This is a genomic window from Flavobacterium gelidicaeli, assembly GCF_013294005.1.
Taxonomy (GTDB): domain Bacteria; phylum Bacteroidota; class Bacteroidia; order Flavobacteriales; family Flavobacteriaceae; genus Flavobacterium.
This window is the reverse complement of the sequence record NZ_JABSNK010000004.1, coordinates 230686-288356: the sequence shown is the minus strand read 5'-3', so window position 1 is coordinate 288356 and position 57671 is coordinate 230686. Positions and strand designations below refer to the sequence as shown.

Below are 57671 nucleotides of genomic sequence, written 5' to 3'. Positions count from 1 at the left end.
GTAAAATTCAATGTTGAAGGTCAGGCGCAGACTATTCAAGAACGCGTGAACCAACTAGTTGAATCTATAAAAACGAATGCTTTTGAGGGTGTAACAACATTAGCGGCTAACTTCATTGCTTTTGATAATGAACAGCACTTATATAAGCCTTTGTTATACTTAGATGCCAAAAGCTACAAAGATAGCTTACAAGTGTCGCCAGTGCCCTTAGATGCCTCAGAAAAAGAGTTCATGGATGACTTAGTTAAGTTTTACAAATTAAACAGAGTTGAATTTGAGGATAAAAAAGTATTTCTATTACGAAATCAAAGTAAGAAAGGAATTGGTTTTTTTGTTGATGCAAATAACTTCTATCCTGATTTTATTCTATGGATTTTAAAGGATGATAAACAATATATTGCATTCGTAGACCCTAAAGGAATAAGAAACTCAAACGGTCTACACGATGCCAAAATTCAATTTCATAAGTTGATCAAACAGCGTATTCAGCCACAAGTGAATCATGAAAATATTGTATTAAGTTCATTCATTATTTCTAATACAAAATATTATGAATTGCCCTGGAAAGAAAATAGAGATATTAGTGAATTTCATCACAACAATGTTTTCTTCCAATATGAGGATAAAGATACTTATGTGGGTAAGGTAATAGCTAAAATGCTGGTTTAAGTTAACATCAATGTAGTAGATAGTCCAACGCAACCTTTGCCTTTTTTGGCAAAGGTTGTAAGTTGAGCGGTCTAATATGATTATATTTCATTCTCAAGTGAAGGCACATCGTGCTTTTTCCAAATAAAACTATAGCGATAAGTTCAGTAATATAATAACTAATTTATTTCAAAATGTCACACAAAGAAAATAATTACTCTAGTAATGAATTGATTATTAAATAATTATTACTATTCACTTATTTCATCAATTCCTAAGTATATTTTTTTTATCCTAAGTTTTATTATAATTTAACAACATTTATTTATAACTTCAATTCCTAAGTGTACGTTTTTCTATACTAAGTCAATTGTATTATTCAGTACATATTAATTCACTACTTCAATTCCTAAGCATACGTTTTTTCTGACCTTAATTAAAAGCATTTTTCACAATTTATTATTTAAATATCAAATCACTTCAATTCCTAAGTGTACGTTTTTTTTACCCCAATTTGCAAGCATTTATCTAAATATTTCCATTACTTCAATTCCTAAGTGTATGTTTACTTACCCCGGATTTTAAGCATTTATCTATTTATCATCATCACTTCAATCCCTAAGTGTACGTTTTTATTTTACCCTAAAATAAACGCATTTTTACATTATATAATTATAACACTAATTCACTTCAATTCCTAAGTGTACGTTTTAATTCACTTTAACCTAAAATAAGTGACTTAGCATCTACGTATATGACATTATTATATTTTCGCTAAAAGAAAGCATATTAAAAAATTTATATATAGAACGTCCAAAACATTGTAGACTGAAAAATAAACTTTTCAGTCAAATTATAATATAAAGGATAGAGGTTCCCGAGCAGTAATTAGCTCGGGTTGGCTTCCTCGCAAAAAGCCACAAAATAAAAAAAGCCTATATATTAATGTATAAAACTATCGATTTCAACCCTAAAAAAGCACTTTTCACTCAACTAAGCAAACTTGATATGGACAACTTTGAATTTTCATCATCTTGCTACATAACAAATAGCGATATAATGAATAACATCGAAATTATGAATATGCCATTAAAAGACAAAACAAAATCAGTCAAAAACATATTGAAGTTCCTTGCATATCTGGATGAGAGAATCAAAACCAATGACCGAACTACAGAAATACCTATACCTCAAAAAGTATTCATAAAGTACTTTAATGTAGACCAATATAATAAATACAAAGAGATACTTATTAAACTTGAGATTTTAGCACAAGTTAAACACAAAGATGGTAAGTGGTATTCAAAAGATCTTAAAATTTGTAAAAATTATCAAGTATTTAATAAGTATTTGAACTGTGAGGATTTTGTATTAGTAGTTTTTGACAATCTTAAGAGTGGACACGAGATAAAAGTTATAAACGAAGTAAATGGTATCCCTAAAAAATTTGTAGATACTATAGCTTCGATAAAAATTAATATTGCAGATGCTTTACAAGCCGAGATTGAAGAATATCATTCCCAACGAATTAATTTACATCAACTTAAAAGGAGAATTTCACGAATATTTGCAAGTAGTAGCGAACGAAAAATCAGCAAAGGAAAAAAAGTAGCTAGGATTTACACCTCTCTCTCGAACATATCAAAAGTTACTCGTAAGCATTTTAATATAAAGTTTTATGAAATGGATATCATAAATTGTCAGCCAACACTGTTGATTGCACATTTGGCAGATCACAAAAAACAAGTCGACATCGATTATAAAAATGACTGTGAAAATGGTACTTTCTACGAGAAATTTATTGATATATTCTTGATTGAAGAGGCACCTATGGTCGACGCAACTTTAGTTGAAATTGCAAGAGTAGAAACTAAAAAAGCAATTTATAAAAATGTTTTTTTTGGATTTAACAGAAAAAATAAAGTCAATCTGAAATTTAAAAAATTGTATCCAGAAGTATGGGAATCTTTAAATGATATAGCCATATCCAAGGTGTCTTTAGCTTGTATATTACAAAATATTGAAGCAGAACTATTTAACTCATTATTACCACAAAAATCTGATTACTATTACACCTTATTTGATGCGATATGTTATAGCAATGACAGGGATACTTTAGAATTAGAGAATAAAATTACAAGCTTCTTCTTAAATAAAAACATTAAAGCTAAAATTAAAAAAAACTGATATTAATAAAAAAAAAACATGAAACAACATGATAAGAGAAAAACAAATCTGCCAAAAAATTTACCAGAATTGCATGGTATGCAAATATCTAAATTTATTGTTAACCAAGCTTTGAATCTATTTCCAGTTTACCACAGCGGAAAACTTTGGTATAAAAAAGAATGCTGTGATGTTTACTTAGCTTTTTACGATAATAAACTTCAATTGAATTATGATGGTGGCTTGTATTTTCATGACGAAATATGGCTTTATCCAAATGGTAATTTTGGACAATTGTAAAATGAATAAAATATTACAGTAAAATTAGGTGGTAAGTTTTACCATATAATAAATTGTACGTTACAATATAAGGATACACATTTTATAAAACTTGTTACCTTATTGTAAGGTCTACACTTTAACAACTTCTTAAACTGCTGCTCGTGAAACACTAGTATCAAAATTAAATTACTCTAAATAATAGCAAACTAAAAGCATCAAATCTAAAAAATTAAACACAATTACTACATCATAAAATCATTTGAAATAAGCAGTAATTTTTTCGACTTATAAGTTGATAGTCTTTTACAAATTAATGTTGGTTGTTTATTTTACTTTGGTAAATGGAAAAGAAAGTTGAAAAAATTGAGCTAGAATTAGTAGATCGAATTTACAAACTCTTTATAGCTAAATTCAATGGTAACAAATCAGCTTTTGCTAAAGCGTCGAGTTGTTCTGAGACAACCATTAGAAGAGTATTGAGGTACGAACAAGGCATTACAGTCAATTTGTTGTTAAGAATGGCAACGGCACTTGATACTAATATAAGTCAGTTATTTGAAAATTTAAATATAAAGAGTTAATGTAAGCAATAATATTAAAGAGCTCACAATAAGCGTATTAGTTGCTCGCAAATATCTATTTGATAAAGGAAATTCTATTCCTTTTAATTTCCAGAAAAAAAATAACACATGACTTCACTGCAACTAAACAAGGTCGACAAAATTTTAAAAGAATACGGCATAAACTTCAATAAAAGTGATTTAATTGATATTGCACAAAACCAAGATACATCAATAATACCAGCAATAAAAATTTTGAGCATGATAGGTCTAAAAGAAGATTTAGGACATCAAATACTTATTGATAAATTAAATCAATTTTATAAATATTGGTTATCAACATTTTTAAAGAATGAAATATATCTAGATATTTATGATTCAGAAGGTTGCATAAATTTGAAAGAGATGTATGAATTTATATCAGATATATTTGATGGTCTCAAATAAAAATAAAATCATAACTAATTTATCCAAAAACATGAAAGATGCTATTGAATATCAACGACATAGAATTAATTGACAGAATAATTGCAGATCCTAATCATATTTCTATCTTATATGAGCGACATCATAAAGATTTCTCGCAGCAATTAAGCAGCAAGTTTAGAGACATAAATCTTCATGCAATACAAGATATTGTTACAGAATCAATATTAGATTTACTTGAAAAAATCCCATATCTGCAATTTGAAGTAGGAAAAGATAATAAAAGTTTAGAAAATTACTTATTTGTGATGTGCAGAAATAAGTTATATAATGAAAGCAAAAAAGCAACTGAAATTCAATACGAAGAAAACAATAAATCTATTAGTTACTTATATCATAAACACGAAGAAGATACTAATAATAATCTACAATTTGAAAAATGGAAACAATCCCTTGAAGTTTTAAAACAAAGAGGTGGGAAGTGCTATTCACTTATTGTTTTATCAACTTCAAAAATTTATAAATATAAAATTTCTGATCTCACGAGACTTTTTAACTATGCCAATGATGCAACAACTAGAACTCGAAAATTCAATTGCTTACAAAGTCTAAAATCAATATTAACAGAACTTTAACCTTTATAAATGAAAATAGAACAACAAATTGTTAAAGATCAAATATTATTTGAATTGGGAGAAGAACATAGCTTGGATAATAATTTATTCAATGAAAAATTCTGGACCGATTTCACGAATGCTATTCTTCTATTTGAAAGTGATTCAAGAAAAGTTTATAAAATGGTCTTAACACTGCACATTGACGCTAGAATTATTGAAAAAATCATATCTATCATACCAGAAATCTTCGGTATTTTAATATTGGAACTTGCTCAAGAATATGTCGAAGGGCATGCTTCTGAGACTACAATAATGCTTGTAAACTCTAAAGAGACATTATTAAAAAAAGAAATAGATATGTTCTCTAACTTAAATAAAGCTACTAATATGATTGAAAGACAAAGAATAAAAACTGAATTACCAACAATGTTTGATAAGCTACAAAAAAAGTATTTGGATAATCAAATCTAATATCTTTTAATATTAACATAACAATTAGACTTAATAATAAAAGGGTATAGCATCAATAGAGCTATACCCTTTTATTGTTTATAAATACACCTATGTAATTAATCTTCAACATTTTGATCTTACCATTAATATCAATTTATTACTACCAGAGTATTGAAAATACCGATATTCTAAGTTCTTGAGCATTAGAATTACAGTTATATCATTCAGCTACTAGAAAGTAGATTGATCTATATCCGTAATATCTATATGTTAAAGATTTAAGATTTAGAGTGACTATCCGCTTATTTAGTACTTACTAAGTATAAAGGTTAGTATAAAAAACATCCTAATGTTAAAATTTTTAATTTTTAGTTGACTATCGGGTTTTTCAGCTATTAATAAATACAATACTTGATATAAACTATAAGTAAATGTTAAATTTTAAAGCCTTAGAGTTACTTTTAAATCATTTAGCTATTGGTAAATATAGCGCAAGTTTAGATGAGTAAAAAAAATGACTTGAAAATTAATTTTTAAATCAATTAGTGCATAGGGAAATATCAATTAATAAATATAAAAAAAATGAAAAATATGAATGAAGAATTTATTGGTCAAGTAGAAAAAGTTTACCCCGAGGAAGGACATGGTTTTATATCGTCATTGTGTCTACAAGAAAATATCTATTTCGAATTAAAAGGTATTTTAAAAAACTTAAATGAAACTGACAGTGTTGCTTTTATAATAGAGCGACATAATAAGAATATGAAAGCAAATCTAGTAAGGAAAGTATATACTAATGATAGTGGAATTAAATTTGTGTCTAGAGTTGACAACACCCACAATCATGTTGATTTAGACAAATTTATGCCCTTGATAGGTAATTTTATCAAGGATTACAATGAAGATTTCATTGAAAAGGAATTTACTTTTGATTTTGTGATTGGAACAACAGAATGTATCCAAACAGACATCTCAGATGAAATTATGCAATGAGAAAGAACCGCAGGGGATATAGCCGGTTTATCCTCAAAAAAGAACCAACTGAAACTAAATCTCTTTTCATAGTTTTAAAAAAATCGAGAATAGGTTACGTAATTATAACTATTTTTTGTGGTAAAAAGGCAGCTCGAGAACCATTTGATAATTTAGCAACAGATGAAGATTTAAATTTTTGGCAAACTCATGCTTTGCTATTCAATGAAGATATTATAATTAAAGATACTATAACTACTATTTGTCCCTGGAACTAAAATAAATATTATTTGAAAACCAAAATCATAAATCATAACGTACCCATTGCCGAATTTACGTAAAATATTTAATTTACGTTATAACATATTTAAAATAAACAGCTGTTGGCAAATACATTAGAAATAAAAAAATGCTTATTTGAACAAAAATTAAAATACTGATATACAAGGATTGGATATGTTGTTGACTTGATCTTTTAATCATAACATAGCTCTTTTGTAACTTTTTCGATAATTAATTTTCAATAAAAATAAACTTTTGATGATTAAAATTATATAATAACTGTAGGAGTAATTAAGCTATCTATGATAAAACATAAACAAAATGAAAAGAACAATTAAAATGCAAGTTGAAGAAAGTGTAACTGAAGAGGTTAAAATTTTACAATTAGGTGGAATAGATTATTTACGATTCAAAGATTTAAAGTTTTCCTCGGATGAATTTCTATTCGTAGGCGTTAGTGGAAGTAGTCTATTAGGTTGGGAACATTACGAAGTAAGAGTAGCATGGAATTACTTAAAAAGCAATTTTGACTACGGTTTTTTTGATGTTCCTGGTAACCATAAAAATGCCAAATTTTTCTACATAAAAGAAAATCTACAATCGAACTAGTTATAAAATTATAACAATATTGGTTTTATAAAAAAGTTTAAGCGCTAAAAAGTGTTTTCAGGCGCATTAGACTCAATTGGTTCAACTATATTATAAAAATTTATATACTAAAGATTTTAAATTCGAGATTCTACGAAACAGATGATCAAGATCGCGTAGCATTCTACAAGTATTATCGCATTTCAACCCCTATAAACAATCCACCCCCTTAATAACTGACTTATGTAACATTATATATAGTATATAAAAATAAGTACTATGTAATGATTACTACACTAGAAAGTCGGGAAGAAGAATGGAAACAAATACCTGGTTATGAAGACTATCAAATATCTTCTTACGGCAGATTACAAAATAAGCACGGGCGATACCTGAAAGGATCACTCAAAAAAGATCATGGTAATGAGACGAAAACAAGAGTGATTTATTCTATGACACATAGAGGAAAAAAATACAGAATATACGCAAGTCGATTAGTAGCGGCAGCTTTCCGCGACTTTGATTTGCTGGACAAAAACTTTGTAATTGATCATATTGACAACGATAGTATGAATGATAATGTAGAAAATCTGCAAATAATAACTGTTAGAGAAAATAACACCAAAGATTCAATAAATAAGTGCGGTTACGTTGGTGTAACCAAAAGAGGAAGTCGATACATCAGTTACATTACAACTAATAGAATACAGAAAAATTTAGGTACTTTTAGAACAGCACTTGATGCTCATCAAGCATATAAAGAAGCTTTGGAAAACATCATAATAACACATGACGAATATTGTTCGTCGTGGCATAAAGGGAAGTTTAAAACAAATTAAACTAAGATTAAAAAAAGTTTCACTTCTAATAGAAGTGAAACTTTTTTTAATTCATTAATTATTGATATACAGTTAGTTACGCTTAACTACTATTTTAAAAGAAGTAAAAAGTTTCACTTTTATTAAATAAAGTATGTTTTTGAAACAAAAATCAATATCTTTATGACCTAAATTTATTTACCATGAGCATTAAAGATTCTTCTACTACCAGCGACTATTTGAATTTTGACGTTACATTGAATAAAGCAATGAAGATTATTAAATCTGATAAAAATTACAAAATTGGTTTTTTAATAGTTTTTGGTATTAATGTCGGATTGCGGATATCTGACATCCTAACATTAAAATATGAGGATTTAGAAAATGAATCTATTTCATTAATTGAATCCAAAACCAACAAAAGACGTGTGATTCGTTTAAACGACAATATCAAAAAAGCTTATCGCTTATTAAAAGAAAGAAGTCAAGAGAATAATGGGTACGTCTTTACATCTAATCAAAAGACAATCTACAGCTCACAATACATAAATCGCAAATTAAAAGAAATTTTTGGATCTAAATCACTCGCAATATCTACCCACAGTTTAAGGAAGACATTCGGCCGTCAAGTCTGGTCTAATAACGGTGAAAGCGATAAAGCACTATTATACCTTAGTGAATTATTTAATCATTCATCACCAAGTATCACTAAGAGATATTTGGGAATAAGGCAAGAAGAGCTTGATGATATCTATATGAATTTATAATATAGTTTAACTTAATTCCATGTTTTTATTAACATTCCATGTATAATTTTTTAAATCAGGAATAACCGCAAACATTAAGTTAATTAAAAAAATTGATTAACCTCATAGCATACTATATTTTGGAGTAAAATAACAATGTATCATATAATATGTAATATCTAATAGTTGACACTAAAGAATGAATAAAAAATACTTTATTATCTACAAATATCAAAAAAGTACTCTTTCACAATTATCAAAGTATTTAGATGAGAAATTAAAAAATTAAAATTACCAACTTTATTGTGAAGTAATCCTACCAACTATAGCATGCTAAAAATGATAAAAGCTTATCTTAATCGTTATTTTCTTACTCAATTGTATTATATTTGAAAGAAATATACCTGTTTTGTTTTAGTAAAATTTCAGAAAAGCGTCAACAAACGAATAAACTAATGGTTAAAGATGGCACGCAAGAAATAATAGATATTAGAAATAAAATCAAGGCCGATACAATACTTTTTTTTGACATGGATGGTACACTCATTGAAACAAACTTTGCCAATTTCCTTGCCTACCAGCATGCGATTATATCCGTAACAAATTTAGATACTAAATTAAGTTACGATAAAGATCAGCGTTTCAACAGAAGCCTACTAAGAACCTCTATTCCTAACTTGACTGAAACTGAATACGAAAGTATAATAAAGCGAAAAGACAAATACTACTTCGCTATTATGAATGAAACAAAACTCAATACGGCAATTGTAGATATACTGATAAAATACTCAAGAACAAACAAATCAATTTTGGTTACAAAATGTCGATGTGACAGAGCAATGGCAACGTTAAAGCATTTTGGACTCGCAAAATACTTTACTAGTATCTTTTGTAGAGAATTAAGCGATGGTAATCGAAAAATTAATAAATATGAGAACGCCATTTATAAATTAAAAATTCCACCCAAGTCAGTCATAGCGTTTGAAAATGAACAGAATGAAATTGAAGATGCTAAAATTGCAGGCATTCAAGAAATTATAAAAATCAAATACCTTTAAAGTCACTATGGAACAACCTACCATTAGTATCGTTTCTATCATTATTATCATCATTATAATTTTAATTATAAAAACGTATCGCAAGGACTGTATAGAAAAACCTCTACCAAAAGAACAAGAAAATCCAAAGCAGATACGAAATGAAGATAGCGAAGCATTAACCAAAGTAGTAACAGCTAAGAAAATAACTTCTGAGACAACTGTATTAGAAATACAAATTAAACTACAGCAGGAACAACAAAAAGAGATTCAATTAAAAAATAAAATAAAATTACAAGAATCTCAAAGACAAAAGGAGCTTCAAGAAAATATCATACTTGAGCCCGTAATAAAGTACAAAGCGCAGTTTCAAAATAAATTCATAATTAACAAGAATAGCTTTTTAAATAAAGATATTACAGGTTACTATCATTCAGAATATTTAGGTGGACAGAATTGGCAAGTACAAGGTACTCTAGAAAATATGATTTGGACTTTAAAAAATGATCGTAGTCCTTTCCCAAACCGGATACCTACTGCTCTTGAACAATTAAAAAAAATTTTAAAAGAGGATTTACCTAAAATTTTATCCTCAACAGATTTCGATCGCCTAACAGTTTGCGTAGTGCCGCGAGCAAAAACAGATTCAAATTATAGACAAGATCAATTATATTTTCGTCAAATTATTAAAATAGTAATCGGTGGTATACATGGATTGGAGAATGGAACAGATTTTGTTTCAAGAAAAATAAACACAAAAACAACTCATTTAAGAGGTGATCAAGGCGGTGACGGCAGAATGCCATATATTGGGATAACTAAGGAAACTTGTTTGATTTCAACTGCAGTACAAGGTAAAGATATTTTGCTAATAGACGATATTTATACTAAAAGCATTAATATAGATGAAGATGCAATACAAGCATTGTTAGATCATGGTGCTAAATCCGTTTTGTTCTATAGCATTGGCAAAACTGTCAGTAGGTTTTAATAAATTTTAAAAATATTTTTAAACAATGAAATATACAGAAAATTCACTAAACATTTTAACAACCAAATCATACAAAGGAATTGGTAATGCTTGGATAATAAAAAATCTTAAAGGTAACGAAAGCGTTGAAATGATAGTTTCTTTACTTAATAGAACTATTAAAGGAGAAAAAACTACTGCAGATGAATTTGAAAATTTAAAGCAGAATTTTGAAAGAAAAATTTTAGAAAAATTTAACGATGAAATCTGTGATGGATTTGTGGCAATTGGTGACAAACATTTCCCGCTACATCGTGGCAATGTTAAAGAAAGCGCAAGACCTATTTTTCTCTACTATAAAGGTAATATAGATTTACTAAGTATACATAATCCAAACATTACAGTAATTGGTCTGTTGAATCCCAAAGGAGATATTGAAGAAAGAGAAAGGAGAATTGTAGATGAATTCGTAAAAAATGGCATTACGATAGTTAGCGGTTTAGCTTTTGGTTGCGACAGCATATCACATCAACAAGCACTAGATTCGAAAGGTAAAACTGTTGCCGTATTACCAGGCCCATTAAACAACATAATGCCATCGAAAAACAAAGCCTTAGCATTGAGAATCGTCGAAGAAGATGGTTTACTTGTTACGGAATATGGAACTGATTTTAAAAGCACGATGGAACTAAGCAGTCGATATAGAGAAAGAGACCGCTTACAAGCATTATTTTGTGACACAATTGTTTTAGCTGCAAGCTATTCTCAAAATTCAGCTGAACGTTGGCAAATGTTTGGACAAAAACTTGACAGTGGGGCACGTTTAGCAATGGGATACGCAAAAGATTATGGTATTGCGAGAGTTGTGCTATATGATGAAGAAGTTGACGAAAATAACCCGATGTTTGATTTAAACCGAGATTTGATTAATGAACAAAAAAATATCACAATAATATCAAGTAATAATGTTATTGAGACAACCTCAAGAATATTAGCAGAAGTGTCGATTTTAAAAAGCAATACTAATTTAAATCAGGGGAATTTATTTGATTGATAATAATTAAAATTGTGTGTATCATAATATTTTCTTTTTTTAAAATATGTTCAGTCTAAGATGAATATATTATAAGTTAATATTCATGGTGGGAATTGGATGTTAAAGAAGATCAAATGTTCTGATTCATATTTAACAATTTATGAAGATCTTGTAAATGAAAAGAAACTATCATTTAGCGAAGTATTGCTTAATCTTTTCTATTACTATGCCATTAAAAGCCAATCTATAACTTCACTTAACCATTAACACGAATATAATCAACTGGTTTACTAAATGCTTTCGGCATAGAAGAATAAATAGTGGTAGTCTAAGGGCATTAATTTTTTGACATCATTCCCATAAGTTTTATTATTGAGCCCATAAAAATTGGAGTGACGAGAAACACATCGAAAAGCGTGACAAAACAACTAATCCCAAAATTAACAAAAAATCAAATATCTGTTTAACAGTGTTTTACAAAATAAAAACAGTAAACATCTGGGATTCATAACCCTGAGGTCACGAGTTCAAATCTCGTTCTCGCTACATAATTCAAACCCTTAAACAACAATTGTTTAAGGGTTTTTTATTGCATAAAAGTTTCTTAAAAACTTAGACTCTTAACTAAATTTTCTCAGTAAGCTAATGGCATTGTAAACATGAGAAGAGGCGTTAAAATACAAAATCACTTTTTTGATGAATAACCTTTCAGATAAATAACACATTATTAACGCAGGAAATGATGGTGGTGCTTTTGGAACACTTACTTTTATAGATGCTGCTTCCAGATTTCATGGAGTGCATCTTAAAGCCGATTTTTAAACAATAATAAATCACAGTAAAACTATATTATCTTGATTAATATAGTTTTTAATTTATACCATTATGATAAAAAAACATTTATTAACAGTACTTTTAGCATTATCTATTAGCCTTTCTAATGCACAAATAGTAACTAAAGAAAGTACAATTAATACGATTGAAACTGCCATTAATGCAGCCGAACAAAAACTCGAAAATTTGAAACCCGATAACGAAGCTAGAATAATCTGGGCAAAGGATTTTAAGGAAAAACAATCTCCTATTGCATTTGTGTACCTTCATGGTTTTGGCGCCAGCAATAGAGAAGGCCAACCCATCATGTCGATGTTATCTAAAACATATAATGCTAACGTTTACTTGTCTCGATTAAAAGAACACGGATTGAATAGAGAGGATAACTTTAAGAATCTTACTCCTGAAAATTATATCGCTTCCGCAAAAGAGGCACTGGAAATAGGGAAAATAATAGGGAAACAAGTGATTTTAGTAAGTACTTCTACAGGCGGAACCCTGAGTTTAAAATTAGCTGCCGAAGATCCATCTATTGCTGGTCTAATTATGTACTCACCTTTTATCGATTTAAAAAATCCTGCCTTTGCTTCTATTCTTACTCCTGAAGGTAAAGCCGGCTTTATAAAAATGAATGGTGGCGAAATTATGAAACAAAACAGACCCAAAAAGGAACAAAAATACTGGTCTACCTCTTACCACATTGATGGGTACGAAGCGTTAATAAAAATGCTAAAAAGTACCATGACCGCACAAACTTTTGAAAAAGTCACAGTTCCTGTATTTGTTGGTTACTACTATAAAAGCGAAAAAGAGCAAGACGAAGTTGTCTCTGTTCCTGCAATTCTAAAAATGTATGAAAGCCTAGGAACAGCTCCTGATAAAAAGATTAAAGTAGCTTTTCCAGAAGCAGGAAATCACGTTATTGCTTGTGATCTGAGATCTAATGACTTGAAAAATGTTTTCGATAAAACCACATCGTTCATAGATGGTGTCATTCTAAAAAAAGAACGAAAATTTGGTTTTGAACTTCAAGGCCATCGCGGAGCAAGAGGACTAGCACCCGAAAACACACTTCCTGCATTTAAAAAAGCGTTAGATTTAGGTGTAAACACTTTAGAATTAGATGTTGTAATTAGTGAAGACAATCAAGTCGTAGTCTCTCATGAACCGTGGTTGAATTACGAAATTACATTAGATGCTAAAGGAAAAAACATAACTAAAGAAGATGCGCTAGCTTTTAATATCTACAAGAACAAATATAAAACCATAAAAAAATACGATGTAGGCGCTATTGGAAATCCTAAGTTTCCAGAACAAGAAAAGTTAAAAACATACAAACCTTTACTAGCTGAAGTCATAAAATATGCAGAGACTAGAAATCCAGCTATTTTTTATAATATTGAAATTAAAAGCACACCTGAAGAAGAAGCTAATGGATTTCAACCAAGCGTAAAGGATTTTTCGGATCTTTTAATTTCAGAATTAAAAAAAAGCAACTTACCCCTAAACCGAATTACGATTCAAAGCTTTGATCCCAGAGTATTAGAATACCTTCATAAAACGTATCCTGATTACCAACTTTCCTTTTTAACTTTCGAAAATGATTTTGAAACGAATATGAAAGCGCTAACTTTTATACCCGAAATTTACAGTCCCTACTATGTGCTTCTAAATGACATTGAGGTAGAAAATATTCATCAAAAAAACATGAAAGTGATTCCGTGGACTGTTAATAATAAAGAAGATATGGTTCGTTTACTAACAATGAATGTAGACGGCATTATCACTGATTATCCTAATATCGGTATTCCGTTAAGGAAATAATTTCATATTAATACCTAACTGTATTTTATCCTGAAAAAGCAGTTATACTTTAATTGTAGAATAAATAGAACCTTACACCCCTTTGCATATTATATTCGAAAACTAATTGATAACGGTATTTAAAAAAAATTAAAAACTGCATTAATAGCATAACTATAGCTAGTTGAAAGTTTATATTTTAAAATTAGTACAGATTAAAACATTTTTCACTAATTTTGCTGTTATAAATTATAACAAATTAGTTATGTCCCTATTTTCAGATAATATTCGAGCGTTACGTATTAATCATAAAATCTCGCAAGAGAAAGTTGCTCAAAGCTTTATGATTACTCGCGGACGTTATGTAAAATATGAAGATGGAACTTCGGAGCCACCTTATAGCATCTTAAAAAAGATAGCTCAGTTTTACCAAATTACTATTGACTTATTATTATCAGTAGACATTCGAGAAATTGACGTCAATGACTTATTAAAACTTGGGAATAATCGTTTAGTTCTACCTATTCAAGTTGATGAGATGGGTGAAAACCGAATTGAAGTTGTTACTCAAACAGTAAAAGCGGGGTATTTAAGCGGCTATGCTGACCCGGAATACATTGAGCAATTACAGCAAATTTCGTTACCCTTTTTAGGTGTTGGAAAATACCGTGGCTTTCCCGTTGAGGGAGACTCAATGCCTCCCCATCAAGATGGTGACATAATTGTAGGCAGGTATGTTGAGCATTTAGGCGAAGTTTTAGATGGCAAAACGTATATTCTAATCACTCGAAATGAAGGCATGGTATATAAACGCCTTAATAAAAATAAAAAAAATGCTCTGGTGGTCGCATCCGATAATTATTTCTATCCTGCATATGAAGTAAAAGCTTCAGATATTCTCGAAATTTGGGAATACCAGTGCAGCATTGCTAAAAGTGACAAAAAAACCGAAGCTCTAGAGAATGATGCAATAAAAAACATGTTTGTAGAATTAAAAAGAGACATTAAAGAAGTAAAAAACAGTATTGGTTTAACCAATTAAATTACTTTTTAATTTCACACTCTCTTTACATCAAAACACCCCAATTAACACACTGAATTTTTACCCTATTACACCATTAATGAAAAAGCAAGAATACGCTATCGTTGATATTGAAACCACTGGAGGCAATGCTAGTCATAGCCGAATTACTGAAATTGCAATAGTCATTCACGATGGTGAAAAAGTAATTGATCGCTGGGAAACATTAATAAACCCTGAAAAAGACATACCGCCAGCTATTTTTGCCTTAACCGGAATCACTAATGAAATGGTTAGCGATGCTCCAGTATTTGAGATGGTATCAGACAAAGTTTTTGAACTGCTATCTGATCGTGTCTTTGTTGCGCACAACGTTAATTTTGATTACTCTTTTGTACGCCATGAACTAGAAAGAGCAGGACTTAAATGGACAGCACAAAAATTATGCACTGTAAGAGCGTCTAGAAAAATTAAACCCGGAATACCTTCCTATAGCTTAGGAAGACTTTGTAAATCTCTCGATATCGATTTAGAAAACCGCCACAGAGCAGGTGGTGATGCCGATGCAACTGCCATTCTTTTTTCTCGATTATTAGAATGGGATACTAACAAGGAGATGGACAAAATGATTAAGAAGACTTCACAAGAGCAACGCTTACCTCCTAACCTACCAAGAGAAGATTTTGATCAATTACCTGAAAAACCTGGTGTCTATTATTTTTATGATGAACATAATAAAGTAATTTATGTAGGGAAAGCGATTAATTTAAAGAAAAGAGTAGCATCCCATTTTAGCGGACATAAAATTACTCCGCAAAGACAAAATTTTCTAAAGGATATATGTGCCATTACTTTTGAAATCTGTGGAACCGAAATGATGGCGTTACTATTGGAATGTATCGAAATAAAAAAACTGTGGCCAATTTACAATAAAGCGTTAAAACGCTTTGAGCCAAAATATGGCTTATTTGAATATGAGGCAAGAAATGGATACAGGTATTTAGCCATTGGTAAAATAGCCAAAAACCAGAGCTGCATAGAGACATTTGATACGATATACAACGGAATAAATTCACTTAGAGAATTAGCACAGCAGTTTAAAATTGATCATCGTTTTTGTAAATATGGAAGCATGCCTGATGGGGTTTTCCCTTTACAAAGTGATCAAGAAGAACTCCCTAATATTGAGGAACACAACGACCAAGTACAGGCAGCAATAGCTTTCTATTTAGAAAAAAGACCTACTTTTGCTATCGTAGATAAAGGAAGAACTAATGAAGAACGCAGTTATATCTGGGTTGAAAAAGGACATTTTTATGGCATGGGATATATAGAGAATGATATCGCAATTAATGATTTATCAGAAATTAAAGATCACATGATTGCATATCCTACAAATCAGTACATCATGCAATTGATTTTTTCTTTCATTCAAAAATACCCTCAGAAGGTTCGTTTTGAAAAACAAGAAGAGCACGAATTTTAATTTTAAAATACTACATCTGTAAAGTTATTGTCCTCAAATCGTTTCGATTTTTTTTATATATTTGGACGTTAATACAAATTAAAAAACCATGAAAAAAATAACTATCCTAGCTGCCTTTGTTTTATTTGCTATTAGTACAAATGCTCAAGAAAAAAAGACTGCTGCTAAAAAAGAAGTAACTAAAGAAAAGACATGTTGTATAAAAACTGCTGACGCAAAAACAATGACTGTTGCTGAAATTGCTAAATGCAAGGAAAAATGCAAAGCTGAAGGTAAAAAATGTGTGGCTACAACAGCCACCAAAGAAGATAAGAAATGCTGTATAAAGAAAGCATCATAAATATAAAATCCTCCCTAGGGAGGATTTTTTTATACAATAAATACAGGTAGGTAGTTATTTAAGACGCACACTCCACTCAAAATCCATTTCTGATACTTGAATTCCGTCCTCATTTATTCCTATAGATTTCATCCAGAAAGTTTGGCCTTCGCCAGTAGCGATAGTTGCATTGATAGCATTTTCTATAATAAGACCGTCTTTGCAAATAAAATTGATACGTCCTGTTGCTTTTTTTGTAAAGTTCCCTTTGTTGTTAGCAACTAACATTGATATTTTTCTGCCGCTTTTATGTATTTGATACATTACTAAGGCACCTGTTGTTAACTCGGCTGCCATTGCTTGAACCGCAAAATACATTGATTTAAATGGATTTTGATTGATCCAACGGTGTTTAACTGATACAACGCATTTTTTTTCGTCGATATCTTTTACTCGTACTCCTGCAATATAAGCAGAGGGTAACTTAAAGAGTAAGAATTTATTAAGTTTTGAAGCTGTAAGATTCATTATGACTGGTTTTTTTGCTAATCTACAAAAAAATACTATGCACACATAATATTTTTTTATGTTAAAAAAATGTTAACATATGGTACTATGCGATACAAGATACTGTTTTTTAACCATATATTTGCATAAGAAATTACTAGGTAACCGAAAAGGCAGGAAGAAACTGGAGTTTCAATCATCAATCAAAAAAAATAATTAGCAATCAAAATCACATTAAAATGAAAACAGTAACCGAAAAAAACACAGCAACATTTATTCACTTGAGCATGTTAACGCAATATTTTATTCCGTTTGGGAATTATATCTTTCCCATTTTAATATGGTCTACAAAAAAAGACTCTTCGGAGTTTGTAGATTACAACGGGAAGCAAGCTTTAAATTTTCAACTGAGTTTATTAATGTATTGTTTAATTTTAATCTCGATTGCGGTTCCTTGTTTCTTATTTACAATTTTTAATAATATTCCGTTTGAAACTATAATTACCCAAGACCATTTCTCTAGTAATCATTTTGATTTTGGCAGTAACATCGGGTTAATCACCGCTGGATTTATAGCACTGTTCTTAGCTGCAACAATAAAAGTAGCAGAGTTCTTTTTAATTGTTTATGCAGCTATCAAAACATCAAATGGAGAATTATTTAAATACCCTGCAACAATCAACTTTATAAAATAGTCGCCTAGCCCTGATAGAAGCGACATCCTTTTATATCTTGAACAAGTTTCAAGATTTTGAAAACTAGTTCAAGATATAAAAGATATAGCGGATAGCAGGATTAGCTTCTAAAAAATTCATTACAATCATCAAAAATCAATCAAAGAATGAACAGTTTAATCCACAAACAAAAATGAAATTATGAACATTGAAAACACAAAAGCCCAGATGCGCAAAGGTGTTCTTGAGTTTTGCATCTTATCTGTATTGAAAGAAAAAGACGCATACACATCAGAAATATTAGACACTTTAAAGAACGCAAAATTACTAGTTGTTGAGGGAACTATTTACCCTTTACTAACGAGATTAAAAAACGACGGTTTACTCAGTTATCGCTGGGAAGAATCAACATCAGGACCACCAAGAAAATACTATGGCCTGACTGAAATAGGACAAACTTTTTTAAACGAATTAAATGGTACTTGGACAGAACTGTCTGATGCTGTAAACCTAATAACCAACCAAAAATAATAGCCATGAACAAAACAGTAAATATAAATTTAGGAGGAATGTTTTTTCATATTGATGAAGATGCATACCAAAAACTAACCCGTTATTTTGACGCTATAAAGCGTTCTTTATCCAACTCATCAGGACATGAAGAGATTATCAAAGATATTGAAATGCGCGTATCAGAATTATTGACTGAAAAACAACGCAGTGAAAAACATGTTGTAGGCTTAAAAGATGTAGATGAAGTGATTGCCGTAATGGGACAACCTGAGGATTACATTATTGAAGATGATAATGCTACACAGCAAAATTTTAATCAAAACAATTACAACACTACCGGAAAATCAAGAAAATTATACCGCGATAAAGACAAAGGAATGATAGGTGGTGTTGCTGCTGGTCTTGGACATTATTTTGGGATTGAAGCCGTATGGATTAGAGTCCTTCTGATATTATTAGTTTGGGGTGCTGGAACTGGAGTTTTGGCTTACATTATTCTTTGGGTAGTGATGCCTGAAGCGGTAACTACATCAGAAAAGCTTGAAATGACTGGAGAACCAGTAAATATTTCGAATATTGAAAAAAAAGTTCGAGAGGAATTTGAAAATGTTTCAGATAAAATAAAAAATGCTGATTACGATAAATATGGTAACCAAATTAAAAGTGGCGCTACAAGATTAGGAAGTACTTTTGGTGACTTTATCATGAATGTTTTTAAAGTTTTTGCTAAGTTTCTTGGAATTATTTTAATTCTTTCTGGCCTATCTTTAATTATTACTTTTTTAGTTGGCGCATTAACATTAGGTTCAGTTCATTTTAACAACTTTCCTTTTCATCAATTCATTGAATCTGGAAACTTTACTGATTATCCTATTTGGGTTTTTGGATTATTAGTTTTCATTGCTGTTGCTATTCCGAGTTTTTTCTTGACGCTTTTAGGATTCAAATTAGTATCTCCAAGTTTAAAATCTATAGGGAATATCGCTAAATCTACATTACTAGCGCTTTGGATTATTGCAATTGCAATATTGATTTCGATAGGAGTTAAACAAGCATCAGCTTTTTCAAATGATGGTAGAATTGTAAAAAAACAAAATATTGCATTACAAGCCACAGATACTTTACAAATTAAATTTGTGCACAATGATTATTTTGCCAAAAATGTAAATGATAGCAATGACTTTAAAATTACTCAAGACTCACTTAACAACGACATAATTTACTCCAACCAAGTGCGTTTTAGAATTGAAAGCACTGATGATAAAACAGCATACATTCAAATTGAAAAAGAAGCTAAAGGATCCTCGTTATCAGAAGCTAAAAGAAGAGCAGAGCAAATTAAATACCATTATAAAATTGTAAACAATCAATTAATTTTAGATAATTATTTAATTACTGATATCAAAAACAAATATAGAGATCAAGAAGTTGAAATCACGTTATTTCTACCACAAGGAACATTATTTCAAGTAGACTCAAGCGTTCGAAACTACGATAGATCTAATGACGACTTCTTTAACTTACACCACAGTTCAGACAAGTACTTGTACAAAGTATTTGAATCTAAAGTAAAATGTCTAGATTGTCCTGCAGATGAACAGGATGATTATGATACAGATGATAATTACGATAACGAAAATATAAACATACATATAGAGGACAAAGAAAATAACTCGATTACTATCAATAAAGATGGTTTATCTATTACTAATGACAGCATTAAAGGTTCAAGTAAAGATATACATGAGTTAAGAATAAACAAAGATGGAATCATAATCAAAACCAAATAATCATGCTAAAAATTATCACAATCATCACTAAATTTATCTTAATTACCCTAACCGCACTACTTTTTGCCTCATGTAATTATTCGACTAATTTAAAATCAATCACAGGAAGCGGAAACGTAACCACAGAAAGAAGAACAATTGATCAAGACTTTACTAGTGTTGATGTTAGCAATGCCATTGATGTTGTTATTGAACAGTCAGACAAAATTGAAGTTACTGTTGAGGCAGATGATAATTTACAAAAAAACATTATTACAAAAGTTGAAAACGGCGTTTTAATTATTAGCAGTGATTACAATTCTTTTATTGATGTTGACTCTAAAAAAGTAATTGTAAAAATGCCTATCATTGACGAAATTCAAGCCTCAAGCTCCTCTACCGTTAGTAATGTTAATATTCTAAAAAGCAATGCTATTGACATCACTAGTTCAAGTGCTGCAGATATTAACTTAAAAGTTGAAGCTGATAAAATCAAGTGCAAAACCTCAAGCGGAAGTAGTATTTACCTAAACGGTTTGGCTTTATTTCTTGAAACAACATCTTCTAGCGGTGGGTCTATTGAAACTAAAGATTTACATGCAAATGAAGTTAGCGCAAAAGCATCCAGTGGAGGATCTATAGAAGTAAATCCTATTGTAAGCTTAAAAGCAAAAGCATCAAGTGGTGGATCAATCACCTATGTTAAGACTCCAAAATCTATAGAGAGAAAAACTAGTTCTGGCGGTAGCATTGACATCGACTAAAATAAATGACTATATTAATGAAGAAATCATCCATCAATCGTGGATGATTTTTTTTATATTTGTCAAAATCATAATTTAAAATGAAAATGAAAAAATTAACTACGATACTATTACTAACTTTATTTACTACGGTGGCTCTAGCACAAAAAAAAGAAAAAATAAAGGGGTCCAGAAAAGTAACTACTGAGTTAAAAGACATTTCAAGCTTTAGCTCATTGTTAATAGAAGATAACCTTGAAGTACATCTTGAGAAAGGAGAAATAGCAGGCATTAAAATCGAAGCTGATGATAACTTACATGACATTATTGTTATTGATGCTAATGCAAAAGGGCTTCATGTTTACACGAATAAAGAAGCAAGCAGGTACCGCAAATTAATGGTAAAAATAACTTACACTAGTGACTTGAAATCCATAATCTCTAAAAATGAAGCTGAAATAAATGCCATTCAAGAAATCATGGTTGACACGCTTGATGTACAATCATTTGACAATTCAAAAATATTCATGAATGCTAATGCAAAATACTTTACGCTAGAAGCAGATGATAAATCAAAAATTGAGTTGAATTTGAAAGCGATGAAAACAAAAATCGTTCTGAGTAAAGACAGCTCTTTAAAATCTTTACTATCATCAACTGATTTAACTTGTGATTTATATCAAAAATCAGATGCTAAAATTGAAGGAGACGCAGCAAACGCAACATTACGATTAGACCACAATGCAAAATTAGTTGCAAATAAGTTAGCGGTAAAAAATATGGTTATAAAAACCGAAAGTTATTCTGAGGCATCAGTAAGTGCAGATACTTCAGTTATAATTGAAGCATCTAACAAGTCAGAAATTGATCTTTACGGAAACGGAAAAATCGATCTTAGGAAATTTACGGATGAAGCTAAATTATTGAAGAAAATAAAATAAACATTGTACTTAAATACAAACAGCCCCATTTATCAGTTGATAAATGGGGCTGTTTGTATTTATTATACTTATTGATTACTCTTTTGAAGCTAAATATCTTTCAGCATCTAGTGCAGCCATACAACCTGTACCCGCAGCAGTAATTGCTTGACGATACACGTGATCTGCAGCATCACCAGCTACAAATACACCAGCAACATTTGTTTTAGAAGTTCCCGGTACGCTTACAATATAACCTGTTTCATCAAGTGTAATGTAATCCTTGAAAATATCCGTGTTTGGTTTATGCCCAATCGCTACAAAGAAACCAGTTACTGGAATCTCATAAGTCTCTTCGGTAGTTTTATTTAAAACCTCTACCCCTGTTACCACTTGTTCGTCTCCTAAAACTCTAAGAGTATCGTGGTTTAATAAAATTGTAATATTTTCTGTTTTACGTACGCGTTCTTCCATGATTTTAGAAGCTCTAAATTTTTCGCTACGCACTAACATAGTAACTTTTTTACAAAGTTTAGATAAATAGTGTGCTTCCTCACAAGCAGAATCTCCTGCACCTACAATTACTACTTCTTGATTTCTATAAAAGAATCCGTCACAAACAGCACAAGCAGAAACTCCACCACCCATTTGCAAGTAGTGTTGCTCAGATGCCAATCCTAAATATTTAGCTGAAGCTCCTGTAGAAATAATTACCGTTTCGCAATGCAATTCGATGGTATCATTAATCCATACTTTGTGAATATCACCACTAAAATCTACTTTAGTAGCCCATCCGTCACGTACGTCAGTACCAAAACGTTGTGCTTGCTCTTGCAACTGCACCATCATTTCTGGTCCTGTAATTCCAATTGGGTTTCCAGGCCAGTTTTCAACTTCGTTTGTAGTTGTTAATTGCCCACCTGGTTGCATTCCTTGATATAAAACTGGGTTCATGTTTGCTCTAGCAGCATAAATAGCGGCAGTATATCCTGCAGGACCTGAACCTATGATAAGGCATTTTATTTTTTCGATAGTATGTGACATAATCTTATTTTTAATTCATTTTTGAAGTTACAAATGTAGTTTTTTAATGAAAAAAAATACACATAAAAACATCAATTTTAGCTATTTAAAAATAATTACATTCTATTTCAATTTAATTCTTGCAAAAGTAAAAAAATGTTATATCTTTGCACCCGTCTTACGGGGTGTAGCGTAGCTCGGTTATCGCGCCTGCTTTGGGAGCAGGAGGCCGCAGGTTCGAATCCTGCCACCCCGACAAAAGTCTTTTCATTTATTTGAAAAGACTTTTTTTTTGGCTTAAAGCCAACTTTCAAAGTCTTTCTGTACTTTAAATTATTTTTTAGCATCACATAATTAGTAAAGACAATTGGATATTCTTATTTTATTTTCAATTAAAACCTTACTCCTATCTTAATAATTTACACTCTTAAAAAAAATATTATAATCCTTAAGGATCAATTATAGCGTAATGCTCCTCTTTCAAAAAAAACAATTCGGTTAAATTTTATTTGTTTATAAAAAGTACTGAATCCCAATAAAATAAGCGTTTTTACGAGAATCACCTATAAAATCAGTACTTGCAAAGTACTTGCTATTTTTTATCAAAGCCCAACAAATCAATGTTTAACAAATGTTAACAAAATAGATTTTTAGAAACCATAATAAATTGTATTTTTACGGTTCAAAATTTATAGAAACACATGGGCAAAATCATTGCGATTGCTAATCAAAAAGGAGGAGTTGGAAAGACTACAACATCAGTAAATCTAGCAGCTTCCCTAGGCGTTTTAGAAAAAAAAGTATTAATTATCGATGCCGATCCTCAAGCTAATGCTAGCTCAGGATTAGGAATTGATGTTGAGGGCGTAGAAATAGGCACTTACCAAATCTTAGAACACAGTAATACCCCAAGAGAAGCCATCATTAAATGTAGTGCTCCTAACGTGGATGTTATTCCTGCACATATTGACCTTGTTGCCATCGAAATCGAATTGGTAGACAAAGAAAATAGAGAGTACATGCTTAAAAAAGCATTAGAAAGCGTTAAAGACGAGTATGATTTTATACTTATTGACTGTGCTCCCTCTCTTGGTTTGCTAACTCTAAATGCGTTAACAGCCGCAGATTCAGTAATTATCCCTATTCAATGTGAATATTTTGCACTTGAAGGTTTAGGTAAATTATTAAACACAATAAAAAGTATTCAAAAAATACATAATCCTGACCTTGATATTGAAGGATTACTATTGACTATGTATGATTCAAGATTACGTTTGTCAAATCAAGTAGTTGAAGAAGTTCAAAAACATTTTAATGATATGGTTTTTGAAACTATCATTCAAAGAAATGTAAAACTTAGTGAAGCACCAAGTTTTGGAGAAAGTATCATTAACTATGATGCAACAAGCAAAGGAGCAATCAATTATTTGCACTTAGCGCAAGAAATTATAAAGAAAAACAGTAAATAGTTTTATGGCAAAAGCAATTAAAAAACAAGCCTTAGGAAGAGGATTATCAGCATTATTAAAAGATCCAGAAAACGACATTCAATCCGTTAATGATAAAAACGCTGACAAAGTTGTAGGAAATATAATTGAGCTTGAAATTAGTGCTATTGAGATAAATCCATTTCAACCGCGTAGCAATTTTAATGAAGATTCTTTAAAAGAATTAGCTATTTCTATTAAAGAGCTAGGGGTTATTCAGCCAATTACTGTTCGTAAATTAGACTATAATAAATTTCAGTTAATCTCTGGAGAACGTCGTTTACGTGCTTCTCTTTTAGTGGGATTAACTACCGTTCCTGCATACATACGTATCGCTAATGACAATGAATCATTAGTAATGGCATTAGTTGAAAACATTCAACGTCATGACTTAGACCCAATTGAAATTGCTCTTTCATACCAACGATTAATGGATGAAATTCAATTAACTCAAGAGCAAGTAAGTGATCGCGTAGGAAAAAAACGCTCTACAATTGCTAATTACTTACGTTTATTAAAACTGGACCCAATTATCCAAACCGGAATTCGTGATGGTTTTATTAGTATGGGACATGGTCGCGCTATAATTAATATTGAAGATTTAGATATTCAAACGGATATTTATCATAAAATTGTAAGTCAAAATCTCTCTGTTCGTGATACCGAAGCTTTGGTTAAAAACTACCATGAAAGCTTAAAACCAAAAACAACAGCGAAACCCGCGACAGCTTCATTTGAAATTAACCCCTCCGAAAAGAAGGTTTTCAATGACTACTTTGGAAATCTTGTTGATGTAAAAGTTGCTAGTAATGGAAAAGGAAAAATCACAATTCCGTTTCAATCAGAAGAGGATTTTAATAGAATACTTGAATTAATTAAAAAATAGGTGAACAAGTTAACGCACATAGGATTATTATTTTTTATTCTAAGTAGCTTTTCTGCTTTAGCGCAGGTAAAAACAGTTTTACCTGTAACAGTAAAAGACACCTTAAAATCAACTAGTAACAATATTGATCCACTTACACCAGCAAAAGCAGCGTTTTATTCTGCCATACTTCCAGGTCTAGGGCAAGCTTATAATAAAAAATATTGGAAAATTCCTTTAGTATATGGTGCTATAGGAACGAGCCTTTATTTCTATTTAGATAGCAATAAAAAATACCATTTATTTAGAGATGCTTATAAACGTAGACTAGAAGGATATACTGATGATAGTTTATCTAATTTAGATGACAGCCGTTTAATTGCTGCTCAAAAAGTGTATCAACGCAATAGAGATTTATCTGCATTATTTATTGCAGCATTTTACGCTTTAAATATTATAGACGCTAATGTTGATGCTGCTTTATTGCAGTTTAATGTTGACGGAAATTTGTCTCTTAAACCTGTTCTTTACCCAAATGATGTAACATATAGAACAAACGTAGGACTAACACTTAACTATAGTTTTTAGAATCGAAAAAGAAACCTTCTTTTTGGCCTTTCTTATAAATTATCAAAAATATATCAAATGAAAATTGCACTTTTAGGATATGGCAAAATGGGCCAAGTAATCGAAAGAATTGCTCTTGAAAGAGGACATGAGATTGTCCTAAAAAAAGACCAAAACAATAGTTACGACGGACTTGAAAATGCGGATGTAGCTATAGACTTTAGTGTTCCTTTGGCTGCTGTTAGTAATATTTCAAATTGTTTCAATGCAAATGTACCTGTAATTTCAGGAACTACAGGATGGCTAGACCATTATGATGCTATGGCACAGTTATGCAAAGATAAAAAAGGTGCTTTTATCTCCAGTTCTAACTTTAGCCTTGGTGTAAACATCTTTTTTGAACTTAATGAATATCTAGCTAAAATGATGGCTAAACTAAATAGCTATAATGTGACAATGGAAGAAATTCATCACACACAAAAACTAGATGCACCAAGCGGAACGGCTATTTCTTTAGCTAAAGGAATTATAGAAAACAGTACTTATACAGCGTGGACTTTACAAAATCCTGAAGCTAACCAAATTCATATTGAAGCAAAAAGAATCGGTAGTGTTCCTGGAACACATACCGTAAACTATAATTCTGAAGTGGATAGTATTGAAATAAAACATACTGCTCACAACCGTGAGGGATTTGCACTAGGAGCTGTAATAGCTGCTGAATGGATCATTGGAAAGGAAGGAATATTCTCCATGAAAGACGTACTGGATCTAAAATAATTTTGCCTATAAAGGCGTGACTGCCTCAACTTTAAATATATAATTATGACACTATATCAATGGTTTGTGTTTTTTTTACTGATTCAAATTGTTCACTTTTTAGGAACATGGAAATTATATGAAGCCGCAGGAAGAAAGCGTTGGGAAGCAGCAATTCCTGTTTACAACGCAATTGTATTAATGAAAATCATAGGAAGACCAACTTGGTGGACCTTATTACTTTTCATCCCAATTATTAACTTAATTATGTTTCCAGTAATCTGGATTGAAACATTAAGAAGTTTTGGAAAAAGAACTAGCTTAGACACTTTTTTAGGAATAATTACTTGTGGTTTATACATCTACTACGTTAATTACACACAAGACTTAAACTATACCGCTGACAGAACTTTAAGTCCACAAAATAAAGCCGCAGACACAGTAAGTTCTCTATTATTTGCCGTAATTGTAGCTACATTTGTACATACTTATTTTGTACAACCCTTTACAATTCCTTCTTCTTCTCTTGAAAAATCATTGCTTATTGGTGATTTCTTATTTGTGAGTAAAGTAAATTATGGCGCTAGAGTACCTATGACCACTGTAGCATTACCTATGGTTCATGATTCTATACCGCTTACAAAAAGCAAATCATATTTAAAATGGCCTGAATTACCTTATTTTAGATTGCCTGGAGTTGAAGATATTAAACGTACAGATATTGTTGTATTTAACTGGCCTGTTGATACTGTTCATTACTTTTTTGAACCTAAAGGAAGACCTGGAGTTATCAAACCTGTAGATAAAAAATCAAACTACGTTAAGAGATGCGTAGGTATTCCTGGAGACACACTTTCTGTAAAAGACGGAATTGTTTACATAGACGACAAAGTGCTGCAGTTACCTGAAAGAGCTAAACCTCAATTTTCTTATGAAGTTGCTTTAGATGGTAAAACAAACATAGACTTTGAGTACTTATTAAAAAAATTAGACATTACAGATCCTGCTTATTTCAAGAATCCCGAAAAAAGAGATACACTAATGTTTAGTGCTCTTACCGCAGCTAGTGCTGAATATTTAAAAAGTATTCCTGGAATAACTGCAGTTACAAGACGTATCGCTAAGACTCCTGAAAGTGGAATTTTCCCTCACAACACTAATTGGAATCAAGATAACCTGGGACCAATATACATTCCGCAAAAAGGAAAAACTGTAGCACTTAATAGTGAAACACTTCCTTTTTATGAAAGAATAATTAGCACATACGAGTTAAATGATAATGGTGAAAAGAACGATTTAAAGGTAACTGGTAATGAAATCAGATTAAATGGGGTAGTCATTAAAGACTATACTTTTAAACAAAATTATTACTGGATGATGGGAGACAACCGCCACAACTCCGAAGACAGTCGTTACTGGGGCTTTGTTCCTGAAAACCATATTGTAGGCAAACCTGTTTTTATCTGGATGAGCTGGGATACAAACGGAAAAGGATTCAATAAAGTGCGCTGGGACAGAGTTTTCACCACAGTAAGTGGAGAAGGACAACCACAGTCTTACTTTAAGTTTTTCTTAATTGCATTGGCAGTATTTTTTGTTGGTGAATACTTTTGGAAAAAAAGAAAAGAGAATAAAGCATAATCAAAAGTTTAATTATCGAAAGTCATAAAGTTATTCCTAAAAGAGTACTTTATGACTTTCTATTTTAGTAATACTTTTAATTTATATAAAAATGAATACCTTATTACATCCTACCTACTTCCCTTCAATAAGTCATTTTGTTGCTATAGCAAAAGCTGATAAAGTGATTTATGAAATAGAAGATAATTTTCAAAAGCAGACAAATCGTAACCGAACTTATATTTATAGTCCAAACGGAATACAATTATTAAACATTCCAGTTAGACATGCTAAATTAGGGCACCAAAAAACGAAAGACATTCAAATTGATTCCGACTTTGACTGGCAAAAACAGCACTACAAATCACTAGAAACAGCGTATAAAAACTCCCCGTTCTTTGAGTTTTTTGAAGACGACTTGCGTTTAATTTTCGAAAAAAAACACAATTTTTTATTGGATTTAAATTATGAAACTCTAGATTTTGTATCTAAAAGTTTGCGTAAAAAATTTGATTTTGATACCACTACAGTATACCATCATGAAGTAAATATAAATCTCTTCTTGGATCATCGCAATCTAGTAAATGGAAAGAAAGATACTTCTTCATTTGCTGCCTATACACAAGTTTTTGATGACAAACATGGCTTTATAAACAACTTAAGCATACTAGACTTATTATTTAATGAAGGGAAATTTACTATAGATTACTTAAAAGAACAAACGCTTTAAGAAATATAGTATAAAAATTTTAATCCATAGAAAGCTCAGCCATTATAGGGTAATGATCTGAATTTTCAAAATCTGAGAAGGTCTCAAACTTTTTGACTTTCATTTTTGCATCAGCAAATATATAGTCAATTCTTGCTGGGTAATATCTAAATTTATATGTTTTTCCAAAGCCAACGCCGGCTTCTTCAAAAGCGTCCTTTAACCCTCCTTTTATTCCGCGATACACATAAGAATATGCACTATTGTTCATATCCCCACATATAACAATAGGATAATTACAATCTTTTTTATGCTCTTTAAAAATCTCTGCTTGCTGTTGCTGTTGCTTAAAAGCTTTACTGATTCTAGAAAGCATCATTTGTGATTTCTCTTGATTGATGACATCAATGTTTTCGGAAATCTCATTTACATCTGGAGATATTTTTATAGACTGTAAATGCATATTATACACTCTAATGATGTCTTTCCCTTTTTTTATATCAGCGTAGATTACATTATTATTCGAGTTAGGAAACGCAATATTTCCTTCTTTAATAATTGGAAATTTCGAAAAAATAGCTTGCGCTGTTTTAATCTTATTTCCCTGCATTAAAATAAACTTATGACGGTATACTTTCAAATCAATATTAGCTGAATTAGAGTACTCTTGAATACATAAAATATCCGGATTCTTATCGTTAATAAAGGACAGTATATTTCCAGGAACATCTTCTTTATCCAACCATTTAAAAAGATTAAACAAACGAACATTATAACTCATTACAACAAAAGCTTTATCATCATCAGGAAGTTCTTTTGCTGAAAACTTATAAAATTTATTTATAAAAGTGATCCCCATTAATAGTACTAAACCTGACAACACCATCGTCTTTTTAAACTGGATACCCCAATATATAAAAAACAAGCCGTTAAGTATAAAAAATAGCGGCATGATCAACGTTAACACCGAAAGAATAGGAAACATTTTTGGTGCCAGAAAAGGAAGCACATACGCAATAAATGTTACCAATATTAACAACATATTTAATAAATACATGCCTTTATTGAACCAAGAAAGGTTTTTCATATTTTTGATTGTTCAGTGATTATTGTGGTACAGTTACAACGTTTAAATACAATTATTATTTACCTGTTTTAAACAAAAATTCTTTCTCTTCTTTAGACAAACTATCATAACCTGATTGGCTAATTTTATCTAATATTTCGTCAATTTGTTGTTGTGCTTTATCCTTAGTAATTATTTTTGATGTAGCCCTCTCCTTAACAGGAGGTTGATAATTTTTATGTACTTTCTTGAAAGGCGACTTATTTGATTTTTTAAATAAATTAGTAAAAAAATCGACCACAGCGGTAACCATCTTACTTAAATCAGTTCCGTTTTTTAATAATTGAATAAATACAAATCCAAAAAAAGCACCCGCTAAATGCGAAATATGACCTCCCGTATTGCCCAAACGAAACTGCATAAGATCTAAAATTAAAATCACCGCAGTAACATGCCATAATTTTACATTACCAATAAACATTAATCGCAAATTCATTAATGGTTGGTAAGTAGTTGCCGCTACTAAGATTGCCATAATTGCTGCCGAAGCGCCTACAATACCTGAACTTATATTTAAAAAGTAATAACTTGTTATAAAAACAATTCCTGCAAAAACAGCACTCAAAAAATACAATCCCAGAAATTGCTTTTGAGTAAAAAAAGTTAAAAACAACCTGCTTGAAAAATTCAATATAATCATATTGAAAAACAAGTGCAGCAAACCATCATGAAAAAAAGCATAAGTTAAAAGCGTCCAAGGAGAATAGATAAAAGGATTAGGATCTGTTTTTAGTGCAAGCCAAGACGGAAAATTAAAACTATTTCCTTGAAAGTTGTAGAAAAAAACCAATGAAATCAGAAAAAAACCAACATTCCAGTAAATCAACCGATGTGCTATTCCTCCAAGCTTGTATTGTAATTTTAAATCTTCTAAAATATTCATCCTTTTAGTTTAGCGTTTATACTCCATTCTTCACGCAAGCATTATTTAGTTCCAACGTTTATTATTAAACTGGTTTTTTTTCCAAATCCACACCATAATCAAACCTGTAATTGCACCACCTATATGAGCATAATGCGCAACACCTTGACCAATCCCCATGAAAGAATTACCTAAGATACCAAAAAAACCATCATATAAAAGCATCCATATTGGCACGAAGTATTTTGCTTTAATAGGCACAGGGATAAACATAAGTGCTAACTCAGCATTAGGAAACATAAACGCAAAAGCAACTAGTAAACCGTAAATAGCACCAGATGCTCCTACAACCGTACCCATATAAGCACCAGTGAAGTTTTGAAATTCAGAAACTGTTAATAATTCTTGCCATTGTGTATTAATTTTACCTTCATTTAATAGTTGTAAAACTTCTGTTTTAGAAAAACCATTTGCAATAAGCGTATTCAAACTTTCGTTAAAAAAGTAATAATTAACTCCTGTATGCAATAAAGCAGCACCTAAACCACAAGAAATATAAAAGAAAACAAACTTTTTAGTTCCCCAAATATTCTCAAGAACAGACCCAAAAGAATACAAAGCAAACATATTAAAGAAGATATGCATGAACCCGCCATGCATAAACATGTGGGTAATAATTTGCCAAAAATGAAAATTTTCATTTTCAGGAAAATACATGGCTAGAAATTTATAAGCACCATCTCCTACGATTTGTGTACCAATAAAAAACAGCACATTAATTATCAATAATTGCTTTACTGCTTCGGTTAAATTTTTCATAATGCAAATTTTTTATCTATATCTTCCACACGCATGGTGATGAAAGTGGGTTTTTGAAATGGGGAAACATTTGGATCTTTACAAGCAAAAAGTCCGTTGACTAAATTCTCTTGCTCTTTGACCGTTAATGAAGTCCCTGTTTTTACAGCCAAACTCTTGGCCATTGATTTAGCTATTGTATCATTTTGACTAAAACTACTCTCTGGTATTCCATCATGCAAATCACTTAATAATTGCTCCAACACTAATGAAACTTCACTTTCTGTAACATTTACCGGTGTCCCTGAAATCATAATATGATCCGCCTTAGTTTCTTCAAAAACAAAACCAGTATTTATCAAAGACAGCTTCAATTCCTCAATAAGTTCCATCTCTACAGATGAAAAATACAAATCCAAAGGAAATAACAATTGCTGACTTGACGCTTGTTGCACTGTCATATTAGTCAAAAATTGCTCGTACAAAACACGTTGATGAGCACGCTGTTGATCCACAATAACCATTCCTGATTTTATAGGAGATACAATATATTTTTTATGAATTTGGTACGCATTATTAACTGTTTGCTCTACATCTTCATCATTAAATAAAGACCCTGTAACCGCTTCGCTTTCAAACGAAATCTCGTCACTATTATTCCCTGAATCATTATCTAAACCTACATACAAACTTTCCCAACTAGGCCCTTGCTCTGACTTTTTAGGGTAAGTAGACGGAAACGATGCCGAGGAAGCTGAGGAATAATGTTTGTTTATTTTATCATCAGAGAACGGATTAAAACTCCTATCCACCTGTATCGTAGGAGTTTCCCCTTGTAAATCCTTATAACTATAAGGTGTATCTAAATTAGAATCTCTATCAAAATCTAAAACTGGAGCTACATTAAACTGTCCTAAACTGTGTTTTATAGATGCTCTTAAAATGGCATATAAAGCATGTTCATCATCAAATTTAATTTCTGTTTTGGTAGGATGAATATTGATGTCAATTGTATTTGGCGGTACTGTTAAATACAAAAAGTAACTAGGTTGTGCACCATCTTTTAAAACACCATCATAAGCAGCCATAACCGCATGGTGCAAATAACCACTTTTTATGAAACGATCATTTACAAAAAAGAACTGCTCTCCCCTACTTTTCTTAGCAAATTCAGGTTTACCTACAAATCCTTGAATAATAATAATATCTGTTTCTTCTTGAACTGGAACTAATTTTTCATTTGTTTTACCTGAAAAAATATTTACAATTCGCTGTCTCATTGTTGAAACTGGCAAATTAAACATCTCACTTCCGTTATGGTAAAAGGTAAAAGATATTTTTGGGTGTGCCAATGCGACACGTTGAAACTCATCAACAACATGACGATATTCTACCGTATCCGACTTTAAAAAATTGCGTCGTGCAGGAATATTGAAGAACAAATTTTTAACTGCAAATGAAGTCCCTCTTGGCAAAACAGCCACTTCTTGAGAGACAAATTTACTCCCTTCAATAACAATTTGTGTCCCTAGTTCTTCTTGATCTTGTTTGGTTTTCATTTCAACATGAGCAATTGCTGCAATAGAAGCCAAAGCTTCACCACGAAATCCTTTAGTACTCAATGAAAATAAATCTTCGGCTAATCTAATTTTTGAAGTAGCATGACGTTCAAAGCACAAACGAGCATCAGTAACACTCATTCCTTTTCCGTTATCGATCACTTGTACTAATGCTTTTCCAGCATCTTTTATAATCAATTTAATATCCGTTGCATTAGCATCAACAGCATTTTCAAGTAGCTCTTTAACAACTGACGCTGGTCTTTGAACTACTTCTCCAGCAGCAATTTGGTTCGCAACATGATCAGGAAGTAATTGAATTATACTCGACATTAAAAATTTTATTTTGAAGTTTTAAAAAATTAAGCTAGTAAGCTTATAAAGTATACAAATTTAACAAATTTCCATTGGCTTTAAGCCTTTAGACCGTCATAAATAAAACAAAAAAACCTATACCATTTTTAGAACAGTATAGGTTTCATAATGAAATATTTACTTCTTTATTCTTCTATTTTCAAAGGCAAATCTTCAATTTGCAATTGTCCAGAAGCTAGTAAAGCTTGTTTTTTATATTCGTGAGTTAAAGAGGCTTGTTGACGAATAAAAGCCATTTTGATTGCAGCAATAGCAGCCTCAGTACCTTTATTTCCGTGAATACCACCGCTTCTATCTATAGATTGTTGCATTGTATTATCAGTAAGCACACAAAAAATAACTGGAATATCCGTTTGAACATTCAGGTCTTTAATTCCTTGAGTAACACCTTCACATACAAAATCAAAATGTTTTGTTTGCCCTTGAATAACACATCCTATAGCAATAACTGCATCAACATTTTGCGTTTGCAACATTTTTTTACAGCCATAAATAAGCTCAAAACTCCCAGGAACATTCCAACGGATGATATTAGAATCAACCACTTCATTGTCTAAAAAAGCATCGTAAGCTCCTTTATAAAGTCCTTCAGTAATGGTGTCATTCCACTCAGAAACTACTATTCCAAAACGAAAATCTTTCGCCTTAGGAAGTGTGCTTTTATCATAAACAGATAAATTTTTATTTACGGTAGCCATTGTATTATTTTTTAAATTTAGATTTTAAATCTGAATTTTGATTATTGTGCCATCCCAATTAAAGCATCAACTTGTGCTGCTTCTGGAGCGGTATCAAAATTATCTTTAATATCAGTAAAGTATTTTAAAGCATCTTCTTTTTTACCTAAAGCTAAAGCTGTTTTTCCAGCTTTCAACAAGAAACGCGGTGTAGTAAAATCATTTTTATTAGCAGCAACTGCTTTTAAATAATTATCTAAAGCCTCTTGTTGTTCATTCTTTTGAGAATATGCATCTCCAATTGCTCCTTTTGCTAAAGCATTCAAAACAATATCTTCTGATTTAAATTTCCCCAAGTAATCAATTGCCTCAGCATATTTACCTGTGTTCAAGTAAGCAATACCAGCATAGTAATTAGCTAAGTTTCCTGCATCAGTACCTGAGTACTCATCTGCGATTTTTATGAATCCAAATTTCCCTTCAGATCCGTTTAATGCTAATTTATAAAGTGAATCACTAGCAACTCCTTCAGTAGCTAATTGAAAATTATGTTGTGAAACAAACATTTCATCTGCCGCCTCAAGTTGTTTTGGCTCTGCAATAAACTTTTGATACGCTAAATACCCTACAGTAAGTAAAGCAACAGCACCTACAAAACCAATAATTATTTTTTGATTCTTAGCTACCCAGTCTTCCGTTTTAGAAGCAGTTTCGTCTAATTTCGAAAAAACTTCTTCAGTAGTACTGTCTGTTCCGTCAATATTAACATCTTCAACTGTATCTTTTACTTCCTTTTCTTTTGGAGCCTTATATCCTCTTTTACTGTAAGTAGCCATTTAAATTTATATTTAGTGAACCGCAAAAATAAAATTTTTATTCAAACCCACGCAAAAAAACAAGATTTTTATATTTAAATATAAAAAAACTATTTATTTAGCGCATCATCTTATCATTACAAAGATAAAACTTTAACAACAGAAAAACGTTAAAAGAGTATTATATCGATATTTTTCAATAATTTTACCCACTCAATAAACACCACTCAAAAACAATAAAATCTTCAATACCAGCAAGCCTTAAATGTATTTAAAAAAAATCTCCTTATTCAATTATAAAAATTTTGCAGAAGCTACTTTTGAGTTTGAAGGTAAGATCAATTGCTTTGTAGGTAAAAACGGAATTGGCAAGACAAATGTGCTTGACGCCATCTATCATTTAGCTTACGGAAAGAGTTATTTTAACCCTTTGGCCGTACAAAATATCAAACACGGAGAAGATTTTTTTGTAATTGATGCTGAATTCGTCAAAAACGAACGCACAGAGCAAATTGTTTGCAGTTTAAAAAAAGGGCAGAAAAAAATATTAAAACGCAACGGTAAAGCCTACGATAAATTCTCGGATCATATAGGATTTATTCCATTAGTGATTATCTCTCCTGCAGATCGCGACTTAATTGTAGAAGGAAGCGAAACGCGAAGAAAATTTATGGACAGCGTTATCTCTCAATCAAATCCTGAATATCTACAAAAATTAATTCAGTATCAAAAAGTGATGAGTCAGCGCAATGCACTATTAAAATATTTTGCCTTAAATCATATTTTCGAAAAAGACACCTTAGCGATATATAATGAACAATTAGACGCTTTTGGGAGTTATATTTTCGAAAAAAGAAAAGAGTTTATAGCAGAGTTTATTCCTATTTTTAATAAACATCATTATGCCATTGCTGGTAATGAAGAAGCCGTACAAATTGTCTACGAAAGTCATTTGTTTCAAAAAGATTTACTGAGTCTTTTTCATGAAAATATAAATAAAGACAGAGCGCTGCAATATACAAGTGTAGGCACGCACAAAGACGACTTAGCCTTTGAAATTGACGGACATTTGATTAAGAAGTTTGGCTCACAAGGCCAACAAAAATCATTTCTAATTGCTTTAAAATTAGCACAATTTGAATTTCTAAAAAAACAAAGTGGCGTAAAACCATTGCTTCTTTTTGATGATATTTTTGACAAATTAGACGAAAATCGCGTTGCTAAAATCGTAGAAATGGTAAACAGTGCTACTTTTGGTCAATTATTTATATCAGACACACACCCGGAAAGGACGGAAGCAATTGTAAAATCAACACAACAACCCTATCAAATATTCAATTTATAATCGCTAACTTAGATTCGACTCTAAAAAACTTTTATAAATAGCTACTTTATATTAATTAAAATAACCAATATCATGAAACAATCACTTTTAATCTTTTTACTTTCTAGTTTTCTTTTTTTTAGTTGTCAAAAACAGTATTCACAAAGCGTAACCACCATAAGTCCTGAGGCTTTTGCTGAAAAAATAGAAAGCATACAAAATGCTCAAATTATAGATGTGCGAACTCCTGAAGAATTTAGCGCAGAGCATTTGCTTAACGCCAAAAATATAGATTGGCTAGGAACTCAATTTGAAGCAGATGCTAAAAAACTAGACAAAACAAAACCTGTTTTTGTGTATTGCAAAAGTGGTGGAAGAAGTAAAAAAGCGTGTAGTAAATTAAACGAATTAGGTTTTACTACTATTTACGAAATGGATGGAGGCTTTTTAAAATGGAGTGCAACAGGGCTTAACGTACCCTCAGTTAAAAGTACAGGAATGAGTAGTAAAGAATATAAGATATTATTAGATAATGATAAAAAAATATTAATTAATTTTTATTTAGAATCATGCGATTTATGCAAAGATATGGATCCGTATTTATCTTCTCTTAAATCTGAGTTAGCCAGTAAAGTTGTTATCATAAGTATAAATGCAGATGAAAACAAAACTTTAATATCTCAATTAAATCTTGAAATACTCCCTACTCTTATACTTTACAAAAATGGAATAATTAAATGGAGACATTCTGGATTTATAAATGAAAAAGACCTAAGAACACAACTACAAAAGTAATAAGATGCTTTCAAAAGACTCACTACAATTTCTAGATGACTTAAAAGCAAATAACAATAGAGATTGGTTTATTGCTAATAAAAAAAGATATGAGATCTTCAAGAAAGATTACCATCAACTGGTAGCTGCTTTTCTTGACATCATGAAACCTTTAGATCCTTCACTTGAAATGCTAGAAGTAAAAAACTGTACTTTTAGAATCAATAGAGATATACGCTTTTCTAAAGACAAGTCGCCTTACAAATCACATGTTGGCGTTTGGTTATCCTCCGGAGCTAAAGGCAACAATAGAGCAGGTTATTACGTACATATAGAAAGGGGCGCAAGCTTTATTGCGGGTGGTTTTTACTCCCCTCTACCGGATGATTTAAAAAAAGTGCGCAAGGAAATCGCCTTTTTTCATGAAGATTTAGAGGAAATCATCAACAATAAAATTTTCAAGAAAGAGTTTGGAACGTTTGCTCGAAATGAAAAAAGTACTCTTAAAAACCCACCAAGAGGATACGACAAAGAACATCCTGCTATAGAATTATTAAAATTAAAAAGCTTTGAAGTACTTCAAAAATTTGACATTAATGAAATTACGCAAGAAGATTTTGTAACTAAAAAAAGTAAAAAACTATTGCTTTTAAAACCGCTAAATGAATTCATGAATCGTGCCCTAGCTGTTGATGATGACTTCTAAACAATAGTAATGATAAAAAGAAAAATACTTTTTTTAGGTGAAACATATCGAGCTGACGCCATTACTTGGTGCAAAGGTTTAATAGAATTTGGTGACTTTGAAATTATCAGCTGGGAATTAAAAACGCCATCAAACAACCTTATCAACCGCTTATTAAGAGGAGCCGAATTTATAAGTGCTCCTTTTAGAATAAAAAAAATAATCAAGTCGTTCCAGCCTGATCTTGTAATTGCCGAAAGAACTACCAGCTACGGTTTTCTTGCAGCACTCTCAGGTGCAAAGTGCATTGTTATTGCACAACAAGGAATTACGGATTTATGGCCCATACACTCTTTTAGTTATCCCATAAAAAAAATAATACAGCGATATGCATTTAAAAAAGCAAACCTGATTCACGCTTGGGGACAAGTTATGATCCCAGCAATGATTGCCGCTAAGGTAGATATGAAAAAAGTAATGGTTTTACCTAAAGGAATTGATCTTGAATCTTTTAAACCAAATACTTCGCTTGAATCTAAAAAAATTAGCGCCGTGGTAACGCGTTCTTTAACGCCAGAATACCGCCATGAAATTATTTTAAAAGCTTTTGGTATGCTGCAGCAAAAGGGAATTGACTTTGAACTCACCTTTATTGGTGATGGTAATTGCATGAATGATTTAAAAAAACAAGCTACACAATTACAACTCAATCAGAAAGTAAAATTCGTCGGAAGAATTTCGTATCCTGATTTACCACACTATTTACAAAAAGCCAACTTTTATATTAGCATGCCCAATACCGAGGGAGTTTCGGCTTCTTTATTTGAAGCAATGGCTACAAACTGCTACCCAATTGTCACAAACTTAAAAGGAAACCAGCAATGGATTACAAACAATCAAAACGGATCTTTGATTCCAATAGACGATTACAAAACCCTTGCCGAAACTATTTTGACTACTTTTGAAAATGAAAACTATCGCAAAACAGCAATTACTTTCAATGAAAAGCAAGTACGAGAAAAAGCAAATTACAAAGTCAACATGACCTTAATTGCAACTCAATATCACGAACTTATTCTGAGTTCCCAAGACCAATAACTATGTGCGGAATAAACGGTATTTTACATCTTCAGTCACAAAAAAGAGTAGTCCTTAATTGCTTGACAAAAATGCGCGACGCATTAGAGCATAGAGGCCCTGATGATAAAGGGGTTTTTATCGAAAATAATATTGGATTAGGACATAGACGCCTCTCCATATTAGATGTTTCTGCAGCTGGTCACCAGCCATTTATTTCTGAAAATAACCGTTATGTACTGGTTTACAATGGCGAGATATACAATTTTAAAGATTTTTACCCTGAATTAAAAAGCAAAGGACACACTATAAAAACGAGCTCTGACACTGAGGTTTTACTCCTACTCTATCAACTATACGGCCTTAAAATGCTCCATCGCCTCAACGGAATGTTTGCTTTTGCCATTTGGGATAAAGACGAAAAAAAACTCGTTATAGCCAGAGATAGAATGGGTGTCAAACCTTTATACTATTCTTTTTATAATGAAACGCTTTATTTTGCTTCAGAGCAAAAAGCCCTATTTACAGCAGGCGTACCGTTAAAAATAGCGCAAGATGGCGTCGAAGAATATATTTTTAATCGTTTTGTTGCTGGAGAAAACACTTTATATCAAAACATAAAAAAAGTGCTTCCTGGTCACCATATTACAATTCATGAAAACGGAAAAGTAGTCTCTGAAAAATGGTGGGATTTAAAAAAAAAAATTCAAAACCAACCTATAATTAAAGATCCTGTTGATTGGTTTAGAAACACATTTGATGAATCTATAAAACTCCGTATGGTCAGTGATGTTCCTGTAGGCGTTTTATTGAGTGGTGGTTTAGACTCCTCTTCTGTTTTAGCTTCCTTGAAAGCTCAAAATTTCAAAAACATACAAACTTTCAATATTGGTTTTAAAGAAGTAGAACATAATGAATCACATTTAGCAAAAATGCTTTCACACCAATTTGGATACGATTTTCATTCCATACAACTTGAAGACGATAAACTATACGATAGCTTATTAAATGCTACTTATTTTCAAGACGAACCTATTATGCACTTAAACGAACCGCATCTTTTAACGATTGCTCAAAAAGCAAAAAGCAGCGTTAAAGTATTACTATCAGGCGAAGGAGCCGATGAATTGATGGGTGGTTATGTGCGTTACAAAGCCTTGCAACACCCGACTTTATTAACTGCAATTGCCGCACTAGGAAACTTAGATTTTTTTGCTAAAAAACCCCGTTATGAAAAATTAACACGTTACGCTAAAATAAAATCACAAGCCGACTTAGTATTCTATAATGGATCGAATATTTATCCTCAGGATATTGCAACAATGTTTGGTATGCAAACGGCTCCAAAAAACGACTATAGAAATAAGATTTATAAAGAAGCCAAAGAACTATACCCAAATAATTTAAGACGTCAAGCCTTATATTTTGACCAACATACCTACTTACAATCATTATTAGATCGAAACGACCGCACCACAATGGGCGCTTCTATAGAGTGTAGAGAACCTTTTCTAGATCAACGATTAATAACTGGATTAGGTAGCCTTGATGACAAATGGCTTTTTACAGGTAAAAAAGGGAAATACATATTAAAAACAGCCATGCAAGAACGCTTACCTCAAGAAATTTTAAATTTTAGAAAAATAGGATTAAGCGCACCATGGGGAGATTATTTAGTAAAAAGCGCCGTTTTTAAACAAGAATTATCGGCTTTTGCTAAAAGCGACCTTTTTGAAATGTCCTATTTTAAAAATATCGACAGCCGTAAACTTATTCATAACCTAGAAAAAGGAGATAACAGAATGACCGCATACATAATGCCGTTATTTATGATGCATATTTGGTTGAAAACCTATGCAACTAAATTTTAATTCTTACTTTTGAAACTTGTTCACCTTAATACAAAGCATTTACTTTTATGGAAATTCAACATAATTTTTCTTTAAAAAACTACAATACTTTTGGCATCGAAGCCAAAGCAAAACAATTCATTGCAATAAAGTCTGTTACCGAATTAAAAACACTTTTAGCAACAACCCAATCAGTTACTAAATTCATATTAGGTGGCGGCAGCAATATGCTATTAACGCAGGATATTGACGCACTTGTAATACATATTGATCTAAAAGGAAAAAAAATAATTGACGAAGATGAGGATTTTGTTTGGGTCGAAAGTCAGGCGGGTGAAAACTGGCATGAATTTGTGCTATGGACTATAAATCAAGATTTTGGCGGACTAGAAAACATGTCGCTTATTCCTGGAAACGTAGGCACAACACCAGTTCAAAACATTGGCGCTTACGGCACCGAAATTAAAGACTGTTTTGTTTCATGCAATACGGTTGCCATTGCAAATCAAGAAAGTGTTGCATTTAATAAAGAAGAATGCCATTTTGGATACCGCGAAAGCATTTTTAAAAACGATGTAAAAGACCAATATATCATTACATCAGTAGTTTTTAAATTGACCAAACGCAACCATAAAATAAATACTTCATACGGAGACATCACAGGCGAATTGGATAAAAAAAACATAACAATTCCCAGTTTAAGAGACGTTAGTAATGCCGTTATTGCCATTCGTCAAAGTAAATTACCTGATCCAAAAGAATTAGGAAACAGCGGAAGTTTTTTTAAAAACCCTATCATTTCTAAATCTGAATTTGAACCTATCCACGCTAAATTTCCAGAAATGAAATATTTTGAAATCTCAGCAACCGAAGTAAAAGTCCCTGCAGGATGGTTAATTGAGCAAGCAGGTTTTAAAGGAAAACGTTTTGGTGATGCTGGTGTTCATAAAAACCAAGCTTTAGTTTTAGTAAATTACGGCAACGCTACTGGTCAGGAAATTTTGGATGTATCCAAAGAAATACAGCAAACTATATTCCGCACGTACGGCATACATATTGAAGCCGAAGTCAACATAATCTAGTATCAAAATATACACTACTGACATTTATAAGAATAAAAATACTGAAGAAATAAACCAATTTATCCAAGAAAATGGTTTTGACCTTTTGATCAATTAAACAGCTTTAAAATTATGCATTACGCATATTCCGTTAGTATTAAGTACAGATGAAACGAGAAACACTATTTTAGAAGGACAGCTATCAAAAGAAAATCCAGTAAAAAGCTGATGACTTAACTACTAAAATAATGCTACAAAGCCGCGGAATTGTAGCCTTTGAAATAAATATTACTGCAATTGAAGCTACTAAAAAGTTATCTCAAAATAGAGATACAAAAAATTATCAAAACATTATTTTGGAGTTAGAAAAGAAAGTGCAACCAGAAGCTATAGTAATAGCATAAGAAATGAAAAAATGTCCTCGATAATTTATTATAAAATTCATAATTTAAAATATAAACTTACTAATTGTATTCATACCTTTGCAGACGATTTAAACACACATTAAACTCTGATGCTTATACTAATTCTTTACTTTTTTATTTTTATTGTTTTTCTTCAGGTTCTTTACTATTTAGTTGTTTTTGGGAAGTTCGCTTTCGCAAAAAAGCAAAAAGTAACCCCTAAAAAACTACCTATTTCTGTAATTGTTTGTGCTAAAAACGAAGAGGAAAATGTAAAACAATTCATTCCGCTTTTAGCTGAACAAGATTATCCCGACTTTGAAATTATCTTAATCGATGATGCTTCTAGTGATAATACGTTAGAACTTTTTGAAGAATTCGAAAAAAAATACAACAACATCCGCCTTGTAAAAGTTGAGAACAATGAAGCTTTTTGGGGTAATAAAAAATATGCATTAACTTTAGGTATCAAAACAGCAAGTAAAGATTACCTCCTTTTTACAGATGCTGATTGTTACCCAACTTCAAAAGATTGGATCACAGCAATGAGCTCACAATTTACAATGCAAAAAACGATTGTTTTAGGATATGGTGGTTATGAAAAAATAGCAAAATCGTTCTTAAATAAAATAATTCGTTTTGAAACGGTAATGACAGCATTACAATATTTTTCTTGGGCTAAAATAGGAAGTCCTTATATGGGTGTAGGAAGAAATCTAGCCTATAAAAAAGACGTTTTCTTTAATGTAAATGGGTTTATCAACCACATTCAAGTTCGCTCAGGTGATGATGATTTATTCATTAATGAAGCCGCAACAGCAAAAAACACAACTATAGCTTACTCTCCAGATAGTTTTACGTATTCTAAACCTAAAACAAAATATTCAGACTGGCTTACGCAAAAGAGACGCCATATTGCAACAGCAAATTTTTATAAAAAAAGAGATCAAATAAAGCTTGGTGTTTTTTATTGCTCTCAATTGTTATTCCTTATTTTACCTATAATTTTATTAGCATTTCAATTTCAATGGATAATTGTACTCTCCTTGATTTTAATTAGATATAGCTGCGCTTGGACAGTGGTAGGATATACTGCAGGAAAATTAAATGAAAAAGATTTAAAATATTGGTTTCCTATTGTCGAAATAGTACTTATATTCACACAAATTAATATATTTTTCGCTAATATTTTCTCAAAACCAGCAAATTGGAAATAATAACTCAAATAGAAAAAGCTAAAAAAGGGGACCAAACTGCCTTTACCTTTCTATTGAATCATTACTGGAATGAAGTGTATGGTTTTATACTCAAACGAACAGAAAATGAAACTAGTGCTGAAGATATCACCATTGAAACATTCTCTAAGGCATTTGACAAAATAGCCACTTACAATCCTGAATTTCAGTTTAACACCTGGTTAATTAGTATTGCTAAAAATGTACATATTGATTTATTACGCAAAAAGAAATCCAGTCTTTTTGTTGAGATCACTGACAAAGAAGATCAAAAAGCATACAATATTGCAGATACCACTCCATCTGCAGAAGACGAATTGATTACTGAACAAAACCTTTCTCGCTTATTACGTTACATTAAAGAGCTAAAACCACATTATCAAGAAGTAATTCAATTGCGTTATTTTCAAGAAATGAGTTATCAAGAAATAGCTACAACTATAAATGAACCATTAAGTAATATAAAGGTAAAATTGCTTCGCGCTAAGAAGCTACTGGCTGAAATCATTAGAAACAAAAGGTAAACACCACCCATTTCACACTTAAAAAATGATATGTTTAAATTATTTTAAACATATTAACAAATTAAATGCTTTTGTATTTAAAAATTAACTAAATTACAGTAATAAAATTCTTGTGATTTTCGTTTTAACTTAAATACCTTTTTGCTTATGATTTAATAATTACCTAACCTTTAAATCTTTAAACTATGTCAAAACAAAGCATCTACGAAGCGAACTGGATTAATCTAGTTTTCGAGCACAAAAACAAGGAATACGGAGCCTACCAATTGCGTCAAGACAGCGGAAAAACATCTTTGACTGCACTCTTCATAGGTGTGTTATTATGCGCAACTATAGTGTACATCCCTAAGGTAGTAGGATTATTTCAAACTAGTAGTACGATAACATCTTCTTCTCCATTAGACCCAATTGAGAGAATTATTGAAATCGCAAACATACCCCCTCCAGTAGCTGAACCTATTAGAGAAATGCCAGCGGTAAAATCAATTGTGGAGAAAATCCCCGAAGTTACTATTAAAAAGCAATTAGTAAATCCTACGATTGTAAAACCTGAGCTTGCAACGCCAGATATAGCAACTAATGTTGAGGCTGTTGTCATACAACCAACCACTAACAACACAGCTGGAGTTATAGGTAAAAACCCTACCCTTCCTTCAAAAGGTAACAATGTAGTTTTTAGCACACCTACTAACTATGGTGACACGTTAGTAACAAGCGCTATTTTAGATAAATTACCAGAATTTCCAGGAGGAATCAATAAATTTTATGCTTTTGTGGCTAATAAATTTGAATCTCAAGAAATTTACAATGAAAAAACCCTAAAAATATATGTATCCTTTGTGGTAGAGAAAGACGGCTCAATGAGCAACATACAAGTAAAAAATAACCCTGGTTACGGATTAGACAAAGAAGCTATTCGTGTTTTGAAATCAATGAGAACAAAATGGTTACCAGGAATGATCGATAAACAAGTAGTTCGTACTGCCTACAACTTACCCATAATGGTTCAAGTAAATTAATAATTTAAAAAGCATAATCTAACCGATTATGCTTTTTTTATTTTACAAAACAACTTTTTTACAAATTAAGTATCTGATCGTTTAAAACGTCATGTTTGAAAATAGCTACTAAAACAAAAACCACTTTCTTCTAATAAAAAAGTATCTCAAACCTTGGGATGTTAATCGCTATATTTTAAATACACTTTACCTATCTTTGTAGTATTGAAAATTAATTTATGGAAACTATTATAGATACTAATTTACCTGTTGCAAAACCAAAATGGCTAAAGGTAAAACTCCCAATAGGACAAAAATATACTGAGTTACGTGGCTTAGTAGATAAATATAGCTTAAATACAATTTGTGCTTCTGGTAGTTGTCCAAATATGGGCGAATGCTGGGGTGAAGGAACTGCTACTTTTATGATTTTAGGAAATACCTGCACTCGCTCTTGTGGTTTTTGCGGTGTAAAAACAGGAAGACCTGAAACAGTTGACTGGGATGAACCTGAAAAAGTAGCACGCTCTATTAAAATCATGAACATCAAACATGCAGTAATTACTAGCGTTGATAGAGATGATTTAAAAGATGGTGGATCAATTATTTGGATTGAAACCGTAAAAGCTATCCGTAGAATGAACCCAAATACTACTCTAGAAACTCTGATTCCTGATTTTCAAGGAATCGAAAGAAACATAGACCGTGTAGTTGAAGCAAATCCTGAGGTAGTTTCTCACAATATGGAAACAGTACGTAGATTGACACGTGAAGTACGTATTCAAGCAAAATACGACCGAAGCCTAGAGGTGTTACGTTACCTGAAAGAAAAAGGAATCAAGCGTACCAAGTCTGGTATTATGTTAGGTCTTGGTGAACAAGAAGATGAAGTTTACCAAACAATGAGAGACCTTCGCGATGCTAATGTTGATATTGTGACTATAGGTCAATACTTGCAACCAAGTAAAAAGCATTTGCCTGTTAAAGAATTTATCACGCCTGAGCAATTTGCAAAATACGAGCAATTTGGATTAGAATTAGGTTTCAGACATGTAGAAAGCGGACCTTTAGTTCGTTCTTCTTACAAAGCACAAAAACATATTTTATAAAATATTTAGTCGGTTGTTTTATTAATCGATTAAGAGATCTCGCCATAAAAATTGAAAACAAGAGTTGCCATAAATGGTTTTGGGAGAATAGGCAGAAATTTATTTCGCCTACTTCTAAACCATCCAAAAATAGAGGTTGTAGCTATAAATGACATTGCCGATACGAAGACAATGGCTCATTTATTAAAATACGATAGCATACATGGGGTTTTACCCCACACAATAAATCTAGATAAAAACGGTTTCTATATTGAGGAACAGTTTTTTGCTTTTTTTCACGAAAAGAGCATTGCGAACCTAGATTGGAAGGCGTTAAACATTGATTATGTAATAGAATCAACAGGAAAATACAAAACCTTTGACGAGTTAAATAGTCATATTATTGCTGGAGCAAAAAAAGTAATTTTATCTGCTCCATCAGAAGTTGACACTATAAAAACAGTAGTCTTAGGTGTTAATGAACATATATTAAACGGTACAGAAAAAATTATATCAAATGCGAGCTGCACAACAAATAATGCAGCACCAATGATGAAAGTAATAAAAGAATTATGTGGCATAGAGCAAGCTTACATTACCACAATACATTCTTACACAACAGACCAGAGTTTACATGACCAACCCCATAAGGATCTACGTAGAGCTCGCGGTGCTAGCCAATCAATTGTTCCTACAACAACTGGTGCAGCAAAGGCATTGACAAAAATTTTCCCTACATTAGAGGGAAAAATAGGAGGCTGTGGTATTCGTGTACCTGTACCTGATGGCTCATTGACAGACATTACATTTAATGTGAAACGCGCCGTGACAATTGAAGAAATTAATGCTGCTTTTAAAAATGCAGCTCAAAATAATTTAAAAGGAATCTTAGATTACACAGAAGACCCTATAGTATCAGTTGACATTATTGGAAATAAAAATTCTTGTGTTTTTGATGCACAGCTAACATCGGTTATCGATAAAATGGTAAAAGTTGTAGGCTGGTATGATAATGAAATTGGCTATTCATCACGATTAATCGACTTAATATTGCTAACAATGGCAAAATAATACAGAAAAACTAAATGAAATGTTTTGTGTTTTTTATTGTTTTTTTTAACTCACTTCTATACGCTCAAGACAAAGAGCCTGTAGATAGCATTTCTTTTTATAACAAAGCAGCTCAAACTAACATTCTAAAAAACAACTATAAAAATGCAATTGATTACACTCAAAAAGCAATCAATTACAGTGAGGTAAATTCAGACAAATTAAATCAAGCGATTCAAACATTTCATTTAGGAAAAATATATTATGATCTTAATAAAAATAATGATGCTACAAATTTTCTTACAGAGAGCATTACGCTTTTTGAAAATTTCCCAATCTCCGTTGAGCGTTCTGAAGCTTATTATTACCTTGGTTTAACCAAAAGTCGAAAAGGAGATTTTAACACAGCAACTATTTACTTCAACAAAAGTGAACAAATTAAAAGAGCTTTAAAAATCACCGATGATTTCTATCTAATAAATCTTCAAAAAGCAATAATTTTTAGAGAAAAAGGCAACCTTGAAAAAAGCAAAAATTTATTCAATGCTATAATCACTTTACCCACCACTGTTAAAAATTCAGAGTCAAAAACAGAAGCCTACTATCAAATGGGACTTATAGAATCTGATAGCAAAAGAAATAATTTTGCTTTAAATTACTTTAACAAAGCTTACGAATTAAGCACTAAAGACAAAAACCTACAACAGCGTTCGAATATTTTATTAGCGTTAAGCTATGTTCATGAAAAAATGCTTGAAAAAAATAAAGCGTACGCTTATTTAAAACAACACTTAAACCTAAAAGAGAGTATAGACATTTTAAATAATCAAAAACTAGGTATTGACGATTATGAAAACTTTAAAGAAACACAGCGTTTAAAAAATATTGAACGCATTAATAAACAAAATGCAGAGAAACAAAAAACTAATAAATTCTCTAAACTTATTAATATTCTCGCTGTTGCTTTAATATCTATTTTGTCGTTATTGAGTTTATCATTATACAAAAACAACATTATTAGAAACAAGACTAACTTACTTTTAAAAGAAAAAAATAATGAGTTAATCCTCGAAAAAGAAAAAACAGAAAAAGCATCTAAGGCACGATCTGAATTTCTTTCTACAGTTAGTCACGAACTACGCACACCATTAAATGCAATCAACGGAATAACGCATCTATTAATGGAGGAAAATCCAAAGAAATCTCAACTACATTACCTCTCTTCTTTAAAATTCTCAGGAAATTATCTTTCTACCTTCATCAATGAAATTTTAGAGATTAACAAAATCGAGTCTAACAAAATAGAAATTGAGAATATTAGTTTCAATCTAAAAGAATTATTAGAAGACATTAAAAATTCTCTAAACGGTTTAGCTAAAACAAATAATAATAATTTCACTTTACAATTAGATTCATATATCCCTGACAGCTTAGTAGGAGATCCTACTAAGCTGTCTCAAATTTTCATGAATTTAATAAACAACGCACTTAAGTTCACTAAAGACGGAAGTGTAACTGTTACTACTAAAACAAACATCCTTGATAACAAAAAAGCACACATTTATTTTACGATAATTGATACCGGAATAGGAATATCAAAAGATAAACTAGAAACGGTATTTGAAAGTTTCTCACAAGGATCAGTAGAAATTAATCGCAAGTATGGTGGAACAGGTTTAGGATTAACGATAGTAAAAAAATTAATTGAAATATTGGGAGGTACGATACAATTAAGCAGCGAATTAGGAAAAGGATCTACGTTCTATTTTGATTTAGAATTTGACATTAACAATGACTTAAAAGCCGACTTAAAACAAAGTAACTCAGACTACGCAATATTAAAAAATAAAAAATTCCTTGTTGTTGAAGACAACAAAATCAATCAAATGATTACTACAAAAATGCTTGAAAATAAAGGCGTTATATGTACTATTATTGATAATGGCGAAGAAGCCATAAAAAACGTTAAAGACAATAGTTACGACATGGTTTTAATGGATGTGCACTTACCTGGTATAAATGGTACGATTGCTACTAGAGAAATCAGGAAGTCAAATGAAATTACCCCTATAATTGCAATAACAGCAATTTCTCTAGATGAAAATAGAGAAATGCTATTATCCTTTGGTATGAACGATGTGGTTACAAAACCATTCGCTCCCGAAGATTTCTACAATGTTATTATGAATAACATGTTAACTACTAGTAAGTCTTAATCAACTCTCTTATTAATTTTCTAACATTTGGCTCTGCATTTTGCGCCGCTTCTAGTACTTCATCATGTGATATTGAGTCAATATTAGCCTCATCACCTATATCTGTAATTACTGATACACCAAAAGTCTCTAAGTCCATGTGACGTGCTACAATAACCTCAGGAACAGTAGACATCCCTACGCAGTCAGCACCTAGAATTTTCACCATTTTATATTCTGCCAAAGTTTCAAAACTAGGGCCTTGAAGTCCTAAATATATTCCATCTTTAACTTCAATATTTAATTCAGTTGCTAACGCTTTTGCTTTAGCGATCATTTTTCTAGAATAAGGCTCGCTCATATTTACAAATCGCGGACCAAAACGTTCATCGTTTGCACCACGTAAAGGATGCTCTGGAGTAAAATTGATATGGTCTTTAATAATAATAATTTCTCCTATTTTGTAATCAGGATTCACTCCACCTGAAGCATTAGAAACAATTAATTTCTTAACACCTAAATATTTTAAAACACGCACTGGAAAAGTCACTTCCTTCATAGAGTAGCCTTCATAATAATGAAAACGACCTTGCATAGCTACTACTTTTTTATCTCCAATAGTCCCAAAAACCAATGCTCCTTTGTGCCCTTGCACTGTAGAAACAGGAAAATTTGGAATCTCATTATATGGCAAAGTAAATGCTATATCAATATCTTCAGTAAAACTACCTAACCCTGATCCTAGAATAACTCCATATTCAGGATTGAAATTATTTATTTTGTTAATGTAATTAACGGTTTCTTGTACTTGTTCCCACATAATTCATGATTTTTTTTCTAAACAAATCTTCACTACTAAGGAAGGCACTTTTTATAGGCAAATAATAAAGTTGATCCTCAAGACCGCATCCCTTTAATCGCACAAAGTCCTTTTCGGTAGTAATAATGATTTTGTTTTTTGATTTATTTTTTATCTCTAAAATATCGTTTGCTGTAAATTGATGGTGATCTGGATAAACCATCGTTACATCATTTGCAGCCTGCAAATATGCAAAAAAAGACTCAGGTTTTGCAATTCCTGCCAAAAGTAATTTATCTCGCCCAACTAAATCAGCCACATTAATTTGCTCCTTTGAAGAGTAAATACATTCATCGTAAGCAATAGTAGTAAAAAACAATTGTTGGTTTGTTTTTAATTTAAGCTTAGCGTCAATCAACTGCCGTTCATTCTCTGAAACCGCTGTAGGACATTTAGTCACTACAACAACATCTGCTCTTTTGGAACCACTTTTATACTCTCTTAAATTTCCAGTAGGGAGCATAAAATCATCCGCATATAAATCACCATAAGATGTCAGTAAAACATAAAAACCCGCTTTTACTTTGCGGTGTTGATAGGCATCATCAAGTAAAACAACTTGAGGGGGAAGCTTTTCCGAAAGCAATTGTTCAATACCATTTACCCTACTTGCATCAACAGCAACTTGGATTTTTTTAAATTTTTGATAATATTGAAAAGGCTCATCGCCAATAATTTTAGCATTTGAATTTGCATCAGCAAGAATAAAACCCGCTGATTCTCTTTTATAACCACGACTTAATGTAGCCACGCGGTATTCGTCTTGAAGTAATCTAATTAAATATTCAATCTGAGGCGTTTTTCCAGTTCCTCCTACACTTAAATTACCAACAGCAATGACTGGCAAATCAAAACTAACCGACTTCAAGACTCCTTTATCGAATAAAAAATTGCGAATACTTGTAATAAGTCCGTAAAGGATTGCAAAGGGGAAAAGTATTTTTCGAAGTACATTCATAATACGAAAGTATATTTTTTATTTTAAAGTTGATTTGTTTATTCGTTAATTTGTTTACTTCAAAAAAAATGAAAAAATGAAAATAAAAGACATCCTTATTGTACTTGATGAAATGGCACCTCTCGCCTATGCAGAAGATTTTGATAATGTAGGATTATTAGTTGGAGATCAAAACACACAAGCAACTGGAATTTTAGTATGTCACGATGCACTCGAAAGCGTCATTGATGAAGCAATTGCAAAACAATGTAATTTAGTAGTTTGCTTTCACCCTATTTTGTTTTCAGGTCTAAAAAAAATTACTGGAAAAAACTATGTAGAACGTGCGATAATTAAGGCTATAAAAAATGACATTGCTATTTACGCCGTCCATACTGCGCTAGACAACCATCAAGAAGGTGTCAATAAAATATTTTGCAGCGCTTTGGGACTAACAAATACTAAAATACTGATTCCGAAGCAAAATTTTATTCGAAAGCTAACCGCTTTTACTACTTTAGATAATGCAGAAAAACTTCGAGAAGCCCTTTTTGAAGCTGGAGCTGGAAAAATAGGTAATTATGAAAACTGTAGTTTCAACACTAACGGAATAGGAACCTATAAAGGAACACAGAATAGTAATCCCGTAATAGGAGAACGTTTTGAATTTGTTCAAGCAGAAGAAATTAAAATCGAAGTTACTTTTGAAAAATATTTAGAATCGAAAATTTTAAAAGCCTTATTTAACAATCATATCTATGAGGAAGTAGCATACGAAATTTATGAATTAGAGAATAATCATCAGAATATTGGTCTTGGAATGATTGGAGAATTTGAAGAACCGATGGATGAAAAAGACTTTTTAATGCTTGTAAAAGGTAAAATGATCGCAGATGGAATACGACATTCGGCTTTTACCAATAAAAAAATAAAAAAAGTTGCTGTTTTAGGTGGATCAGGAAGTTATGCCATAAAAAACGCAATTATGGCTGGTGCCGACGCTTTCTTGACTGCAGATTTAAAATATCATCAGTTTTATGAAGCCGAAAATAGCCTACTTTTAGCAGATATTGGACATTTTGAGAGCGAACGGTATACAAAAAATTATATTGTTGATTATCTTCGGAAAAAAATCCTTAATTTTGCAATAATTTTATCTGAAGAAAATACAAATCCAGTTAAGTACTTATAGAATATGGCGAATACGAAAGAATTAAGTGTTGAGGACAAGTTAAGAGCAATATACGATTTACAATTGATTGACTCTAGAATTGACGAAATTAGAAATGTAAGAGGTGAACTTCCTCTTGAAGTGGAAGATTTAGAAGATGAAGTTGCTGGTTTGAGCACACGTTCTGAGAAATTGAAAGGGGAACTAGAAGTAGTTGAAGACCTAATCAAATCAAAAAAGAATGCAATTGATGAGCACAAAGAGGCGATCAAAAAATACACAAAACAACAAGAAAGTGTTCGTAATAATAGAGAATTTAACTCTTTAACTAAAGAAGTTGAATTCCAAGAACTTGAAATTCAATTAGCTGAAAAGCAAATTAAAGAAATGAAAGCTTCTATTGAACACAAAAAAGAAGTTATCTCTCAGTCTAAAGACAGATTAGAAACAAAATCGAATCACTTAAAGCACAAAAAATCTGAGCTTGAAGCTATTATGGCTGAAACAGCGAAAGAAGAAGCTTATTTGACTGAAAAATCTCTTGAGTTTCAAAACTCAATTGAAGATAGACTTCTTGCAGCATACACAAGAATTAGAACTAGTGTTCGTAACGGATTAGCAGTTGTATCTATTGAAAGAGGCGCTTCTGCAGGATCATTCTTTACGATTCCGCCACAAACTCAAGTTGAAATTGCTTCTAGAAAGAAAATCATCACTGATGAGCATTCAGGAAGAATTTTAGTTGACAGCGGACTAGCCGATGAAGAAAAAGAAAAAATGGAAAAGTTATTTTCTAAATTTTAATTATATTTAAGTCCCGATACACATCGGGACTTTTTTATTATGAAAAAAACCTTTAAATTTATTTTCACCAAGTCTATCGGATTATACATTAACATCCTCAGTTTAGTATATCCTGACAAAGCAATACAGCTCGCCTACTCTTTATTTAGCGAACCTCGTGATGGAAGACTCGATAAGAACAACCTTCCTGAAATTTTGCGAGAAGCAGTTACTGAAACTCATTTTCACAATAAAGAACATTTTCAAACCTATACTTGGAAAGGTAACGATACTACCATCTTATTAGTTCACGGATGGGAAAGTAACGCGTCACGCTGGGAAAACATACTTCCTTACTTAAAACAATCCGGAAGCACTATTATAGCGCTTGATGGTCCAGCTCACGGACTCTCTAGCGGAAAAGAGTTTAACATTCCGCAGTATGCATCTTTTATAGATGTTTTGGCTCAAAAACACCAACCTCAATACTTAGTAGGACATTCATTAGGTGCAAAAACATGCCTTTATTATCAAGCGGAATATCAAAATCAGAATATTGAAAAAATGGTTATTTTAGGTTCACCAAGTGATTTTAAAGTAATCCTAACAAACTATACCAATATGTTGAGCTTAAACACCACAATTTATAGCGGTTTAGAAAAACATTATCTCGATAATTTTAAACTAAAACTAGATAATTTTTCGGGAAAATATTTTGCTTCTAAAATACATACTAAAGGACTTATTGCTCATGATACTAATGACACTATCGTTTTATTTAATGAAGCCGAAAAAATTGCCAAAACCTGGAAGAATGCTGTTTTTGTAACAACAAAAGGCTTGGGACATAGTTTACACGATGATATCCTTTATAAAAAAATTGCTAGCTTTTTATTTGATACAAACTAGTATTTTAAAGCTCTTTTATAGAAAGAGATAAATAAACAAACCAGCAACTCAACCATTAAACAATTTAGTATTACTTTTGCACTATGGAAGAAAATCTAAAACGTCTTAATAAATTCATTGGAGAAACAGGATTTTGTTCTCGCCGTGAAGCAGATAAAATCATTGAAGAAGGTAGAGTTACTATCAATGGTGTAGTACCTGAACTAGGAACAAAGGTTTCTCAAAATGACGAAGTACGTATTGACGGTAAATTGATTAGAGAGAGAAACGAAAAGCCAGTTTATCTAGCCTTTTATAAACCGGTAGGAATCGAGTGCACTACTAATTTAGACGTACGTAATAATATTGTAGACTACATCAATTATCCTAAACGTATTTTTCCTATTGGCCGATTAGACAAAGCCAGTGAAGGGCTAATATTCATGACTAATGACGGCGACATTGTAAACAAGATACTTCGTGCCAGAAACAACCATGAAAAAGAATATACAGTAACCGTAAACAAACCCATAACGGATCGTTTTATAGAACGAATGGGGAACGGAATTCCTATTTTAGATACGGTAACCCGAAAATGTAAAGTAGAACAAATAAGCAAATACATTTTTAAAATTATTCTTACACAAGGTCTAAACCGTCAAATTCGTAGAATGACAGAGTATTTAGGATATGATGTTACTGCCTTAAAACGAATCAGAATCATCAATATCTCGCTAGATATCCCTGTAGGCCGCTACCGTGATCTAACAGATGCCGAAATAAAAGAATTAAACGAACTTATCGAACCTTCGAGTAAAACGGAAGAAGCTAGCTTACCAAAAGCAGAAGTTCCTAAAAGAAGAACCGAATTCATAAAAAGAGACGATCCTAGATTTAAAAATCGGAATGAATATTAAACAAATTTTGTCTTAATTAATAAACAACACCTCAAAGAACAAGCGTTTTTTGAGGTGTTTTTTTTTGTTTATTTTATTTCGAAAATCAAGTTCCAAAAACAATAGAGCTTTCATTATAAAACGCTTTTAATGAACTTATAAATAACACAAAAAAGGGCAAATGATAAATATCAGCTTTTTAATGCGTTAGAATTGTAATATTTGTGGATTATTATTTAAAAACACATCCATGACAATTTCTAAACCAATGCATACCTTCCATATTCCTGTGATGGGACTAGCGTACACTATTGATAGTCCTATTAGAGTTGCTAAATATGGAATCTCATCAGTGATTTCGATTATTGATGATGATCTTATTGAAAAAATGAGTGCTTTTTATAGTACCAAATTTAATCTTCCGTACCAAGAAATCACTCAGAAGATGCACGACTATCGCGCACAACGAGTAACTTCTTACTTGAATTTAGTCGACAAAATTGTAAAAGACAAATTTGAAAATTTCAAAAAAGAATTAAGCGAAAGCAAACAAACATTAGAAAGCTACATAGCCATGTTGCCTAACAAATCCGATATCAAACAAGGTTTGCAAAACCTGATGGAAGAAGGAAAGGAAACGATTATGAACTACCTTGAAAACAACCTAAGCGCAGGTGAGATTGATGTAAATATCATGACTAAAATCGATAAAGATAATTTCATTAAAGACGAGCAATTAGCAACTGAGTTTAATGATGCGCATGCTTCATTACGCGGTTTTGCTAATAGTACTTTGAGTTCGTCTGTGGTACTTTCTGCTGGGATGAATCCAAGATTGTATAGCTATTTTGAAAATTTTGAAGCCTTTTTTCCTAACGAAAACAACCAACTTAATAAAAAGATTATTTTGAAAGTAAGTGATTTTCGTTCAGCAATGATACAAGGAAATTTCTTGGCTAAAAAAGGACTTTGGGTATCAGAGTATCGTGTAGAATCAGGACTTAATTGTGGCGGGCATGCATTTGCTACTGATGGTTATTTATTAGGACCTATTTTAGAAGAATTTAAAGAAAAGAAAGCACAATTAATTCAATCAGCACATGAGTTAATGGTAAAAGCATTAACAATAAAAGGAAAACACATACCCGAAAAACCATTAGACCTTAAAATCACTGTGCAGGGCGGAGTAGGAACTGCGGAAGAACATGATTTTTTATTAGCTCATTATCAAGTAGATTCAGTAGGTTGGGGATCACCATTTTTATTAGTTCCTGAAGCGACCTCTGTAGATAAATCAACACGAGAATTATTGGCGAAAGCCAAAGAAGAAGATTTGTATTTAAGTCCGATTTCTCCATTAGGGATTCCGTTTAATACATTAAGAGGAACAACTAACGAAGCTCTAAAACAAAAAAGAATTCAAGATAACAAAGCAGGAAGTTCTTGTCCTAAAAAGTTTTTAGCCTTGAGTAAAGAATTTGGTCCCGAAGGAATTTGCACCGCTTCTAAAAAATACCAAGATGTAAAATTACAAGAGTTAGAAGCCAATAAGGAAACTTTGACTGCCGTTATGTATGACAATGCCAAGAATAAAATAACGGATAAATCTTGTCTTTGTGTTGGCCTAGCCAATGCATCTTATCTTGAAAACGATATGCAAATAAAAGGGCAAGCCCAAGGTGTAGTTGTTTGCCCTGGACCTAACATGGCTTACTTTGACCAAGAAGTTTCCTTGTCTAAAATGGTACAGCATATCTATGGAAACGATACTGTACTTACAATAACTGATCGTCCCAATATGTTTGTCAAAGAATTAAAAATGTATGTTGATTATTTAAAAAACGAAATCGACACAATTTCGACTGAAGTGACAGCTGCCCAAATAAAAAAATGGAATTTATTTAGCAACAATTTATTAGAAGGAATTGATTATTACAAGAATTTATTTCTTGCAAATCCTTCGTTTAAAACAGAAAACCATAGCGAACAAACATTGCTTGATCGTTATAAAAACGAATTACTAAGCATTGCTATTCCGCTATTAGCATAAAACATTAAAAATAACTCGATAATCTCAAGTCATTTTTTTTTTATCACTAAAGTCGTTTTTAAAATATAATTCTAGCCTAATGCTGAATTGTGTAAATTTACGCAACCTATTTTCAACTACAGACTATGCGACCCTCTACATTAGCTAAAAAAACAAAGATTGCTTTCTTTTCTACACAGTCGTACGACAAAACATTTTTCGAAAATCGTAATGCTGATTTTGGGTTTTCATTACATTTTTTTGAATCACAATTAAATGCGCTAACTGTTGAGTTAATTCAAGACGAAACCGTTGTTTGTGTTTTTGTAAATGATATTGTCAACGCTCAAGTCATTGAATCATTGGCCAATAAAAAAGTACAAATAATTGCTTTACGCTGTGCCGGATTTA

General features: G+C 31.6%; 59 protein-coding genes and 1 tRNA gene (2 of these 60 only partly in view). 50 read left to right on the top strand and 10 right to left on the bottom strand.

The genetic code is table 11. The features are described from left to right. From HNP99_RS08035 to HNP99_RS07945, 19 genes are all read left to right on the top strand, one after another. On the top strand, nucleotides 1-669 hold the 3' end of the coding sequence (locus tag HNP99_RS08035) for a DEAD/DEAH box helicase family protein (RefSeq protein WP_173852857.1). Its footprint begins 2511 nt before the window's first position; the window shows 669 of its 3180 coding nt (coding positions 2512-3180); its start codon lies beyond the left edge, outside the window; the stop codon is at nucleotides 667-669. Between the two features lie 1038 nt (nucleotides 670-1707). Then, entirely contained in the window at nucleotides 1708-2835 is a 1128-nt protein-coding gene (locus tag HNP99_RS08030; protein WP_173852856.1) for a hypothetical protein, read from the top strand. A gap of 18 nt (nucleotides 2836-2853) precedes the next feature. Next, nucleotides 2854-3114 carry a hypothetical protein gene (locus HNP99_RS08025; protein ID WP_173852855.1) on the top strand — a complete coding sequence of 87 codons (261 nt, stop codon included), beginning with the start codon at nucleotides 2854-2856 and terminating at the stop codon, nucleotides 3112-3114. A gap of 323 nt (nucleotides 3115-3437) precedes the next feature. Then, a complete protein-coding gene (locus tag HNP99_RS08020; protein ID WP_173852854.1) occupies nucleotides 3438-3677 on the top strand; it encodes an XRE family transcriptional regulator in 240 nt (79 codons plus the stop codon). Nucleotides 3678-3785: 108 nt separating this feature from the next. Beyond that, nucleotides 3786-4103, top strand: coding sequence for a hypothetical protein (locus HNP99_RS08015; protein WP_173852853.1), 318 nt, complete (start codon nucleotides 3786-3788; stop codon nucleotides 4101-4103). A gap of 38 nt (nucleotides 4104-4141) precedes the next feature. Beyond that, a complete protein-coding gene (locus HNP99_RS08010; protein ID WP_173852852.1) occupies nucleotides 4142-4717 on the top strand; it encodes an RNA polymerase sigma factor in 576 nt (191 codons plus the stop codon). A gap of 9 nt (nucleotides 4718-4726) precedes the next feature. Beyond that, nucleotides 4727-5170 carry a hypothetical protein gene (locus HNP99_RS08005; protein WP_173852851.1) on the top strand — a complete coding sequence of 148 codons (444 nt, stop codon included), beginning with the start codon at nucleotides 4727-4729 and terminating at the stop codon, nucleotides 5168-5170. Between the two features lie 564 nt (nucleotides 5171-5734). Next, on the top strand, nucleotides 5735-6145 hold the full coding sequence (locus tag HNP99_RS08000) for a hypothetical protein (RefSeq protein ID WP_173852850.1): 411 nt from the start codon (nucleotides 5735-5737) through the stop codon (nucleotides 6143-6145). After that, nucleotides 6142-6402, top strand: coding sequence for a hypothetical protein (locus HNP99_RS07995; RefSeq protein ID WP_173852849.1), 261 nt, complete (start codon nucleotides 6142-6144; stop codon nucleotides 6400-6402). Before HNP99_RS08000 ends, HNP99_RS07995 begins: the two co-directional genes overlap by 4 nt. A 325-nt stretch (nucleotides 6403-6727) precedes the next feature. Further along, entirely contained in the window at nucleotides 6728-7015 is a 288-nt protein-coding gene (locus HNP99_RS07990; protein WP_173852848.1) for a hypothetical protein, read from the top strand. Nucleotides 7016-7278: 263 nt separating this feature from the next. Further along, nucleotides 7279-7833: an NUMOD4 domain-containing protein gene (locus tag HNP99_RS07985; RefSeq protein WP_173852847.1), complete on the top strand. Its 555-nt coding sequence runs from the start codon at nucleotides 7279-7281 to the stop codon at nucleotides 7831-7833. 182 nt (nucleotides 7834-8015) lie between these two features. Next, nucleotides 8016-8579, top strand: coding sequence for a tyrosine-type recombinase/integrase (locus HNP99_RS07980; protein ID WP_173852846.1), 564 nt, complete (start codon nucleotides 8016-8018; stop codon nucleotides 8577-8579). Between the two features lie 368 nt (nucleotides 8580-8947). Continuing rightward, on the top strand, nucleotides 8948-9616 hold the full coding sequence (locus tag HNP99_RS07975; protein WP_173852845.1) for an HAD hydrolase-like protein: 669 nt from the start codon (nucleotides 8948-8950) through the stop codon (nucleotides 9614-9616). A 7-nt stretch (nucleotides 9617-9623) separates the two neighbouring features. Then, complete coding sequence (locus HNP99_RS17625) at nucleotides 9624-10586, top strand: phosphoribosyltransferase (RefSeq protein WP_217424402.1); 963 nt, start codon at nucleotides 9624-9626, stop codon at nucleotides 10584-10586. A gap of 25 nt (nucleotides 10587-10611) precedes the next feature. Then, complete coding sequence (locus HNP99_RS07965) at nucleotides 10612-11619, top strand: DNA-processing protein DprA (RefSeq protein ID WP_173852844.1); 1008 nt, start codon at nucleotides 10612-10614, stop codon at nucleotides 11617-11619. 867 nt (nucleotides 11620-12486) lie between these two features. Then, entirely contained in the window at nucleotides 12487-14259 is a 1773-nt protein-coding gene (locus HNP99_RS17695) for a glycerophosphodiester phosphodiesterase family protein (RefSeq protein WP_254596836.1), read from the top strand. 244 nt (nucleotides 14260-14503) lie between these two features. Then, nucleotides 14504-15280: an XRE family transcriptional regulator gene (locus HNP99_RS07955; RefSeq protein ID WP_173852843.1), complete on the top strand. Its 777-nt coding sequence runs from the start codon at nucleotides 14504-14506 to the stop codon at nucleotides 15278-15280. 79 nt (nucleotides 15281-15359) lie between these two features. After that, on the top strand, nucleotides 15360-16745 hold the full coding sequence (locus HNP99_RS07950) for an exonuclease domain-containing protein (RefSeq protein ID WP_173852842.1): 1386 nt from the start codon (nucleotides 15360-15362) through the stop codon (nucleotides 16743-16745). Nucleotides 16746-16833: 88 nt separating this feature from the next. Beyond that, nucleotides 16834-17085 (top strand): hypothetical protein, encoded by a 252-nt coding sequence (locus HNP99_RS07945; protein ID WP_173852841.1) that lies wholly within the window; start codon nucleotides 16834-16836, stop codon nucleotides 17083-17085. Between the two features lie 54 nt (nucleotides 17086-17139). Here the strand turns inward: HNP99_RS07945 and HNP99_RS07940 are convergent, their stop codons facing one another. After that, a complete protein-coding gene (locus HNP99_RS07940) occupies nucleotides 17140-17592 on the bottom strand; it encodes a DUF4442 domain-containing protein (RefSeq protein WP_173852840.1) in 453 nt (150 codons plus the stop codon). A 218-nt stretch (nucleotides 17593-17810) separates the two neighbouring features. Between HNP99_RS07940 and HNP99_RS07935 the strand changes: the two genes are divergently transcribed. The 5 genes from HNP99_RS07935 to HNP99_RS07915 all read left to right on the top strand — a co-directional run bounded on the left by HNP99_RS07935 (nucleotide 17811) and on the right by HNP99_RS07915 (nucleotide 22211). Then, nucleotides 17811-18266, top strand: a complete 456-nt coding sequence (locus HNP99_RS07935; RefSeq protein WP_173852839.1) for a DUF4870 domain-containing protein — start codon at nucleotides 17811-17813, stop codon at nucleotides 18264-18266. A gap of 180 nt (nucleotides 18267-18446) precedes the next feature. Continuing rightward, nucleotides 18447-18776 carry a PadR family transcriptional regulator gene (locus tag HNP99_RS07930; protein ID WP_007136354.1) on the top strand — a complete coding sequence of 110 codons (330 nt, stop codon included), beginning with the start codon at nucleotides 18447-18449 and terminating at the stop codon, nucleotides 18774-18776. Nucleotides 18777-18781: 5 nt separating this feature from the next. Further along, on the top strand, nucleotides 18782-20548 hold the full coding sequence (locus HNP99_RS07925; protein WP_173852838.1) for a PspC domain-containing protein: 1767 nt from the start codon (nucleotides 18782-18784) through the stop codon (nucleotides 20546-20548). A gap of 2 nt (nucleotides 20549-20550) precedes the next feature. Next, nucleotides 20551-21291: a head GIN domain-containing protein gene (locus tag HNP99_RS07920; protein WP_173852837.1), complete on the top strand. Its 741-nt coding sequence runs from the start codon at nucleotides 20551-20553 to the stop codon at nucleotides 21289-21291. Nucleotides 21292-21377: 86 nt separating this feature from the next. Continuing rightward, the gene (locus tag HNP99_RS07915; protein WP_173852836.1) at nucleotides 21378-22211 is read left to right on the top strand and encodes a GIN domain-containing protein; all 834 of its coding nucleotides are present in this window, start codon (nucleotides 21378-21380) and stop codon (nucleotides 22209-22211) included. Nucleotides 22212-22286: 75 nt separating this feature from the next. On the opposite strand, the gene trxB is transcribed toward HNP99_RS07915, so the two are convergent. Continuing rightward, nucleotides 22287-23234 carry a thioredoxin-disulfide reductase gene (gene trxB / locus HNP99_RS07910; protein WP_173836907.1) on the bottom strand — a complete coding sequence of 316 codons (948 nt, stop codon included), beginning with the start codon at nucleotides 23232-23234 and terminating at the stop codon, nucleotides 22287-22289. A 160-nt stretch (nucleotides 23235-23394) separates the two neighbouring features. Between trxB and HNP99_RS07905 the strand changes: the two genes are divergently transcribed. From HNP99_RS07905 to HNP99_RS07875, 7 genes are all read left to right on the top strand, one after another. Continuing rightward, nucleotides 23395-23469 (top strand) — tRNA-Pro (locus HNP99_RS07905). Between the two features lie 445 nt (nucleotides 23470-23914). Further along, nucleotides 23915-24682 carry a ParA family protein gene (locus HNP99_RS07900; protein WP_173852835.1) on the top strand — a complete coding sequence of 256 codons (768 nt, stop codon included), beginning with the start codon at nucleotides 23915-23917 and terminating at the stop codon, nucleotides 24680-24682. Between the two features lie 4 nt (nucleotides 24683-24686). Then, complete coding sequence (locus HNP99_RS07895; protein ID WP_173852834.1) at nucleotides 24687-25586, top strand: ParB/RepB/Spo0J family partition protein; 900 nt, start codon at nucleotides 24687-24689, stop codon at nucleotides 25584-25586. Then, complete coding sequence (locus HNP99_RS07890; RefSeq protein ID WP_173852833.1) at nucleotides 25587-26153, top strand: DUF5683 domain-containing protein; 567 nt, start codon at nucleotides 25587-25589, stop codon at nucleotides 26151-26153. It begins immediately after the preceding gene. A gap of 57 nt (nucleotides 26154-26210) precedes the next feature. Beyond that, entirely contained in the window at nucleotides 26211-26912 is a 702-nt protein-coding gene (gene dapB, locus HNP99_RS07885; protein WP_173852832.1) for a 4-hydroxy-tetrahydrodipicolinate reductase, read from the top strand. Nucleotides 26913-26957: 45 nt separating this feature from the next. Continuing rightward, nucleotides 26958-28532: a signal peptidase I gene (gene lepB, locus HNP99_RS07880; protein WP_173852831.1), complete on the top strand. Its 1575-nt coding sequence runs from the start codon at nucleotides 26958-26960 to the stop codon at nucleotides 28530-28532. 91 nt (nucleotides 28533-28623) lie between these two features. Then, entirely contained in the window at nucleotides 28624-29241 is a 618-nt protein-coding gene (locus HNP99_RS07875; protein ID WP_173852830.1) for a WbqC family protein, read from the top strand. A 19-nt stretch (nucleotides 29242-29260) separates the two neighbouring features. On the opposite strand, the gene HNP99_RS07870 is transcribed toward HNP99_RS07875, so the two are convergent. The 6 genes from HNP99_RS07870 to HNP99_RS07845 form a co-directional block, all read right to left on the bottom strand. Continuing rightward, nucleotides 29261-30307 (bottom strand): endonuclease/exonuclease/phosphatase family protein, encoded by a 1047-nt coding sequence (locus HNP99_RS07870; protein ID WP_173852829.1) that lies wholly within the window; start codon nucleotides 30305-30307, stop codon nucleotides 29261-29263. A 55-nt stretch (nucleotides 30308-30362) separates the two neighbouring features. Beyond that, entirely contained in the window at nucleotides 30363-31229 is an 867-nt protein-coding gene (locus tag HNP99_RS07865; protein ID WP_173852828.1) for a rhomboid family intramembrane serine protease, read from the bottom strand. Nucleotides 31230-31274: 45 nt separating this feature from the next. Then, a complete protein-coding gene (locus HNP99_RS07860) occupies nucleotides 31275-32027 on the bottom strand; it encodes a rhomboid family intramembrane serine protease (RefSeq protein WP_173852827.1) in 753 nt (250 codons plus the stop codon). Then, complete coding sequence (gene mutL, locus HNP99_RS07855) at nucleotides 32024-33898, bottom strand: DNA mismatch repair endonuclease MutL (RefSeq protein WP_173852826.1); 1875 nt, start codon at nucleotides 33896-33898, stop codon at nucleotides 32024-32026. The genes HNP99_RS07860 and mutL overlap by 4 nt, the downstream gene beginning before the upstream one ends. Nucleotides 33899-34065: 167 nt before the next feature. After that, complete coding sequence (gene ribH / locus HNP99_RS07850) at nucleotides 34066-34638, bottom strand: 6,7-dimethyl-8-ribityllumazine synthase (RefSeq protein ID WP_173852825.1); 573 nt, start codon at nucleotides 34636-34638, stop codon at nucleotides 34066-34068. Between the two features lie 41 nt (nucleotides 34639-34679). Further along, entirely contained in the window at nucleotides 34680-35453 is a 774-nt protein-coding gene (locus tag HNP99_RS07845) for a tetratricopeptide repeat protein (protein WP_173852824.1), read from the bottom strand. 244 nt (nucleotides 35454-35697) lie between these two features. On the opposite strand from HNP99_RS07845, the gene recF reads away from it, so the two are divergent. The 13 genes from recF to HNP99_RS07780 all read left to right on the top strand — a co-directional run bounded on the left by recF (nucleotide 35698) and on the right by HNP99_RS07780 (nucleotide 49718). After that, complete coding sequence (recF, locus tag HNP99_RS07840) at nucleotides 35698-36777, top strand: DNA replication/repair protein RecF (RefSeq protein ID WP_173852823.1); 1080 nt, start codon at nucleotides 35698-35700, stop codon at nucleotides 36775-36777. Between the two features lie 72 nt (nucleotides 36778-36849). Further along, a complete protein-coding gene (locus tag HNP99_RS07835) occupies nucleotides 36850-37551 on the top strand; it encodes a rhodanese-like domain-containing protein (RefSeq protein WP_173852822.1) in 702 nt (233 codons plus the stop codon). A 4-nt stretch (nucleotides 37552-37555) separates the two neighbouring features. Further along, on the top strand, nucleotides 37556-38236 hold the full coding sequence (locus tag HNP99_RS07830) for a DUF2461 domain-containing protein (RefSeq protein ID WP_173852821.1): 681 nt from the start codon (nucleotides 37556-37558) through the stop codon (nucleotides 38234-38236). A gap of 9 nt (nucleotides 38237-38245) precedes the next feature. Beyond that, nucleotides 38246-39313: a glycosyltransferase gene (locus HNP99_RS07825; protein WP_173852820.1), complete on the top strand. Its 1068-nt coding sequence runs from the start codon at nucleotides 38246-38248 to the stop codon at nucleotides 39311-39313. Nucleotides 39314-39315: 2 nt separating this feature from the next. Next, on the top strand, nucleotides 39316-41163 hold the full coding sequence (asnB, locus tag HNP99_RS07820; protein WP_173852819.1) for an asparagine synthase (glutamine-hydrolyzing): 1848 nt from the start codon (nucleotides 39316-39318) through the stop codon (nucleotides 41161-41163). 47 nt (nucleotides 41164-41210) lie between these two features. Beyond that, entirely contained in the window at nucleotides 41211-42224 is a 1014-nt protein-coding gene (gene murB / locus HNP99_RS07815; protein ID WP_173852818.1) for a UDP-N-acetylmuramate dehydrogenase, read from the top strand. 227 nt (nucleotides 42225-42451) lie between these two features. Further along, nucleotides 42452-42607, top strand: coding sequence for a hypothetical protein (locus tag HNP99_RS17690; RefSeq protein WP_254596835.1), 156 nt, complete (start codon nucleotides 42452-42454; stop codon nucleotides 42605-42607). A gap of 110 nt (nucleotides 42608-42717) precedes the next feature. After that, nucleotides 42718-43824 carry a glycosyltransferase gene (locus HNP99_RS07805; protein ID WP_173852817.1) on the top strand — a complete coding sequence of 369 codons (1107 nt, stop codon included), beginning with the start codon at nucleotides 42718-42720 and terminating at the stop codon, nucleotides 43822-43824. Next, nucleotides 43815-44366 carry an RNA polymerase sigma factor gene (locus HNP99_RS07800; protein WP_173852816.1) on the top strand — a complete coding sequence of 184 codons (552 nt, stop codon included), beginning with the start codon at nucleotides 43815-43817 and terminating at the stop codon, nucleotides 44364-44366. The genes HNP99_RS07805 and HNP99_RS07800 overlap by 10 nt, the downstream gene beginning before the upstream one ends. Before the next feature lie 185 nt (nucleotides 44367-44551). Then, complete coding sequence (locus HNP99_RS07795; protein WP_173852815.1) at nucleotides 44552-45385, top strand: energy transducer TonB; 834 nt, start codon at nucleotides 44552-44554, stop codon at nucleotides 45383-45385. Between the two features lie 218 nt (nucleotides 45386-45603). Then, on the top strand, nucleotides 45604-46473 hold the full coding sequence (lipA, locus tag HNP99_RS07790) for a lipoyl synthase (RefSeq protein ID WP_173852814.1): 870 nt from the start codon (nucleotides 45604-45606) through the stop codon (nucleotides 46471-46473). Nucleotides 46474-46524: 51 nt separating this feature from the next. Then, a complete protein-coding gene (gene gap / locus HNP99_RS07785) occupies nucleotides 46525-47523 on the top strand; it encodes a type I glyceraldehyde-3-phosphate dehydrogenase (protein WP_173852813.1) in 999 nt (332 codons plus the stop codon). 14 nt (nucleotides 47524-47537) lie between these two features. After that, nucleotides 47538-49718 carry a tetratricopeptide repeat-containing hybrid sensor histidine kinase/response regulator gene (locus HNP99_RS07780; RefSeq protein ID WP_173852812.1) on the top strand — a complete coding sequence of 727 codons (2181 nt, stop codon included), beginning with the start codon at nucleotides 47538-47540 and terminating at the stop codon, nucleotides 49716-49718. Here HNP99_RS07780 and HNP99_RS07775 read toward each other — a convergent pair. Together HNP99_RS07775 and lpxK are read right to left on the bottom strand one after the other, a co-directional pair. Continuing rightward, complete coding sequence (locus tag HNP99_RS07775; RefSeq protein WP_173852811.1) at nucleotides 49705-50517, bottom strand: purine-nucleoside phosphorylase; 813 nt, start codon at nucleotides 50515-50517, stop codon at nucleotides 49705-49707. The two genes, HNP99_RS07780 and HNP99_RS07775, sit on opposite strands and share 14 nt — an antisense overlap. Beyond that, nucleotides 50489-51514: a tetraacyldisaccharide 4'-kinase gene (gene lpxK / locus HNP99_RS07770; protein ID WP_173852810.1), complete on the bottom strand. Its 1026-nt coding sequence runs from the start codon at nucleotides 51512-51514 to the stop codon at nucleotides 50489-50491. Before lpxK ends, HNP99_RS07775 begins: the two co-directional genes overlap by 29 nt. Before the next feature lie 76 nt (nucleotides 51515-51590). Between lpxK and HNP99_RS07765 the strand changes: the two genes are divergently transcribed. The 6 genes from HNP99_RS07765 to HNP99_RS07740 all read left to right on the top strand — a co-directional run. Then, the gene (locus HNP99_RS07765; protein WP_173852809.1) at nucleotides 51591-52685 is read left to right on the top strand and encodes a Nif3-like dinuclear metal center hexameric protein; all 1095 of its coding nucleotides are present in this window, start codon (nucleotides 51591-51593) and stop codon (nucleotides 52683-52685) included. Between the two features lie 3 nt (nucleotides 52686-52688). Further along, nucleotides 52689-53468 carry a zinc ribbon domain-containing protein gene (locus HNP99_RS07760; RefSeq protein WP_173852808.1) on the top strand — a complete coding sequence of 260 codons (780 nt, stop codon included), beginning with the start codon at nucleotides 52689-52691 and terminating at the stop codon, nucleotides 53466-53468. A 39-nt stretch (nucleotides 53469-53507) separates the two neighbouring features. After that, a complete protein-coding gene (locus tag HNP99_RS07755; RefSeq protein ID WP_173852807.1) occupies nucleotides 53508-54356 on the top strand; it encodes an alpha/beta fold hydrolase in 849 nt (282 codons plus the stop codon). Between the two features lie 83 nt (nucleotides 54357-54439). Beyond that, nucleotides 54440-55252 carry a 23S rRNA pseudouridine(2604) synthase RluF gene (gene rluF / locus HNP99_RS07750; protein ID WP_173852806.1) on the top strand — a complete coding sequence of 271 codons (813 nt, stop codon included), beginning with the start codon at nucleotides 54440-54442 and terminating at the stop codon, nucleotides 55250-55252. A gap of 229 nt (nucleotides 55253-55481) precedes the next feature. Further along, nucleotides 55482-57281: a hypothetical protein gene (locus HNP99_RS07745; RefSeq protein WP_173852805.1), complete on the top strand. Its 1800-nt coding sequence runs from the start codon at nucleotides 55482-55484 to the stop codon at nucleotides 57279-57281. 125 nt (nucleotides 57282-57406) lie between these two features. Next, nucleotides 57407-57671, top strand: partial view of a 2-hydroxyacid dehydrogenase gene (locus HNP99_RS07740; protein WP_173852804.1) — the 5' end (the start) only. Its footprint extends 761 nt past the window's final position; the window shows 265 of its 1026 coding nt (coding positions 1-265); the start codon lies at nucleotides 57407-57409; its stop codon lies beyond the right edge, outside the window.

Bases quoted from the DNA above. Each gene is read 5' to 3' on its own strand.
- ribH (WP_173852825.1), bottom strand. From the start codon at position 34,638: ATGGCTACCGTAAATAAAAATTTATCTGTTTATGATAAAAGCACACTT.
- HNP99_RS07835 (WP_173852822.1), top strand. From the start codon at position 36,850: ATGAAACAATCACTTTTAATCTTTTTACTTTCTAGTTTTCTTTTTTTT.
- HNP99_RS07865 (WP_173852828.1), bottom strand. From the start codon at position 31,229: ATGAATATTTTAGAAGATTTAAAATTACAATACAAGCTTGGAGGAATA.
- HNP99_RS08000 (WP_173852850.1), top strand. From the start codon at position 5,735: ATGAAAAATATGAATGAAGAATTTATTGGTCAAGTAGAAAAAGTTTAC.
- HNP99_RS07900 (WP_173852835.1), top strand. From the start codon at position 23,915: ATGGGCAAAATCATTGCGATTGCTAATCAAAAAGGAGGAGTTGGAAAG.
- HNP99_RS07775 (WP_173852811.1), bottom strand. From the start codon at position 50,517: ATGTGGGAACAAGTACAAGAAACCGTTAATTACATTAACAAAATAAAT.
- HNP99_RS07985 (WP_173852847.1), top strand. From the start codon at position 7,279: ATGATTACTACACTAGAAAGTCGGGAAGAAGAATGGAAACAAATACCT.
- HNP99_RS07765 (WP_173852809.1), top strand. From the start codon at position 51,591: ATGAAAATAAAAGACATCCTTATTGTACTTGATGAAATGGCACCTCTC.
- HNP99_RS08010 (WP_173852852.1), top strand. From the start codon at position 4,142: ATGCTATTGAATATCAACGACATAGAATTAATTGACAGAATAATTGCA.
- HNP99_RS07945 (WP_173852841.1), top strand. From the start codon at position 16,834: ATGAAAAAAATAACTATCCTAGCTGCCTTTGTTTTATTTGCTATTAGT.
- HNP99_RS07860 (WP_173852827.1), bottom strand. From the start codon at position 32,027: ATGAAAAATTTAACCGAAGCAGTAAAGCAATTATTGATAATTAATGTG.
- HNP99_RS07755 (WP_173852807.1), top strand. From the start codon at position 53,508: ATGAAAAAAACCTTTAAATTTATTTTCACCAAGTCTATCGGATTATAC.
- HNP99_RS08025 (WP_173852855.1), top strand. From the start codon at position 2,854: ATGAAACAACATGATAAGAGAAAAACAAATCTGCCAAAAAATTTACCA.
- HNP99_RS07915 (WP_173852836.1), top strand. From the start codon at position 21,378: ATGAAAAAATTAACTACGATACTATTACTAACTTTATTTACTACGGTG.
- recF (WP_173852823.1), top strand. From the start codon at position 35,698: ATGTATTTAAAAAAAATCTCCTTATTCAATTATAAAAATTTTGCAGAA.
- HNP99_RS07875 (WP_173852830.1), top strand. From the start codon at position 28,624: ATGAATACCTTATTACATCCTACCTACTTCCCTTCAATAAGTCATTTT.
- lipA (WP_173852814.1), top strand. From the start codon at position 45,604: ATGGAAACTATTATAGATACTAATTTACCTGTTGCAAAACCAAAATGG.
- lpxK (WP_173852810.1), bottom strand. From the start codon at position 51,514: ATGAATGTACTTCGAAAAATACTTTTCCCCTTTGCAATCCTTTACGGA.
- HNP99_RS07965 (WP_173852844.1), top strand. From the start codon at position 10,612: ATGAAATATACAGAAAATTCACTAAACATTTTAACAACCAAATCATAC.
- HNP99_RS17690 (WP_254596835.1), top strand. From the start codon at position 42,452: ATGCTACAAAGCCGCGGAATTGTAGCCTTTGAAATAAATATTACTGCA.
- HNP99_RS07760 (WP_173852808.1), top strand. From the start codon at position 52,689: ATGGCGAATACGAAAGAATTAAGTGTTGAGGACAAGTTAAGAGCAATA.
- trxB (WP_173836907.1), bottom strand. From the start codon at position 23,234: ATGTCACATACTATCGAAAAAATAAAATGCCTTATCATAGGTTCAGGT.
- lepB (WP_173852831.1), top strand. From the start codon at position 26,958: ATGACACTATATCAATGGTTTGTGTTTTTTTTACTGATTCAAATTGTT.
- HNP99_RS07745 (WP_173852805.1), top strand. From the start codon at position 55,482: ATGACAATTTCTAAACCAATGCATACCTTCCATATTCCTGTGATGGGA.
- HNP99_RS07935 (WP_173852839.1), top strand. From the start codon at position 17,811: ATGAAAACAGTAACCGAAAAAAACACAGCAACATTTATTCACTTGAGC.
- mutL (WP_173852826.1), bottom strand. From the start codon at position 33,898: ATGTCGAGTATAATTCAATTACTTCCTGATCATGTTGCGAACCAAATT.
- HNP99_RS07930 (WP_007136354.1), top strand. From the start codon at position 18,447: ATGAACATTGAAAACACAAAAGCCCAGATGCGCAAAGGTGTTCTTGAG.
- HNP99_RS17695 (WP_254596836.1), top strand. From the start codon at position 12,487: ATGATAAAAAAACATTTATTAACAGTACTTTTAGCATTATCTATTAGC.
- HNP99_RS07990 (WP_173852848.1), top strand. From the start codon at position 6,728: ATGAAAAGAACAATTAAAATGCAAGTTGAAGAAAGTGTAACTGAAGAG.
- HNP99_RS07895 (WP_173852834.1), top strand. From the start codon at position 24,687: ATGGCAAAAGCAATTAAAAAACAAGCCTTAGGAAGAGGATTATCAGCA.
- HNP99_RS07830 (WP_173852821.1), top strand. From the start codon at position 37,556: ATGCTTTCAAAAGACTCACTACAATTTCTAGATGACTTAAAAGCAAAT.
- HNP99_RS08020 (WP_173852854.1), top strand. From the start codon at position 3,438: ATGGAAAAGAAAGTTGAAAAAATTGAGCTAGAATTAGTAGATCGAATT.
- HNP99_RS07920 (WP_173852837.1), top strand. From the start codon at position 20,551: ATGCTAAAAATTATCACAATCATCACTAAATTTATCTTAATTACCCTA.
- HNP99_RS07980 (WP_173852846.1), top strand. From the start codon at position 8,016: ATGAGCATTAAAGATTCTTCTACTACCAGCGACTATTTGAATTTTGAC.
- HNP99_RS07805 (WP_173852817.1), top strand. From the start codon at position 42,718: ATGCTTATACTAATTCTTTACTTTTTTATTTTTATTGTTTTTCTTCAG.
- HNP99_RS07950 (WP_173852842.1), top strand. From the start codon at position 15,360: ATGAAAAAGCAAGAATACGCTATCGTTGATATTGAAACCACTGGAGGC.
- HNP99_RS08030 (WP_173852856.1), top strand. From the start codon at position 1,708: ATGAATAACATCGAAATTATGAATATGCCATTAAAAGACAAAACAAAA.
- HNP99_RS07925 (WP_173852838.1), top strand. From the start codon at position 18,782: ATGAACAAAACAGTAAATATAAATTTAGGAGGAATGTTTTTTCATATT.
- HNP99_RS07870 (WP_173852829.1), bottom strand. From the start codon at position 30,307: ATGAAAAACCTTTCTTGGTTCAATAAAGGCATGTATTTATTAAATATG.
- HNP99_RS17625 (WP_217424402.1), top strand. From the start codon at position 9,624: ATGGAACAACCTACCATTAGTATCGTTTCTATCATTATTATCATCATT.
- HNP99_RS07940 (WP_173852840.1), bottom strand. From the start codon at position 17,592: ATGAATCTTACAGCTTCAAAACTTAATAAATTCTTACTCTTTAAGTTA.
- dapB (WP_173852832.1), top strand. From the start codon at position 26,211: ATGAAAATTGCACTTTTAGGATATGGCAAAATGGGCCAAGTAATCGAA.
- rluF (WP_173852806.1), top strand. From the start codon at position 54,440: ATGGAAGAAAATCTAAAACGTCTTAATAAATTCATTGGAGAAACAGGA.
- HNP99_RS08015 (WP_173852853.1), top strand. From the start codon at position 3,786: ATGACTTCACTGCAACTAAACAAGGTCGACAAAATTTTAAAAGAATAC.
- HNP99_RS07845 (WP_173852824.1), bottom strand. From the start codon at position 35,453: ATGGCTACTTACAGTAAAAGAGGATATAAGGCTCCAAAAGAAAAGGAA.
- HNP99_RS07795 (WP_173852815.1), top strand. From the start codon at position 44,552: ATGTCAAAACAAAGCATCTACGAAGCGAACTGGATTAATCTAGTTTTC.
- HNP99_RS07825 (WP_173852820.1), top strand. From the start codon at position 38,246: ATGATAAAAAGAAAAATACTTTTTTTAGGTGAAACATATCGAGCTGAC.
- murB (WP_173852818.1), top strand. From the start codon at position 41,211: ATGGAAATTCAACATAATTTTTCTTTAAAAAACTACAATACTTTTGGC.
- HNP99_RS08005 (WP_173852851.1), top strand. From the start codon at position 4,727: ATGAAAATAGAACAACAAATTGTTAAAGATCAAATATTATTTGAATTG.
- HNP99_RS07995 (WP_173852849.1), top strand. From the start codon at position 6,142: ATGAGAAAGAACCGCAGGGGATATAGCCGGTTTATCCTCAAAAAAGAA.
- HNP99_RS07780 (WP_173852812.1), top strand. From the start codon at position 47,538: ATGAAATGTTTTGTGTTTTTTATTGTTTTTTTTAACTCACTTCTATAC.
- HNP99_RS07955 (WP_173852843.1), top strand. From the start codon at position 14,504: ATGTCCCTATTTTCAGATAATATTCGAGCGTTACGTATTAATCATAAA.
- asnB (WP_173852819.1), top strand. From the start codon at position 39,316: ATGTGCGGAATAAACGGTATTTTACATCTTCAGTCACAAAAAAGAGTA.